The organism is Roseiflexus sp. (genome assembly GCF_057785375.1).
In genome coordinates this window covers 115,344-173,014 of the sequence record NZ_JBYNRX010000058.1, presented here as the reverse complement: position 1 = coordinate 173,014, position 57,671 = coordinate 115,344, and the positions used below count along the sequence as shown (strand labels likewise).

Below are 57,671 nucleotides of genomic sequence, written 5' to 3'. Positions count from 1 at the left end.
ACTTGACAAAGTTTTGATGTTAGGGTAATCTAACACCACAGGTTAACCTTTGCTCATCACTCGCTGGCGCGCTGCGCGTCCCTGTCGCCGACAACCTCGCGGTTGATTGACGACGCCACTGGTCTGTCAGATGTGAGACAGTCGTAGCCACTGTCTGGAAAGGAACACATGCACCATGCACCGGATGCCAGGGCTTTTAAGGTTTCGTCTGTTGCTCCTCACGATGAGCGTCGCGCTGATCGCAGCCTGTGGCGGGCAACCTGCCGCCGCCCCGACGACGGCGCCCGAACAACCCGCTGCGGCGCCAACGACGGCGCCTGCTGAGCCAACGACTGCACCCGAACAACCCACTGCGGCGCCAATCGCTGCCCCGAAGGGCGAAGTCGTCGTGTACACGACGCGCGCCGAAGCATTGTTCAAACCGGTTATCGAAGCCTTCAACGCCGTCTACCCCGACATCAGGGTCACAGTGCTCAACGGCAGCAACAGCGAACTGGCGGCGCGCATCCTCGAAGAGCGCGCCAATCCGCAGGCGGATGTCCTGATCAATTCCGACATTCTGACCATGGAGAACCTGGCGGCTGAAGGGGTCTTTGCGCCGAACGATTCGCCTGCGGTGATGGCGATTCCGGCGGATTACCGCGCCGATGACGGCAGCTGGGTCGCACTGACGCTCCGCGCTCGCGTTATCATGTACAATACCGATCTGGTCAAGCCTGAAGAGTTGCCGCAGAAGATGGTTGACCTGGCGGATCCCAAATGGAAGGATGTTCTCGGCTCCGCCAACAGCACCAATGGCGCGATGATGGCGCAACTGGTCATCATGCGCAATAACCTTGGCGAAGCGACGACGGAAGCCTTCATCCAGGGGTTGCTGGAAAACAACACGCAGTTCTTTGGCAGTCACACCGATGTGCGCAAGGCAGTCGGCGCGGGTGAACTGAAATTGGGGTTAGTGAACCACTACTACTACCATCTCTCCAAAGCGGAAGGCGCGCCGGTCGGCGTGGTCTATCCCGATCAGGAAGATGGCGGATTGGGGTTGATGGTCAACTCGACCAATGCCGGGATCGTCAAGGGCGGACCCAACCCGGAGATGGCGAAGATGTTCGTCGATTTCATGCTTTCGCCAGATGGACAGAAGATCTATGCCGAGCGAAACTATGAATATCCCATCGTCCCTGACGTTCCACTGGCGGAAGGAGTTGCGCCGCTTCGTTCATTCAAGTTGAACCCATTCCCGCTCAAGACTCTGCGGGATGAACTGGAGCCGACGCGGGCGCTGGTTCAGAAGGTGGGTATGCCGTAAGCGCGTGTCTGAAAAGTCGCCTGGAAGGGCGAAGGCAGTGCCTTCGCCCTTCCAGCCGTCGCCAATCATCACATGAAACGAACGATTCCTCTCCCCGCTGCGCACACGCTGCGCGCATCGATGGTCGTATGGCGTTCGTCATCGGCTGCGCTGCATATCGTGGCGACGCTGGTCGGCGTTCTGGCGATCATCCCGCTTGCCTACATTCTGATCCGGGCGCTCGAAGCGGACGCCGCCATCTGGACACGCCTCTGGTCCCGGCAGATTCCAGTTCTGGCCGGCAACACGCTGGCGCTGACCGCGACGACAGTGGCGCTCAGCACCCTGTTCGGCTTCGGCGCAGCATGGCTGGTCGAGCGCACCGATCTGCCGGGAGCGCGAGTGTGGCGGGTGGTGCTGGCGCTGCCGCTGGCGATTCCGGCGTATGTAGCGGCGATCTGCTGGCTGATCCTCTTCCGACGCGGCGGGGTGATTGATCAGGTTGCCGTAGAATGGCTGGGATTCGCTCGCGGGACATTCCCGCTGCCGCCGATCACGAATCTGTGGGGCGCTACGATGGTTATCAGTCTGTGTGTGTTCCCATATGTGTTTCTTCCGGTCGGTGCGGCACTCCGGTCCCTCGACCGATCGCTGGAAGAAGCGGCGCGCATCACCGGTCTTTCGGCCTGGAAGACCCTCTGGCGCGTAGTGTTGCCGCTGGCGCTGCCGGCAGCGGCTGGCGGTGCGCTGCTGGTGGCGCTCTACGTGCTTTCGGATTTCGGCACGGTGGCGATGCTTCGCTACCGCACCTTCACCCTGGCAATCTTCCAGCAATTCGCCGGTCAGGTTGATCGATCGGCAGCGGCGATCCTGAGTTTCGTTCTGATCGGAATGGCTGTGCCGGCGCTCTACGGCGCCGCCTGGCTGGCGCGCCGCGAACGCCGGATGACGCGCACCCGCTGGCAACCTCGGCGGCTGACCCGCCTGGGGCGCTGGCGTCCGCTGGCACTGCTGGCGGTCGGTCTGTTGACCTTCTTTTCTCTTGGACTGCCGCTGCTGACGCTCAGCGGACTGACATTGCAGGGGTGGCTTTTCCCAACCGAGGTTGATCGGATCTGGGGCGTCAACAATGCCGGCGTGCTGCGCTATGCAGTGAACAGCGTCGGGCTTGCCGCCGCCGCCGCTACCGGCGCCATCGCGCTGGCCATCTTCCCGGCGCTCGTCGCCGTCCGCCGACCGGGGCGCTGGGGCAATCTGTTGCTTGCCGCCTGCCAGAGTCCGTTTGCACTGCCGGGGATTATCATCGGGCTGAGTTTCGTGTTGCTGTTCAACCGCTGGATGCCGATGCTCTACGGCACGCTCATCGTGCTGGTTACCGGCTTTGTCTTCCGCTTGCTGCCGCAGGCGGTGACTGCCAACGAATCGGCGTTGCGCGTCGTGTCGCCGTCGCTGGAGCAGGCAGCGCGCACACTGGGGAATAACGGCTTGCAAACGTTCCGGCATGTGACCGTGCCGGTCGCAGCGCCAGGGTTGCTGGCGGGCTGGGTGCTTTGCTTCGTGACCGCCATGAAGGAATTGCCAACGGTCATCCTTCTGCGTCCACCGGGTTTCGATACCCTGCCGGTGCGCATCTGGGTGGCTGCCAGCGAATCGGTGCATACCCAGGCGGCGCCGCCGGCGTTTGCGTTGATCATCGTTACGGTCATCACCCTGCTGGTCGTCATGCGCCATCAGGCGGGGATGGAGAAAGTGCTTTCCCACAGTTGAATATCAGCAGGGTGCATCAGTGATCCTGGCGCAGTCCACTCTGACGCAGAAGCTGGTCTGCCCAGGCTGCATCGTCTCCGGTCAGCGGCGGCTCGGGGTCTCGGCGGTAATCGATGCGCAGGTCGAAGGAGGCGCGTTCGTAGATGACGTGCAGTAGCGCCCCCAGGTCGATCTCAGGTTCGGTCGCATCCGCATCGAGCGGTACGGCAAAGCGCGGAATTGGCTGGCGAACGCTGAAGGGAATGAGCAGCGCGCGCGGACGCTGGTTGCTGCGGCTGATGAGTATGCGATAGTCGCTCACGCCTGTCCATCCACGCACCGGCATCGGTTCACCCGCGCGCAGCAGGTCGATTTCGACCAAATGACTGAGACTGCCCAGCACGGCAAGACGTTTGCGCAGATAGAGCGCGCGCCCTTCGCCAGAACGCTTGTTGGCAGGCGACAGCGCTTCGATAACGGTCACGACCCGCCCATCAGTTGCGGCGCGCACCTCCAGATACGACTCGCGCACCAGGTCGGGCAACGCCACCTCAACCGCCACCCCTCCCGACTCTTGAAAAGGAACAGATACGCTTACCGGCTGAGCAGAGCGCGTCACAACGGCGGCATCCGCCCGACCGACAAATGCCGCGTCTTCGGGTTCGGCCAGATAGGTGCGTTCCTCGATTGCAACATAGTACCGTGGACGCAGCACTGGCGCCAGATCGTCGGCGATGCTGACGATCAGACGGTTGTGCACATCAGGCCAGAGGCCCGGCGCTTCGAGGTAAGGATTCATACCAGGAAACGGGTGGGGCACAGGTCGTCCTTTCGAGCTGGCATCATCCCCAATTATACCAGTTGCCTTCGGGATTCGTCAGGAACCACAGCACAGCGCCGAGCAGCAGTGGCTGCATCGTCCCTGACAGGCGCATACGCGCGGACGTGATGAACATGCACAAAATAATTCGGCATTCGCTCTGCGCCTGGCGGCTGAAGCCGCAGGCTCCGGTTGCAAAGCCCGCCTTCTCAGTAGCCCCAGCGGGGCTTTCATGTCCTCAGCGAGGGCTTTCGCCCGTAGCGCACCGGCAGTATTGTACGAATGACCGCGCATTAGAGCCTATCCGGAAAAGCTCGTTGGGTAAGCGAAGGCATTGCCTTCGCCTACCCGGTCGCACTTCAGTCAGCGATTTTTCGGATAGGCTCTTAGTATCATAAGTCACAGGCTACAGGAAGCGAAGCGTGCCCGTGTGGGCTAAACCGGGCGCCGGGCGATACCGGATTAACGACTCAAAGACCACTGTGAGCGGCGTCGCCTGCCTTGTTCGCTCCCGTCTGACAAGGCACGCATATCAAGCCATCAACCTCACCCTGGACATTCAGACCTCGCAGTGGAGCTACCCTGCAATTCCAGCAGCCAGTTCCCGCGTGAGTTGGGCAGCCGGGATCTCCTTGCAGCCGCTGGCATTCTGGCCGCACCAGAGCGGCGAGAAATCACCGGAACCCTGACTTTCAGCCCTGGCGCACAAGGGTGCGATGGCGGCAGCAGCGAAGGGAAAAGCCGGTGGAGCGTCGCTGATCGGTCCAGGTTCTCTCATGAGGCGATTCACAATGCCACGTGCCGGTCGTCCGGTGAAAAGGTTCGTAATTGCGGTATGGCGGGCAACCTCGCTCTTCAGTGCAGCGCGATGCACGGCGCCGGTCGTCGCCTCTGGACAGAGGAGATACGCCGTGCCGACCTGCACGCCCACTGCGCCGAGCGCCAGCGCCGCCGCAACACCCCTCGCACCTGCGATGCCGCCAGATGCAATGACCGGAACCCTGACCCGCTGAACAATCTGGGGAACCAGCGCGAATGTGCCGACTTGCGTACTGAGATCTACCAGGAACATGCCGCGATGCCCGCCTGCCTCGAGACCTTGCGCAATGATGGCATCGACCCCGTGTGCTTCGAGCCAGAGCGCCTCGTCAATGGTGGTCGCTGAGGCGATGATTTTCGCACCCCACGCCTTCACGCGCGCCAGCAATTTGGAACTTCGCTTATACCGGCGTCAAAGCGCGCACGTGCAGTATCTCTTCACGACGCATCGGGCGGATGTCCGCTTCGGTAAGCGTTGCCACAGCAATGGTCCTACCTTCCCCGCTGACGAATTCCACTTCAAAAGTCCGCCCATCCGCGTAACAATGCACAACCGCTCCTACGTCACCTCGCTTCAGTCCATACGTGTCTAAATCTCTCGTCAGAACGACAGCGTCCAGTTCTCGTATCATTTCACGGTCATCCTTCTTTTACTGCATCGGGTACGCTGTGACGAAACGAGGCGCCTGAGACCCGAATTCTATTATCCATATCGTTCGCATCTGGACACGAATTCCACGTGGTGTTTCCAGAGATCCGTCGATTACATATTTTACTCCGTGTGGCAAGTCCAACCGTTCTTTTACCTGCCCTAACCGTGCAATTTCCAATAAACCTTGCTCTAATGCGCTTACCATTGTTTCGTCGAGTCCAAGCGAGCGCAAGTATCTGGCTTTTGATCTTCCAACGGCGTGCGTTTCTGAAAGCAAATAATCCGCGAGCTTACGAGGCGGGATGTAGGCATTCGACTTATTGGGTAGTTGGAGAGATGGCACAACATGCTCACAATGGACTATGCATATGCGCGAGCAGTATACACGAGCATTCTGGGATTGTCGAGCCAGAAAAGAGTATTGTCATTCGTTGCGAGGCTTTGCACCTTTGCGTCGTCGCGTCAACCTTATTTCAAGAAACGTGGTCAACACAGCGCTACAGGAGCGCACCGCCGCATCGCCCCGCTTCCTGGTGCTATAATCATACCGGATCCTGGTTCGAGAGGTCGATACGATGAATGTTCTGCTTGTTGGATCCGGCGGGCGCGAGCACGCGCTGGCATGGAAACTGGCGCAGTCGCCGCTCATCGACGCGCTCTTCGTTGCGCCTGGCAATCCGGGCACGGCACGTGTCGGGCGCAATCTGCCGGTCGAGGTTTTGGACATCCCGCGCCTCGTTGAGATTGCGCAACGCGAGCGGATCGAGCTGGTCGTCGTCGGTCCCGAAGCGCCGCTGGCGGCGGGTCTGACGGACGCATGCCTGAAGGCGGGCATTCCGGTCTTTGGTCCCACTGCGGCAGCGGCGCAGATCGAGAGCAGCAAAGCCTTCGCCAAGCGGCTGATGATCGAGGCGGGCATTCCAACCGCCGAAGCGTGCATCTTCGACAATCCCAACGAAGCAGCCGATTTTGTGCGCGCCACCGGACGAGCGTGGGTCGTGAAAGCCGACGGGCTTGCCGCCGGCAAGGGGGTGATTGTCCCCGAGTCGGTCGGCGACGCGCTGGATGCGATTCGGACATTGAGCGTCACCGACGCCGGCGCGCGCCTGGTGCTCGAAGAACGCCTCAGTGGACCGGAAGTGTCGCTGATTGCGCTGTGCGCTGGCGAGCGTGCGCTGCCGCTGCCGCCAGCGCAGGATCACAAACGCCTGCGCGACGGCGACGCCGGACCGAACACCGGCGGCATGGGCGCCTACGCTCCCGCGCCGCACCTCACACCCGCCGATGTTACCGATCTGACAGCGCAGGTCATCCTGCCGACGCTGCGCGCGCTGAAACGAGCGGGAACGCCATTCTGCGGCGCACTCTACGCCGGCTTGATCCTGACCGAACACGGACCGCGGGTGCTGGAGTTCAACGCGCGCTTCGGCGACCCGGAGACACAGGCGATCCTGCCGCTGCTGGAGGGCGACCTGCTCGCGGCGCTTGCGGCCAGCGCCGGGAATGGAACGCTGTCCGACGATTTGCTGCGCTGGACGGGTGAGGCGACAGCGTGCGTTGTGCTGGCAGCAGCAGGATACCCCGACACACCGCGCCGCGGCGATGTAATCGTCGGCATCGAGACCATCAATGATCCGAATGTGCTGATCTTCCACGCCGGCACTGCGTGGAAAAATGGTCAGTTGACAACAGCAGGCGGGCGTGTGCTCGGTGTCACCGGCATTGATGCCACACTGCGCGGGGCGCTGACACGCGCATATGCAGCAGTGGACCGAATTTCCTTTCCGGGTATGCAGTACCGCCGTGACATTGGCGCCAGGGCAATCCAATGAATATCCCGACAACCCCATATCGCGTCGCGGTATTCGTCTCCGGCAGCGGCTCGAACCTTCAGGCGCTGCTCGATGCTCAGCAAACCGGCGACCTCGGCAATACCGAGATTGTTCTGGTGATCAGCGACCGCGCCGACGCCTATGGGTTGCAGCGCGCACTGAAGCATCGCGTTGCGGCGGCATTCGTTCCGTTGCGCCAACCGCGCGATCCCGCCGCGCGCAAAGAATGGGAATGCCGCCTGGCGGACGTGACGGCAGCATTTACCCCTGATCTGATCGTTCTGGCCGGTTTTATGCGCGTGCTATCGCCAGTCTTCCTGGACCGCTTTCCCAACCAGGTCATCAACCAGCACCCGGCGCTCCTGCCCGATGACGGCGGCGACACGTTCACCACCTCGCGCGGCATCGTCATCCCCGCATTGCGCGGCGCGCACGTCGTCGCCGATGCGCTGCGCCTTGGCCTGCCAATCACCGGATGCACCATTCACCGCGTGACGCCAGCCGTGGACGACGGACCGGTGCTGGCGCGCGTCGAAGTGCCGATCCTGCCCGGCGACACTGAAGCAACGCTCCACGAGCGCATCAAGCAGGTCGAGCACCGCCTGATCGTCGAGGTCGTCGCGCGCCTGGCGCGTCGCAACGAACGATAAGCGGCGGATGCGCCGACTGCTCGGTTGCCGCCCGACACTTCATGCCCAGACCCTAGATCACGCCTTACCGGATACCGCAATCTGATAGACAATCTCATACGCCATATGCGGTTCGTGCTTGCCCTTGAGCATGACCGGACCGATCAGGCGCGCCTGCCAGGGAAGGTCATACCCTGGCGGCAGCGCATCGACCAGGCGATGCGACACAATAATCTGATCGGTGCGCGCCAGCCCGCTCAGACGGTTGGCCGTATTGACGACATCGCCGATCACGGTGTAATCAAGGCGTTGTGGCGACCCGATATTGCCGACAAGCGCCGGTCCATAGGCGACTCCCACACCCATGCCAAGGTCGAGACCGAGATCGCGACGCCAGATAGTGCGAAGAGCGGCGAACGCCAGTTGCAGATCGACCGCCGCGTGCAGCGAGCGAGGCACGTCGTCGTCACGCGCAATCGGCACGCCGAACACGCCGATCAACCCATCTCCCAGAAACTTATCGACTGTTCCGCCGTGTCGGTAGAGCGCTTCGGTCATAGCCGTGAAATACCGATTGAGGATCTGATCCACGAGCACCTGTGGCGCCAGACCTTCGGCAAGCGACGTATAACCGCGAATATCGGCAAACAGCACGACGATGTCGCACTCCTGCGGCGCGCCAAACTCACCGCCGCCCGCCATGACCTCTTCGACCACCTGTGGCGACACATAGCGCCGGAACGTCGCGCGTAAGCGTTCCTGCTCCGCGCGCTCGAGTTCTTTGAGCGCAGTAATATCCTGCATCACCGCCACCCGCCCGATGGAAACATCGTCGGCGCCACGCACCGGTGCAACGCTGACATTGAACGTCGCGCCGTCGGCGAGGGTGACTTCCATCACCGGTTGACCATTCGAGGAGGGGGCTTTCAAGGCGCGCAGCAAGTCGCGGTTACCAACCGCATCGTCAACCAACCGGCCAATCGCCCCGGTGAGGTACAGACGCTGTTCGGCGGCAGGGTTCGCCAGCACCAGACGACTCTGCGGATCGATGAGCAGGATCGGATCGGCAGCGCTGCGCAGCACTGCGCCCAGGGTCGAACGTTCGTCTTCCACCTCGCGGTACAGGCAGGCGTTTTCGATGACCTGCGCCAGCAAACTGGCGACGGTTTCGAGCAGCGTCAGATCGGTTGACTGAAACTGTCGTTCGTGACCACTGATATCAAGGACGATCAGACCAATCTGCTTACCGCCCGTCAGCAACGGCGCCAACGCCAACGCCATCACTCCCGTCGCAGCAAGATCAGCAGCGTGCGGCGCCAGTAACCCATCGTCTGCCGACACCACCTGCGGACCGGAGAGGACGACCGTTTCAGCAAGGAATCGCCAGGGCAGACGGTCACGCGCAGCATCCGTTGCAAACACAGCGTGCCGCATGTGCTGGACGCGAGGATTGGTCAATACAATGCCGCACGCCGTAACTTCAAAAATCGACGCGATCGTATGCGTGGCAATGGTCAGATTTTCGGCTGCATCCAGGCGCGCCGTCATCGCAATCGACAGAGTATTCACCATGCCGAGTTGACGCACGCGGCGCTGTTCCATATTGAACAGGCGCGCGTTATCGAGCGCAATGCCCAGTTGACTTGCCAGCGTCGAAAGCAGACGCACATCGGCATCGCCAAACGCATTGGGAATGTACGCCATCACCGAGAGCGCACCAAACACCTGGCGCGCCGTCTGGATGGGAACTGCCAGTTCCGAACGCACACTGCGCTCCACCCCCACCGGCGGGTAGCAGTCGGCCTGAAGAAAATCAGCGACGTGATACGGCTCACGCTGAGTAATCGTCCGTCCGGTAGCGCTGGCATCGGGCAGGATCGCACACCCAACGGCCTGTTCAATAATCGTACTGCCCGCAGCGGCGCTCAATACCAGGCGTTCATCGTCGCGCAAGGCGACGACGACCAGCGGATAGCCGAAGGTATGATGAATCAGATGCACCACCAGACGAAGGAGTTGATCGGGACTCATCAATTCCGTCAGGTGACGGCTGATCTGATTGATACGTTGCAGCTCCTCGGCGCGACGCTCGAGCAGATCGCGCTGTGTGCGCGTCAGATGGAATAATTCCGCATTTTCGAGCGCAATCGCGCTCTGTGCCGCCACGGCATTGAGCAACTCCAGATGGTCATGGGTGAAGTAGCCAGGTGTGTGATGCACCAGCGTAATCGCAGCGAGGGCGCGTCCTTCGCGCACCAGCGGCACAGCGGCGACGCTCCGCACCGCGCGTTGCTGGGCATTCACCGCAATCCAGCGCGAGTCCTCGCGCGTATCATGGATAATTAACGGCTTGCGTTCGTGCAGCACCCATCCAGCCACACCCTGCCCCAAAATGTCGGTCAGGGGAATGGTTGGTCGATTGCGCGTATTGGAAAAGAAGCGCGGCTGATCGCCGGTAAGCACGAGAATGCTGGCACGCACCGCACCGACGGCATCGGCAAGCCGGTTGAGGAACTGAGTCAGCAACTGATCAAGATCGAGCGTCGTCCCAAGTTCACGCGTCAGATGAAGCAATAACTCGGTTTTCCGCTGCTCAGCGCGCAACGAACGCTGACTGCGTTGCAACCGCAGCATTGCGCGCACCCGCGCCAGCAGTTCGGTCAGATCGACAGGCTTGACCAGGAAGTCGTCGGCGCCGGCGTCGAGCGCCGCCACTTTTGACTCCTGGTCATCATGACCGGTAATCAGGATGACAGGAATGAAGGGGCGCTCCGGATCGGATTTGATCCGCTCCATGACCTGTCGGCCGCTCAGTCCCGGCAGGGACACATCCATCAGCACCAGATCGGGTGTGACCAGTTCCAGATATGCCAGAGCTTCCTCGCCGGTACTCGCAAGAGACACGCGATAACCGGCGTTCGTCAACAGAATCTGCAGCATGCGTCGCACGCTGGCATCGTCATCAACAGCAAGGATGTGTGCCAGTTCGATCATGCTACGGTACGTTGAGGAACCTTATACGGACAACTATTCTTCCTGGGCTATTGTATATCCGTCTATAGCGATCTGCAACTATGTCGCCTCGATGAGGGACGACGAGGCTGCCGCCTGAACATGGGGTCCGGTCATGATATGGTCAGACGGCATCCTGCCGCTGCGGGCTACATCAAGAATCCGGCAGAGCCTGTGAAGGCAGGCTTCGCAACCGTAGCCCGCGCTTCAGCCGCCGGGCGCAGCGCGAATGCCGGATTATTTGTCGATGTTCAGAACCCCTCGCTCAGGTCAGTCAAGCCCCGGTGGGGCTGCCACATGCACAGGATCAGGGGCTACGCGGGAAGATGGCATACCGTCGTCCACTCAAGAAATAGCCAAACCGCAATAGAACATTAACACCTGTTACTTGTTTCTATGCAAAATCTTGCATATACTGTGCCTATGCGGATTTATGAGACAACGTTCATGAGCGAGGCCCGGATCTTCAAAGCATTGATGCATCCATTGCGGATTGCGCTACTGGATGCGCTGCGCGAGGGAGAGCAGTGCGTCTGCCAGCTCGAAGAGCGGCTGAATATGCGGCAGGCGTACATCTCGCAGCAACTGGCAGTACTGCGCAAAGCAGGCATCATTGCCGATCGGCGCTGCGGGTTGAACATCTTTTACCGTATCGCCAAGCCCGAAGTGCTGGATTTGATCGATCTGGCGCATGCCATGACCGGCAGCGCCCCCTTTCCTGCGTTGGGAGAAGCATGCGCGCAAGGGGTCACAGAGAGGGATACCGACTCAGGCGCCCGCACTTCTGCGGAGGAGGACGCAGCGTCCGCTTGCTCGCGCTCGAAAGTGCACCGATTCAGGCGCTGACACGCTGAACTATCATCAGGAGGAACACGAATGGTTTCTGTCAAGATTCTCGGATCGGGTTGTGCAAACTGCAAACGGCTGGAATCAGTTGTTGCCAGGGTCATTGCAGAACGCAACATCGACGCCGCTATCGAAAAGGTCACCGACTACGCGCAGATGATGCGCTGGAACATTATGCAAACCCCGGGGCTGGTGATCAACGACACGCTGGTCTCCGCCGGTCGCATTCCCAGCGAGTCTAAGATCGCCGGGTGGTTGGCGCAGGGATGAACATGACGGGTGTATCGGGGGCAGCGTCATGGCGCTGCCAAAGGATGGGCGTACTGCGCCGATTCTCCGCTGATTGAAGCACAGACATAACGTATACGCGCATCCCCGCACAAGGTTGTGCCTGGTACAGGGTCGTCCTGGCATAAGGTCGCGCATGGCAGAGCGTATTTTTTGCTCCAGTGTATGCAGATTCTTGCATATAAGACTTCACTGCAAAAAGCAACCACGAAGGTCACAAAGGGACACAAAGGAAATGCGCTTCATTTTATTCACCTTCGTGCGCTTCGCGTCCTTTGTGGTTAAGCCTTTGTGCAGTGGACTCATAACGAAGGGTCGTCATTTATGGCACAGGCAATCTCTTCTTCGGCAGAACAGGCAAACAACGCCAACCACCGCGCATGGCTGCTCGTGGCCGGCGCAGCCGCGCTGTGGAGCGTCGCATATACCAGCATTCAGCGACTGGCAGACTGGTTGACATATGAGATCATTGGGCTGCAAGCCGGATCACATCTGGGAGAAGCAGTCGCCTTCTTCCTCTACGACGTGCCAAAGATCCTGCTGCTGCTCAGCGGCATGATCTTTATCATTTCCACCATCCGCTCATTCTTCAGCCCGGAACGCACCCGCGCAATGCTGGCAGGGAAACGCGAGGGGGTCGGGAATATGCTGGCAGCCGGCCTTGGCGTGTTGACGCCATTCTGCTCGTGTTCCGCCGTGCCGCTCTTTATCGGATTTGTCGAGGCAGGCATTCCGCTTGGCGTCACCTTCTCATTTCTGATTGCCGCGCCGATGGTGAACGAAGTGGCGCTAGTGATGCTCTTCGGCATATTCGGCTGGCAGATCGCCGCGCTCTACCTGGCATCGGGGATGGCAATCGCCATTACGTCGGGGGTAATCATCGGTCGGATGCGCATGGAGCGCCATGTCGAGGATTTCGTCTGGCAGATTCGATCCGGCGGCGGGGCAGTCGCACACCAGCAACTGACGTGGCATCAGCGCTTCGCTGCGGCGTGGCAGAGCACCCGCGAAATTGTCGGAAAGGTCTGGCTGTATGTCGTCATCGGTATTGCGGTTGGTGCGGGTATTCACGGCTATGTACCTGAGCAGGCAATGGCGGACATTATGGGGCGCGATGCGTGGTGGTCGGTTCCCGCAGCCGTGCTGCTCGGCGTGCCGCTCTACACCAATGCTGCCGGGATCATGCCGGTTATTCAGGCGCTGATGGTCAAGGGGGCGGCGCTCGGCACGGCGCTAGCATTCATGATGGCTGTGGTGGCGCTGAGCTTGCCCGAAATGATTATTCTGCGCCGGGTGCTGAAGCCGCGTCTGATTGCGACGTTTATCGGCATCGTGGCGCTGGGGATTGTCGCAATCGGGTATGTGTTCAATCTGGTGATCTGAAAGGAGGCAGGAATGGCTCAGACGATTACCGCAACGCAGGCGCCATCACATGGCGGTGTTGTAAAGCGCCTATCGCTGCTTGATCGGTTTCTGACGGTCAGGATCTTTCTGGCAATGGGGGTCGGGGTTGCACTCGGTTATTTTATTCCCGGCATCGAAACGTTCCTCGACCGGTTTAATGTGGGGACGACCAACATTCCCATTGCAATCGGATTGATCCTCATGATGTACCCGCCCTTCGCCAAGGTGCACTATGAAGAACTCCCGGAAGTGTTCCGCAATGTCCGCATTCTGGGATTATCACTGGTGCAAAACTGGATTATTGGACCCGTCCTGATGTTCGTGCTGGCGATCCTGTTCCTGCACAACTACCGGAGTACATGATCGGGCTGATCATGATCGGGCTGGCACGCTGCATTGCGATGGTCATCGTCTGGAACGAACTGGCAAAGGGCGACACCGAGTACGCTGCGGGAATCGTCGCGTTCAACAGCGTCTTTCAGGTGCTGTTCTACAGCGTCTATGCCTAGGTGTTCATTACCGTCCTGCCGCCGCTCTTCGGGTTGCAGGGCAGTATCGTCTAGATCAGCATCGGATAGATTGCGGCAAGCATGTTCATCTACCTGGGCATCCCGATGATTGCCGGTTTTCTGACCCGCTTCGTCCTCCGGCGCATCAAGGGTGCGGAATGGTACGAACGACACTTCGTACCACGCATCAGCCCGCTGACCCTGATCGCACTGCTCTTCACGATTGTCGTGATGTTTAGTCTCAAGGGAGAACTCATTGTCCAGATACCGTTCGATGTCGTGCGCATCGCCATTCCGCTGCTGCTCTACTTTGTGCTGATGTTCCTGATCAGTTTCTGGATGGGATATCGCATCGGCGCCGATTATCGAAAGACCACTACTATCGCCTTTACCGCTGCCAGCAACAACTTCGAGCTCGCCATCGCCGTCGCGGTGGCCGTCTTCGGCATCAGCTCCGGCGCTGCTTTTGCCGCCGTCATTGGTCCGCTCGTCGAAGTGCCGGTGATGATCGGGCTGGTCAATGTCGCGTTCTTTTTCCAGCGTCGCTATTTCGCATCGGAGGCGAAACCCGCCGATCCGCACATCATCGCTGCGGCAGCAGAAGGATGCCCGCCGCCGGTCAACGATCCCGGCGCGTAAGAAGCGCCTATCGGGAAAAGATCGTCGGGTAGGCGAAGGTGACGCCTTCTATACGAAACTCCAAACCACCCCGCCACTCCACAGAGCCAGAGAAGATCGTCGGGTAGGCGAAGGCAATGCCTTCGCCTACCCGACCACACGCCGATCGGCGAGTTGTCGGATAGGCTCTCAAGGACTTCACACAGCACCGAGACCGGCAACGACAAGTTCGGCGGTCGCCAGATTCGTTGCCAGCGGAATATTGTACAGATTGCACACGCGCAACAATCCCTGAATGTCCGGCTCGTGCGGATGAGCGTAGAGCGGGTCAACCAGGAAGATGACACCGTCAATCTCTCCTTGTGCGACCCGCGCTGCGATCTGTGCGTCACCCCCCATCGGACCGGACAGCATCCGTTCAACCTCCAGACGTGTCGCTCGCGCGATACGTTCACCGGTTGTGCCGGTAGCAACCAGGCGATACCTGGCAAGCATATCGCGACGCCGTAGCGTGAACAACACCATATCATCCTTCTTACGATCATGCGCAATCAGCGCCAGCGTTGGTTGCCGAATCGTCACCTCTCGTTCCTCAGTGGATATTGAGCCATCGAATGCGTATCATACACCGCTCAGATGGCAGCAACAACGCTGTAATCTCCAGCACTGGAAACACACCGGCGTCGGGAGTACGATCATGGCGGAAACGACACACAATAGGATATTACCATGATCACGCGTCGTCAGTTCCTCAAAGCATCCGTCCTGGCCTGCGCCGCTTCCGCCATTACCGTCAGTCACGCCGACGAACGCTCATCATACCAGGTCTACCTTCCACTGGTGCAGGCGCCAGCCGCGTCCCCTCCGCCGTCCGACACGCCGGTTCCCCTACCGCCACCCCGTGATGGCGACCTTCCACCGATCCTGGACGATGCGCCACTCGTTGGCCCAGCTACCGGAACAGAGACCCTGGCGATCAACTGGTTCATCCCGCGCGCCGACCGCAGTTACACCGCCTTCGACATCGGCGTTATCGTCGGCGCCTACCGCTCCATCGGCGACATGGCCGGCATGGACTGGTTCCTGGCGCTGGCGCAGATGGCGCACGAAACCGGTCATCTGACCAGTTTCTGGAGCCTGCGCCCGCAGCGTAACCCGGCCGGCATCGGCGTCACCGGCGAGTGGCGCGCCGACCCGCCGCCCGACCCGACCGGATGGGCGTACAACACGCAACGGCAACGCTGGGAGCGCGGTATCAGCTTCTCGACCTGGGCAGAACACGCCGTTCCGGCACACCTGGGGCGTCTGTTGGCATACGCCCTCACCGACGACCAGGCGAATGAGGCGCAACGCGCTTTGATCGCCACAGCGCTCGCCGTGCGACCGCTGTCGCCCGCACTGCGCGGCGTTGCACCGACCATCCTGGGACTCAACGGCAGGTGGGCAGTACCAGGCACAACGTATGGTCAATCAATCGTCGCACTTGCGCGCCGCATGCGTTATGGACCTGCCACCCTCGACTTGAGCAGACCCACCGACGAGGACGGGGATGTGATGCCGGAAGGATCGTAACACAGGAACGTTGCGGTGCGCGTTCCGGTTCGTTGGCGGGCGTGACGACCACGCTTCGGCAGGCTCAGCGCATCGCGGCCATCAACTGGCCCAGCGGATCAACCGCCACGTGGACCGTGCTTCCCGTGCGCCGTTGCTGCCCGTCATCGCCGGCGCGCGCTGCGCCCCCCCTGCGGGGGGAGGGGGGCGATTGCATCGTACGCGCGTCAACGATCGCCGCACGCGGCGCCGGCGCGCGCTGCGCCCCCCCCTTTCCCCCCCTGCGGGGGGGGCAGGGGGGGCGATTGCATCGTACGCGCGTCAACGATCGCCGCACGCGGCGCCGGCGTCCGCCCTTCGATTTCACGCAACAGCGCGCGCAGATCCGCGCGCAGATCATGGACGAGCGTCTCAAAGACCCCGGCCTTCAGCCAGCGCTGGGTTTGCTGATAGACGGTGGACCACGGCGGCAGATCGCTGGGCAGCATGCGCCAGGGCGCTCCCGTGCGGACGATCCAGCGCAATCCGTTAAAGACTTCGCGCAGCGCGTGGTCGCGCTGCGGGGCGTCGTCGGTCTGAAGGTCAGGGAGGGAGCGACGAAGGCCCCCTCCTCGTCGCTCCCATCGCGTGGAGAGGGTTGACGTGTCATGCTGAAATCATACCACGTTTATCTCTGAAGTGCATAACAGGCTCTAGCGGCAGACGTTGGCTTCAACAGGCTCAGCCAACGTCTGCCGCTTCACGTCCTTGATTGTCCAGATTTCGGTTGATCGCTCTATCAGTTCGTGGTTCTCAGTTCTCACTAAGACATGGTATACTTCCAGGCAATTCAATGCACCTGGAGCCAATGGTATGAACGACGCCTCATTACAGCGCGACCTGACCAGACTGACCTGCGACCTGATCGCCTTTCCCTCGACCGCCGATCATCCTGATACATTAGCCGCCATCATTGATTATGTCGAGCAATATGCGCACAGCGCCGGCGGACTGCATGTTCACCGCTTTGAGGTCGAACAGAAGCCCAGTCTCATGATCACCCTGCGCGATACGCACTCGACCGCTGTCATCCTCAACGGACATCTTGATGTTGTTGCAGCGCGCGCCGAACAGTACCAGCCCGTCGTGCGCAATGGACGGATCTACGGGCGCGGCAGCCAGGACATGAAGGGCGCGTGCGCCGTCCTGATGCGCCTGATGTGTGACCTGGCCGCGCTACCGGATCCGCCCGACGTTGGTTTTATGTTTGTAACAGATGAGGAAATTGGCGGATTCCACGGCACGAACTACCTGTCGGAACAGGGGTGGCGCACCGAGTTCTTCATCGCCGCCGAACCGACCGATCTCAACATTTGTTACGCTGCCAAGGGCATGGTGCGCTTCGACATCATCCTCCACGGGCGACCGGCGCACGGTTCACGCCCATGGGAGGGAGTCAATCCGATCCTGCTGTTGCGCGATGGGTTGCAGGCGCTCGAACGGCGTTTCCCGACGCCGCGTGAAGCGGTTTGGGCGACAACCGCCGTCCCGACTGTGGTCCACGGTGGCGACACGCTCAACCGCATTCCCGAATCGGTGACGCTTGCGCTCGATATTCGCCATATTCCCGAAGAAACGCCGGACGAGATCGAGGAGGCGGTGCGCGCCTGCTTCCCTGAAGCCGCAGTGACGCGCAATAGCACCGGCGGCATCCCGCTCATGACCGACCCTAACGATCCACACCTGGCTCGCCTGGCGACCAGCGTTGAGCGCATCACCGGACGACAGCCGGCATTCTACCGTGAGCATTATGGCTCAGATGCACGCTTCTACAGCGGCGCTGGCATTCCGGCAATCTGTTTCGGACCGGTAGGCGCAGGGTTGCACTCCGACGAGGAGTGGGTGGATATTGCCAGCCTGGAGCGCCTGTATCTGATTTTGCGAGATTTCGTGACGACAATGCCGTGATCGGCAGCGGCGCTTCACGCGGCGTGCGCTCCCATCCACGCGAGATGTAGCGCCATTACCGTAAGCGTCTGCCATGGATCATCATCCGGCGCGAGCAGTATTGTTGTCTCGTCTGTTCCGTGCGCCAGAACAACCGCACGATGACGCAAAAAGAGAACACTGCCGCCTGCCGCACGATGAGCGCGCAGCGCCGGATGTTCAGCAGAGCGCGCTATCAGGATCAAAGGGCACGGCGCATATTCGGCAAGCGCCAGAATCGCAGAGTCCTCAGCATTCAGCACGGCTCTTCCGGCCGGCGCAGTAACCAGCAGCGCCACCCCCAACGCGCGCGCCAGGTCGTCGCGGCTGCCCGCCTCAGCCACCAGTTCTCCCGGCAGATCGAGCAATGCGCTGACCATACACTGTTCAACCGGCAATCCGCGCCAGAGCAGATCAGCCGGATCGAGATTGAGCACGATCACCTCAGCCGAGGGATCGGTCAGGCAATCGCGCGCCGTATCGAACGATGCGGTCAGAACAGTCGCCACGCCGCTGCGCTGCTGACGCAGACGGGAAACAAACGCGGCGGTTGTTTCGGCTGATGTCCTGCCTGAAACGATCACAATTGGAACAGCGCCCAGACGGTCCCAGGGAAGGAGCGAACCGATCGATGATTGGGCGAACGGCGGCGAGCCAGCGCCGATGTCGGACCCGCGTAGCACCGATTTGCGTTCACGGAACGGAGCAAGATCGACCGCATGACCGTGTGCGCCGTAGCCGACCTGAAGCAACCCATCATAACGCACGAATGAGGGCACATCCCGCGCCGATGCCTCAGCCATCAGTTGCAACGCCTGTAATGGCAGCGCTGCCGCCCGACGCTTTTTTTGCAGATCCCATAGCCGACCGTCAGCTTCCCATGCTTCATCGCCGGCGTCCTGTGCATTGAGCAGTGCGACGGCATATCGCACCATTTCGGCGCCAATGGCAGGCATTGGCGTAACGAAGAACACCTCGTGCCAGAAAGTATCGACAGACCTCTTGCTCTCGATGCGAGGATTGCCGATCACCAGACCGATCCGTTGTGCAGCATCCTTGAGCACTGCCCGCAATGCAGCGCTCCTATCGCGCCCGGCGCGAAGATGCGCCAGCACGCCGGATCGCGGATCGAAACCATTGGGACCATCAAATGTTGCTATGCGAACAATCTCGATACTCACAGATTTGCTTTCTTGCCTCTGCACATGATGCACCACAGAGGACATGGTACCAGATCATCGTCATTATGCCTGTTTTTTCTGCCATCCTCCACCGTGGGGGCAGGTCTGAGACCTGCCCCAACTGCTGATGACCGTCGCCCACGCCAGGTCTCAGCGCTGCACCAGCGGCAGGAACACCTGATACTGCGGCGTCGTTCCCGGCGCTGGCGTCACCGTGATGCGCACCTCGACCGGCGCCGACTGATCCTCGCCATCGAACGCCGCGATCTGGAATGCGTCCACACCGACGAACGTGGACTGCGGCGTATACGTGAACGACCCATCGGGATTGAGCGTGAGCGTACCGTTTGCCGGTCCATCGATCAGCACCGCCGTCAGCGGACTGCCATCCGGGTCGCTCGCGCCGGTCAGCACGCCAGGCGCCGGTACGGTGAGCGGCTGCTGGTTGGTCGTCGTCCAGGCGCTGGGCTGCGCCGTCGGCGGGCGGTTATCCTTCCGCACCGTGATGCGCACCTCGACCGGCACCGACTGATCCTCGCCATCGAACGCCGCGATCTGGAACGTATCCACGCCAACGAACGTCGATCGCGGCGTATACGTGAACGACCCATCGGGATTGAGCGTCAGCGTGCCATTTGCAGGCGGGCTGATCAGCACGGCGGTCAGCGAATCGCCATCCGGGTCGCTCGCGCCGGTCAGCACGCCAGGCGCGGGCACAGTCAGCGCCCGCCGATTGGAAGTCGTCCAATTGCTCGGCTGCGCTGTTGGCGGTTGGTTGGGCGTGACGCGAACGGTCACTGTCGTAGGCGGTGCGCTCAGACGACCATCGCTGGCGGTGTAGGTGAACGAGTCGTCGCCGGTGAACCCGTCGGCTGGCACGTAGGTGAAGGATCCGTCGCTGTTGAACGTCAGCGTACCGTTGAGCGGTTCACCGGTCAATGTAATCTGGATCGGATCGCCGTCGCCGTCGCTATCATTGGCGCGCACGCCAGGCGCTGGAACCTGAAGCGTTCGACCAGGACGTATGAAATACGTCTCACCCGGCGCCCACGGTGCAAGGTTCGGCACGAGGCGTTCCCCCTGTCCGACAGTCACGGCCAGATCGCGGTAGCGCCCTTCGATTTCGCGCCCAAACGCACTATCGAAATTGGCAGGAGCGCTCTCTGCAAATCCCAGCGAGAAGCGGCGCTGGCCGCGCAACTCCGCCTGCAACGTTTGCAATGATCCGGTCCATTCGCGCCGGCCGAACCCAAAGACGGTCATGCCATTCTGTACGCCGGAGGAGTCGTTCTGCTGGCGATACATCTCAATACTCGCATCAGCATCATCGTGGTGCGCCAGCCACAACGCTCGCCCGCCCAGAGCCGCCTCGCTGGCGCGGAAATAAACCCACTCCGGAACGTTGACATCAGCATGGAAACGTTCACGGTATTGAAAAGCGACATCAAATGCAATGCCCGACAACCCGTCGCCGCGCACCCAGCGGTCGCCATCGTTCAGCGTCCCGCCTGGCGTGCCTTCATACAACCACCAATAGGAGAGCGGCGTCGAACCAGACATTGGCGTGCGCACAACCGCTATCCGCACGCTATTGGGGAAGAACTCCCAGACTGCTTCCCACTGCCCATTGCTGCTCACCGAGCGAACGATGGTGCGCAGCGTTCCCTCTCGTTCGATCGTCGTCGTCGAGCGCTGGTTGGCATTGAGTTCATTCCCCTGGAGCAAACCCGAAGCCGACGTGTCTGGAATGGGGAACACGTTGTAGTACCCTGGATGGAAGACCGGACCAATGTTGGGAATGCCACGGTACGCGCCCGCCGAGTCAGCTGCCGGATTGTACGAAATCCAGTCGGCATTCGAGCGGTCAAACATGCTGATGAGCGCACCGCCGTTGAGCGAGTAGTAGAACGTCGTATTGCGCTGACCATTGGAACTGCGCGTCTCGATGACGGTCGCAAGATCGCGCTGGTACGCTAGCGTTGGTGTGACGACTCTCGTGAGCGGCGCGAAGTCCGGCGGCGCGAAACGCCCTTGCGTCTCGAAATAGACGAAGAAGTGCCGGGTCACATTCGCCTCGGTGCGCCCGCGCAGCAGCACGAGCAACGTCCCGCGGGCATTGGTCGCCGGGTTGTACGCCGCTGCCGGATCGAACTGATAGACGACGCTCGGATCGACGAGATTGCCAGCCGCATCAACTTCGGCAACCCGAATCGAGTCGCGCAGCAGCGCGCCGCTGCCGCCCGCCTGCGCAAGCGCAGCCGTAAAGTTGACTTCGAACTCGGCAACGTGATCGACACGCGGATAGGCGCCTGATCGCGCTTCGAGCGAGAGCCGGTACCGCCATCCGGTCAAATGCCAGTCGTTCGGCGACGGCAGCGTGCCGGGAGTGAGGACGGTAACGGTGGCCGTGGCAACGCTGGTCTGCACGCCATCGCCGGCGCTGATCGTCAGCGGGAAGCGTCCGCCGTTGCGATAGCGATAACTCAACTGGAACGAACCATCCGGGTTGAGATCGAGCGGTTGCGCACCGCCGCCATCACCATAATCGACGGTTGCGGTCAGGTCTGGCGAGTCGGGATCGCGGATGACGCCGGTGCGTGTGAACACATCGCCCGGATTGAGCAGCGCCCCTTCGCCAAGAAGGATTTCCGGCGGGTCATCGACCGCCTGAATAGTGATCGATACCGTTGCGGTTGCGCTGCGCCCGTACTGATCATCAACGCGGAAGACGAAACTATCGCTGCCGCTCACATCGGGGTTGGGCGTATACGTCAGGTTCGGCGCAATGCCGCGCAGCACGCCAAGCGTCGGCGGCGTCACAATCGTGTACTGCAACGCAGCCCGCGCGTCATTGCCGACCGGCAGGGTAATCGCCAGTGATTGATCTTCCTGAGTATTGAGCGACGTATCGTTCGCAATCAACGGCGGCGTATCCGGCGGCGAACCATACTCAACGAACAACGCCGGACCGGGCCAGAGCACTTCGAGTTCGTGATCGGTGCGGTTCGACCAGATGCGGAGAATGTTATCGCCCTGATTGAGAAACGCGCGCGGATCATTGAAAACGACGGCATCGAAACTATAGTCGTGGAACACTCCGAAGGCGCGATCAGGCCAGATCGACCGTCGATTGACGGCAACCGTCGTGCGGGACGACGACTCCGATGATCTCCCACTCCAGCTGTAGAGGATAAAGCGCGCCCGTGTCGCATTCGTGAGCGGGTCCGGGATGGAGATAAACGCCGTCTTGCCGATGCGCGGCTGTCGGTAGGTATTGAACCCGAAATTGCGCGGCGGACCAAACACGCGCTGCCCGTAGTAGTCGCTCCAGGTGTTGTACATGCGCACGCTGCGCCCGACGCGGTTGAACGTCACCGTCACCGCCGGCGTCATATAACTCATGCCGGTATTATCGGTGATCCGCGCCATCAACTGGACCGGCTGATCCTGATCGGGGACCCATTCCGTATCCCACGTAAAGTTGTAGACGCCGTTCGTCGCAGTGCCGCTCGATGGCGAGGTGCGCGTTCCAATCGTGCGCTCCCAGACGCCGTGGCGCAGCGCATAGTGCCACTCGCGCAACACGCCGTCGCCATCCCAGTCATAATCGAGATAATTCCCGATCAGGTCCACCCGGGAAATCGAGCGGCCGGACGGCGCCTGTGCGCGCACACTGATCTGCGGGCGCTGACTGGCGCTCAGATTCTCGGTGATCACCGCGCCATTCACCGGCGACGTAATCTCACCATCGGGTCGAACCACGCTCGCATCGTAGTACATGCGCGTCGTCACTTCATAGATCCACATATTGCCCCAGAAGAAATTCGTGCCCGACGCGCACTGCGGCAACGACCGCTGAGGACCGATACGATAGCGATAATTGACCGTCACGGTACTGTCCGTGCTGCCGGGAGGTCGCACCCCGCCGGTCCCGCTCAGCGGCAGCGGCGCAATCGCGTTGGTCGGCGCGCGGAAGTAGCAGGTCGGCAGCGTATCGGGAGGAATGCCCTGAATGTCGGGGTAGGGCGTCCAGGGACCGCCGTTGACGTTGAACTCCTGTTGTGTTGAGGCAAGGTGCCCGCCCCAGTACTCGAAGATCGCCTCGGCGCGCACGGCATTGGCAAGATCGACGTTCACCGCCCGACGCGGTTGCTCTGAAGTCACCGTACCGCAACGATTGCCTGTTGCGTTACACATCCCCGTCTGACGAAAATTGGCATCGTCCTGGAACTGACGGAAGACATCTCCTGGCTGCGGACCGATGGGCGCGCCGCTCTGTGCAGCGGCAGTCGGCGGTTCGATCCATGTCTGAAACGACGCCGACGGCTGCACAAGCAGCGGCGCGATGAGAGCGACTAAGAGCGCAATCGTCAGCACGCCTCGATGACCACGAGTCGGTTGCACCATCATTGACCTATCCTTACACTCATGATTCTGAACAACAGCCGACAGGGGCGCTGCTCATCACAGCATCGCCTGACGCTTTCGCAACTAGTTTCAATACGTATATCCGGGTAGAATATAGAAGGAAACACGATGATCTGTCAATGATAATGAAAATACTGTAAAATACCCCATTTCTTACTCCAAGTTTGGATGAGAATAAATATATGAGTCCACTGCAAAAAGGCTTAACCACAAAGGACACGAAGCGCACGAGGGTGAACAAAAATGAAGCGCATTTCCTTTCCCACAAGGGGAAAAGGGGGTATTGGGGGCGGGCGGCGCCCCTTGCGGTGAGCTGCCGAACCGCGCCCGTACCGGCGTCCTGCGCCTCACACGCGCGATGCAACAAGGGTCCTGGCAGCACAATCCCCCCATGCGAGCAGCCCCGCAGGGGATTTCACGACCGCACCCGTCGTACAACCTGCATTGACATCCCTGGAGAAAATGATATATTTGTTCGAGATATGGCGCGAAACCACGAGCATGGAGCAGAGTCATGTCGGCATTGCAGCGAAAACGCCTGGGCGTCGTCACCAACGGCTCACTCATCGAGGGGCTGAACGTGCGCCTCGACAGCGGCATCAGCGTCGAGGATATTCGCGTTGGTCAATTCGTCGTGATTCAGGGAGAGAAGAACGCCTTCTTTTCGATGGTGACCGACATCACACTCGAAGCGACCAACCGCACCATTCTTGCTCGCCCGCCGGATGGCGATAGTTTCTTCCACGAGGTGCTGGCGGGCACGGCAACCTATGGCGTGGTACAACTCAAGCCCATGCTCATGCTGCCCCACAGTGAGAACGAAGGGCTACGCCCGGTCAAAACGGTGCCGTATCACTTCGCGCCCGTGCTCGAAGCCGACATAGAGGATTTTACCCGCGTCTTTGGCGCAGAAGATGCGACCCACTTCGAGATCGGTCGGCCGCTCGATATGGAGATACCGGTCTGTCTCGATCTCAACCGCCTGGTCGAACGATCAAACGGCATTTTCGGCAAAAGCGGCACCGGCAAGAGTTTTCTCACCCGCCTGATCCTGTGCGGCATTATCCGTTCCGGCGTAGCGTCGAACCTGGTGTTCGATATGCACAGCGAGTATGGCTGGGATGCGACATCGGAGGATGGCGCATTTGTAAAGGGGTTACGCCAGCTGTTTGGAGCGCAGGTGCTGATCTATTCGCTCGACGCCGAATCGTCGCGCAAACGCGGCGTGAGCGTAGACGAAGCCATTGCCATCGGGCTGGATCAGATCGAAGCCGACGACATTCTGCTGTTGCAAGACGAACTGAACCTGACCGCCACAGCCGCCGAGTCTGCCTATCTGCTCGTGGATCGTTACAAACAGGAGTGGCTGAAGACACTCCTGGACATGAGCGGCGACGATATTCATACATTCGCCGAACAATCCGGCGCACACGCCGGCGCCATCAGCGCGCTCAAGCGGAAACTGGATCAGGTCCGGCGTCTGGGATTCGTCCGCGATCAGGCGTCAACCGATGGAATTGATCGCCTGATCGAGCATCTAGCACGCGGGAAGCATGTGGTGCTCGAGTTCGGGCAGTACCGCAGCGCGCTGGCGTATATGCTGACGGCGAATATTATCACGCGCCGCATCTACCGTCGCTGGGTCGAACAGACCGAAACCTTCCTGCGCACCAAGAACCCTGCCGACAAACCGCGTCAACTGGTGATCACCATTGAAGAGGCGCACAAATTCCTCAATCCGGCTGCGGCACGACAGACGATTTTTGGCACGATTGCGCGTGAGTTGCGCAAATATAGCGTGACGCTGCTCATTGTCGATCAACGCCCCTCCTCGATCGACCCGGAGGTAATGAGTCAGATCGGCAGCCGGATCACGGCGCTCCTCAACGACGACCGCGACATCGACGCCGTCTTTACCGGCGTAAGCGGCGCCGCCGGTTTGCGCGCCGTCCTCGCCAGCCTCGACACCCGCCAGCAGGCGATGGTGCTCGGTCACGCCGTGCCGATGCCGGCGGTTATTCGGACGCGCCCTTACGACGCGGCATTCTACAGGGCGATGGGGCTGGTCGAAACGTCCATCGCCGAGCGACGGAACCGCGCGTATGCGGAGATGGATGAGTTGTTTCCGTGAGAACGGAGAACCGAGAACTGAGAACCAAGAACCCCTTTCCGGTGACAACTGGCAACCTTCCCGCTCTTAACATTCAACATGCACCGTGCAACGACCGCCTGTAACCTTCCTTCCCCAAGCCTCTTGGGATCGGGCGAGGTTTCCGAAGCGGGCACAACCTCTCCCTTCAGCGACATGCAAGGGCAGGGGGGTGTGACACACACCTCAAAAGGCGGATACGTTCAACGTGTAACGTTCAGCCACCCGTCCAACAAACGTTGCTGCTCTTCGGTCGGTGATTCGACCGGCGTGATGGTCAGGGTATCGGGCGGGGCTTCGGTAAGTTGCAGCGGAATGTGGAGCAGGTCGTCACGGCGGAACAGGCTAAACACCACGGTATCGCCAGGTTTTCGTTCCGCCAGGCGCGCTTTGAGGCGCTCTTCGTCGATGCGAATGCCATCCAGCGCAATCAGTTCGTCGCCGGCATAAATCCCGGCAGACTCAGCAGGACCGCCTGCCAGTACGACCGACACCTTAAGGCGACCGCGCTCGGTTTTGAGGCGCAACCCATGCCAGGCAGGCAGATGATCGTTCTCATTTTCGAGCGAATGCCCCCAGACCAGGCGCAGCCCAACGGCTTCGAATGCCCGATCATAATCCAGTTCGTCGGTACCCGCGACGGCGCGCGCCAGAAATGCGCGGTACGCACCGCCTTCCTCACCGGCGACCGCTTCCACAGCACGGCAGAACCCATCGTCATCATCGAAACCGGGACGCTTTGCAAACCTGCCGCTGTAGAGATCATGCACCTGATCGCCCGCGTATTCCGCATACAAATAGCGCATCACATCATCAAGCGAACGTGCGCCGCCAGTGCGCCGCCGGATCTCCAGATCGAGCAGGAGCGCGACCAGGCTCCCTTTCAGGTAGTACGACACGCTGCTATTCGGGCCATTCTCATCAGGACGGTAGAACTTGATCCAGGCGTCGAAACTGCTCTGTTCCAGCGACTGAAGCGCCCGTCCTGGCTGGCTCTGCAACAGTTTGATGTCATCGGCAATCGTTTCGAGATACCGTTCGCGGCTGATCAAGCCGGCGCGCAGCAGGATCAGATGGTCGTAATAACTGGTAATGCCTTCCATCACCCACAATTGGCGGGTGTAATTTTCGCGTGTATAGTCGAACGGACCAAGCGGCGCCGGACGAATGCGTTTGACATTCCAGACGTGGAAGAACTCATGCGCTGTGAGCGCCAGGAACTTTTCATACGAACGCGCAGGACGAAACCCCCACCGATCGACAATATTCGAGATGCTGTTGCGGTGTTCGAGACCGCCATACCCACCATCGACCAGATGAACGATGAAGACATAGCGCTGATAGGGTAACCCGCCGAACATGGCGCGTGTCGTTTCGACGATGGTGCGGGTATCGGCAAGGATCTGTCGCTCATCTTCGTTGCCGCGCCCCCAGAGCGCGATCTCGTGGGGAATGCCATCGACATCGAAGGTCAACCGACGGTGCGTTCCGCACTCGAACGGCGCGTCTACCAGTTCATCATAATCGTGAGCGCGGAATGACGTCCAACCATTCCCCTCCTCCCGATCAATCCGCTCCAGTCCAGTCGTCACCTGCCATCCAGGCGGCGTCTGGACGTTGACGACGCACGGATCGTGGGTGTGCCCGCACAGGTACATACAGATATTGGACGGGTTGAAATAGCCGTGCGTCCCGTCAAGATGGCTGGTACGGACACTCAGATCGAACGCATAGACCTGATAGGTGACGCGCACAGAGCGGGCGTTACCAGCCGTAATGCGCCAGGTTGTCTTATCGACCTTCCGCCAGGGCAACGGTTCGCCGTGATCGTCGGTGGCGGCGAACTGCTGCACATGCCGGGCATAATCACGGATCAGGTACGATCCCGGCGTCCAGACCGGCAGCGCCAGATCGAGCGCTGGACTCTCAACGGCATGAATGTCCAGCGCCACATCATACCGATGGGTATGAGGGCGCAGCATTGAGATAGTATACGTTACTGGCATGGGCGCTACTTCACGGCTGCGCCTTCAGGAACAGACGCGCATAAACAAATGCACAATCGTGCATTTTAAAGGCGTTACATTGTATAAGGGGCGAACAGGCGGACAAACAGCCGCCCAAATTGCGGCGAGTCGGCGTCGATCTGCTCATAGAGATCGACAACGCGCGCGACCTGATCCCGGCGCCGCCACATCTCACGCGCGAACCGGTCGTCGATATTGCGTTCGGTGCGCAGAAAGGTGTAGAACTGCTTGAGCGACGTACAGAGTTCACGCACCCCCCGCGGTGAGCTGTTGGCGACGCGCCGCGGATAGAAGAAGAACAGGCACTCATCAAGAGTGGCGTAGTTGCCCTCAGCCAGCGTCTGCGCATAATAACTGGCAAGAAAATCGGCGTAGATCCACAGATCGCCAGTGCGACTGGCCGCCGTCGCCTCGCTCTTGCCCTGCGCCAGAAGGAAGGCATAGAACCGTTCCATCAACTCATGACTGACAGCCAGCGCCTCGTCATTCGGGGTCAGTTGCTCCTCAAGGTCCTCATCCCACTCTTCAGCATCTTCGTCCCACTCCTCATCGAGCGTCGCTATCCCATCATCCCCTGCAACATCTTCGAGTTCTGGCAGTCCCCCATTGAAATCCGACGACGTTGTATCGGGAGCCACATAGGGGACCAGGGTTGCAAACAGCTGCGGATGATCCGGGAGCAGGCGATGGAAGCGTGTTGCCAGGATCTGCTGAATTTCCTCGATGTTGTCGGTATTGTGCAGGCGCTCGCTCTCCTCAGGGCTGAGACTCGTCATCAACTGGCGCGCCGCTGCAAGCAACTCAGGACGTTCGGCAATGAACTCGCGCAGATCGTCGATGATTGGCAGGTCGTCATCATCGAGGCCGGCAGCGGCAAACAGCCCATCCTCATCGTCGATCAACGTCCATGCATCGTGATCATACTCGCCTTTGCGCAACCGTTCTTCGATCTGATCGGAGTAATCCTGAAGCGCATTGATCGGTTCCGGCAGCACAACAGTTGCTTCGCCGCTGCGTGTATCGAAGACCACGCGCGCAGTCGAAGCGCGTGGTGCGATGCCATTCCACAACTCCTGCACCGCGGCTTCGCGGCGGCTCTCCAAAAGTTCGCGCTGGAGCGCATCGATTGCCGCCAGCAGTTCAGAATCGCGCGTTTCCCACATGCCAGAGTCCTGATCCTCAAAAATATCCGCCAGGGTGCGATACGTTCGATCACTCAGAAATATCCCGTTGATAAGACGCAGACGCGGATCGTTCGCCACCAGATCCTGCCATGAACGCCCGGCATAGATCGTGCGCCAGGCAGCGCGCGCAAAGACGGGCAACACCACATCAGCGGCGCTGATCGGCAGTGAACGGCTGGTCGTCACACGCTCGGCGATGCCTTCGATCAATTCCTGCTCCTGGCGGATCACGTCCGCCGAACGAGCGGGCGCGGAATGATCTGCCTGCAACCGGAGCGTCAACGGCGCAACCTGCTCAATCGTCACCAGAATCGTGTCGCCGTCGAACATCTCTTCGCGGCGCATCCAGTCATGGATGTCGATAGCCGATTGCGCAAGCGGGCCGAAAAGATCATCAACCAGTTCAATCGAATCAAATTCGAAAGGAATGGGCATCCCGGCGGCGTCTTTCAGCACGAAATCGTCCTGCCGAAGTGAAACGAACGGGAACAGGTGCGTCCGCAGCAGCAGACCGGTCGCTACTTCGTGCGGACCCGGCGCCACCCGGAAGCGCAACCCGGTCAACGCAACGCGCAGCGGCAGCAACTTGCCGTCGCCAAGGCGCACCCATCCGACCTCACTCGCCCCGACACGCAGACGGACCCGAATGCTGGCGAAGGGATCGCGCGCCTGGCTTGGGCGCCGGTGCAGCACACGTTCGCAGATCTCACGCTCAGCGACGACATCATCATACTCCTCTGCCAGTTCCAACAGGATGCTGGCGATAGTCGGTTCGCGTTGCGCCATAGTCGGGATGCTCCTCATTGTGCGTGTATCTTGTAGCAATTATATCACAGTGACGAGGGAGGCGAGAGGCAAGAGACGAGAGGCAAGAGACGAGAGGCAAGAGACGAGAGGCAAGAGACGAGAGGCAAGAGGCGAGAGGCAAGAGACGAGAGGCAAGAGACGAGAGGCAAGAGACGAGAGGCAAGAGGCGAGAGGCAAGAGACGAGAGGCAAGAGGCGAGAGGCAAGAGGCGAGAGGCAAGAGACGAGAGGCAAGAGACAAGAGGCAAGAGGCGAGAGGCAAGAGGCGAGAGGCAAGAGACGAGAGGCAAGAGACAAGAGGCAAGAGGCGAGAGGCAAGAGACGAGAGGCAAGAGGCGAGAGGCAAGAGACGAGAGGCAAGAGACGAGAGGGTGCAGACGGCAGGCGGGATGTTGAACGTTGCACGTTCCATGTGCGGATGAAAAGGTACAGGTAAACACGTGCTTCCAGCCTCTAACCCTTAACCCTTCTCCTGGTTCCTGGTTCTCCCACCTTGACTTGACATCCCCTCCCTTCTCGGATATAGTAGCGCCGTAATGAAACCTACGCCAGCAGCCTGTATGCGTGCAGCATTTCGTACAACGACCGCCACGATGACTACTCCGGGCACTACCGCCGGGTGGTATCGTCGTGGGAGGGTTTTCGGGCGCTGACAGCCCATATGCGATGAACGCCCCCTCCTGCAAAGGACGGGGGCGTTTCTATTTCTGCGATGGAGGAAGGCATGCTGTTCGACCGCTATGGCGCATTTCTGCCGCTCACAGAACAAACGCCGCACCTCAGCCTCGGCGAGGGCGATACGCCGCTGATCCACGCACCGCGTCTGGCGCGCGCCATTGGTGTGCGTGAGTTGTTTTTGAAATACGAAGGCGCCAACCCGACCGGCTCGTTCAAAGATCGCGGCATGGTTGTGGCGGTCGCCAAGGCCCTGGAAGCGGGCGCAACCTCGGTGATCTGCGCCTCGACCGGCAATACCTCCGCCAGCGCAGCGGCGTATGCAGCGCATGCCGGAATCGAGTCGATTGTTGTCGTGCCTGCGGGGAAAATCGCGCTCGGCAAACTGGCACAGGCGCTTATGTACGGCGCGCGGCTGCTGGTGATCGAAGGCAACTTCGACCAGGCGTTGCAGATTGTGCGTGACCTGGCGCAAACGCATCCGGTCACTATCGTCAACTCGGTGAACCCCTATCGCCTTGAAGGGCAGGCGACCGCCGCCTACGAAATCTGCGATGCGCTGGGAGGTCCGCCGGATGCGCTCTGCCTGCCGGTCGGCAATGCCGGAAATATTACCGCCTACTGGATGGGATTTCGTCGCTACCACGAGGCGGGGCGCATCGACCGGCTGCCAAAAATGCTCGGTTTCCAGGCAGAAGGCGCAGCGCCGATTGTTCGCGGGCATCCGGTCGAACATCCGGAAACCATCGCAACTGCGATCCGCATCGGCAACCCGGCAAGCTGGTGCTATGCGCTCGATGCGCGCGATCACTCAGGCGGGTTGATCGACTGCGTGAGTGACGATCAGATTCTTCGGAGTTGGCGCGATCTGGCGCGTCTTGAAGGCGTGTTCGTCGAACCGGCGTCGGCGGCTGGCATCGCGGGATTACGCAAGGTCATCGCCGAAGGACGCGCCGACCCGGACGCGCGCTATGTGGCGGTGCTGACCGGTCACGGCTTGAAAGACCCTGGACTGGCGGTGGAACAGTTCGATGCGCCTGAGCCGGTGCCGGCGGACATGGACGCCATCCTTCGATGGTTGGGCTGGTAGAACAACGAGGAGGAGACTGATGCCCTTGCTGGTAATGAAGTTCGGCGGAACGTCGGTCGGCGACGCCGCCGCCATTCAGGCAGTTGCTGCGATTACCGAGGCGCAGCGCGCAACGTGGGGCCAGGTGGCGCTGGTCGTCTCGGCGATGAGCGGCGTCACCGACATGCTGATCCGCGGCGCAACCACGGCGGCGTCCGGCGATCAGCAAACCTTCCGTGACGTAGACCGCCTGCTGCGCGACAAGCACGCCGCCGCGCTGGCGGAACTCGTTCCCGACGAGCACGAGCGCGCAGACGTCAGCGATCAGGTGTTTCGTCTGATCGACGAGTTCAGCATTCTATGTCACAGCGTCGCCGTGCTCGGCGAGTTATCGCCGCGCGCCATCGACGCCATTTCGAGCCTTGGCGAGCGCATGAGCGTAAGGGTCGTCGCCGCAGCGTTGCGCGCACGCGGCATCCCCGCCGAAGCGCTCGACGCGACCGGCTTCGTCATCACTACGGCGCATTTTGGCGATGCGCGCCCATTGCAGGATGTGACGCGCGAACGCACCCGCGCCCGGTTGCTGCCGCTGCTCGAACGCGGAGTTGTGCCGGTGGTCACCGGTTTCATCGGCGCAACTGAACAGGGCGTAACGACCACCCTGGGGCGTGGCGGCAGCGATTACAGCGGCGCCATCGTTGGCGCTGCACTCGACGCCGATGAAGTCGATATCTACACCGACGTCGATGGCGTTATGACCACCGACCCGCGGATGGCGCCCGATGCCCGCGTTATCCCGGTCCTCTCCTACGCCGAAATGGGGGAACTGGCGTATTTTGGCGCGAAAGTGCTGCACCCACGCACCATTCGTCCGGTCGTCGAACGCGGTATTCCGCTGCGGGTGCGCAACACCTTCAATCCATCCCATCCCGGAACGCTGGTCGTCCAGACGGTTGAGTCAAACGGGCAGACGGTCAAAGCCGTGACCGCCATCCGCAACCTGAGCCTGATCACCGTCGAAGGACGCGGCATGATCGGCGTTCCTGGCGTCGCCGCGCGCACCTTTAGCGCCGTCGCCAGCGTTGGCGCAAACGTGCTGATGATTTCACAGGCGTCATCAGAGCAGAGCATCTGCTTTGTAGTGCCATCCAACACAGTGCCGCAGGTGACCTACGCGCTCGAACACAATCTGGCAATGGAACTGGCGCGCCGCGATATTGATCGCATTTGGGCGCGCGATGATGTAGCAATCATCACCGCAGTCGGTGCGGGCATGCGCGACACGCCCGGAGTCGCGGCGCGGGTCTTCAGCGCGCTTGCCGAGAATAACATCAACGTGATTGCCATTGCTCAGGGGTCATCGGAGTGCTCGATCAGCACGGTCGTCGTTGCGCCGGAATGCGATGCCGCCGTGCGCGCCGTGCATCGGCTGACGCAAGGGTGATCGAGGTGACCGCACCGCCTGGGCTGCACAACCCCGCGTGGTGTGTGCGCAGCCAGAGAGGCATGAGCGGAGCGAAGGGGCAGCCACAGCGGTGACGGTCACCTGGGATTGGTGAGAAGTGTAAAAAAGGAGAGACACATGACACGCAAACGAATCCCAGTCGCCATTCTCGGCGCTACCGGCGCCGTCGGTCAGCGGATGGTGCAGTTGCTGGAGAATCATCCGTGGTTCGAGATCGCCGTTCTTACCGGTTCAGACCGAACGATCGGGCGTCCCTACGGCGAACTGGTGCGCTGGATCCTCGACACGCCCATCCCGGAGCAGGCGGCGAAAATGATTGTGCAGCCGACCGAAGAGGTCGCCGACGTGGCCATTGCACTGTCGGCGTTGCCAACGGATGTGGCGCGCGAGATGGAACCGCGCTGGGCGGAGCGCACCGCCGTTTGCTCGAATGCCTCGGCGTATCGCGCCGTCGCCGATGTGCCGCTGATCATCCCGGAAGTCAACCCCGATCAACTGACGCTGATCGAGCAGCAACGCGCGCAACGCGGCTGGAAAGGATGCCTGGTGACCAACCCGAACTGTGCGACGATCAGCGCTGTGATGCCGCTCAAGCCGCTCCACGATGCGTTTGGCCTGCAAAAGGCGCATATCAGCACGCTTCAGGCGGTCTCCGGCGCCGGGTATCCGGGTGTGGCATCGCTCGACATCATTGACAACATTATCCCGAATATCGCCGACGGCGGCGAAGAAGCCAAGATTGAGGCAGAGCCGCGCAAATTGCTGGGGAAAGTCGTGGATGGTCAGGTCGTCGAGGCGCAGTTCGCCATCAGCGCACAGGTGACGCGCGTACCGATTATCGATGGTCATACGGCGTTGATTGCCGTATCGTTCGCGCAGAAACCGTCGCCGGAAGAGGCGCTTGCTGTGCTGGAGGCGTTCATGCCGCCAGAGATCGTGCGCCACCTGCCCACATCGCCGGAACGCGCCCTGATCGTCCATCGCGCCGGCGACCGTCCGCAGCCGCGACGCGACCGCGACGCCGGGCGCGGGATGAGCGCAAGCGTCGGGCGGGTGCGCGCCTGCCCGGTGCTGGACCTGCGCCTGGTTGCGTTGTCGCACAATACCATCCGCGGCGCAGCTGGCGGCGCTATTCTCAACGCTGAATTGCTGGTGGCGAGCGGGATTGTGTCGTGAGAGGCGAGAGATGAGAGGCGAGAGGTGAGAGGTGAGAGGCGAGAGGTGAGAGGCGAGAGGTGAGAGGTGAGAGGCGAGAGGTGAGAGGCGAGAGATGAGAGGCGAGAGGTGAGAGGTGAGAGGCGAGAGGTGAGAGGTGAGAGGCGAGAGGTGAGAGGTGAGAGGCGAGAGGCGAGAGGTGAGAGGTGAGAGGTGAGAGGTGAGAGGTGAGAGGCGAGAGGCGAGAGGTGAGAGGCGAGAGGTGAGAGGTGAGAGGCGAGAGGTGAGAGGCGAGAGGTGAGAGGTGAGAGGCGAGAGGTGAGAGGTGAGAGGAGAGAGGAGAGAGGTGAGAGGCGAGAGGGTTTCTCAGAATGGTGGATGCGAAGGTGCACAAATGGGGCGCCTTTGCGCCTTCGCGTCTTTGCGTCAACCTTTATAAGAAATGCTGTAAGGTGTTTCAGAGGAACCTCATCGGGAGGCGTCGATGGGCCGCGATATGTGGAGCGAGTGGCTGTTGCGCCGGCATTTCGGCGGCGATGCGCAGCGCATGCGGGCGGTTCTCGATTTTCTGCGCCCGGTGCGGGATACTAAGAACCAAGAACCGAGAACTGGAAACCAGGAACAAGAATTCAGGAGAACCTGAGCCGCACCTGCGTCAGCATGCGCTGCCCGCGCGCGATGGCGGCGCCAAATTCCGGCACCCGGAACAGCGCAGCGACCCCGGCGTATGCCAGGACGCCAGCGGTCGTTGCGCCAGCCAGCCATACCAGCAGCGGCAGGAAGTCGCCGGGCCAGCGGTAGGTGTCACCAGGGGCAACGAGGGGCAATACCACAAATGAGGAATGGTACAGAAGAGCGAGGGTCAACGCACACGCCAGAGTCGCCAGGATCATGGCGCCGGTTGCGCGGAAGAAGTCGCGCTCCAACCCGCCCAACCGCCGTCCAAGCAGCACGAGGAGCAGAGCGGCTTCAAACAGGTTCGCCAGGCTGAAGGCCAATCCCAGCCCGCTCAAGCCCATCCCCAGGCGCAGGAACGACCATCCCATGCTGATGTTGAGCGCCACCGCCGCGATGCCGACGATCACCGGCGTGCGGGTGTCCTGCATGGCGAAGAAGGCGCGCACGATCACTTCGGCGGCGGCAAATCCGGCAAGCCCCAGCGCATATGCCGACAGCGCTTCGGTGGTCAGCGCCGCCGACGCAGCATCGAAGGCGCCGCGCTGAAAGAGGGCGCGCAGCACCGGAAGCGCCAGCACGCCCAGGATCGCCGATGCGGGCAACGCCAGGAACAACACGGCGCGCACCCCGCCAAGCGCCGTTGCGCGGAGCGTTGCCCGGTCGCCGGCGGCATACTGGCGCGCCATTTCAGGGAAGAGGACCGTCGCCAGGCTCAGCGCGATCAACCCGTGCGGCAGCATCATTAACTGGAGCGCATAGGCGTTTGCCGCCAGCGCCGCGCTGCCCAGCGTCGACGTCAGGCTGACGCTGGCAATCATATTGATCTGCCAGGCGGATTGCCCAAACAGGCGCGGCCCGAGCAACCGCAGCATCCGCCCGACGCCTTCAGCGTAAAACAGGTTCAGGAAGGGGAAGAATGCCCTGCGAACACCGGATCGGCGCTCGCCCCGATGGATCGAGTCACTCCTTGCAAGGGCGACCGACTGTGCGTTTCCACCCCGCTCATTGGCCACGTCTCGGATCCGATACATCGCTCCGACGGCGCGCAGCCCCGGCAATTGAACCAGGACAAAGAGCGCTGCGCCAATGTTGACGCCCCAGACCAGCCCATAGACGCCGAGCCAGGGTGCGAACAGCGCGCCGCCGATGATCCCCAGGTTGTACAGGTTCGAGCCGATGGCAGGCAGCGTAAACCGGTTGAACGATTCGAGCGTCGCCTTGGCGAGACCGCCGACACCGAGCAGGAACGGCTGGATCAGCATGAGGCGCAGCACATCGACCGTGAGCACGCGTTCTGCCTCATCCAGCCCGCGCCCGACGGTTAGCGCCACAAGCGGCGCGGCAAAAACCCAGACGGCCGTGCACGCCGCTACCAGCGCCAGCAGCGTCAGGTTCAGCACCGCAGAAGCAAGCCGCCAGGCATCACGCCGCCGTTCAAGCGCCTCAGAGAACACCGGGATGAACGCCGAACCCAGCGCGCCTCCGGCAATCACCAGGTAGATCAGGTCAAGAATGCCGAACGATGCGCGGAATGCTGCAAGCTCGGCGCTGGTGCCAAACTGGTGCGAGATCAGCACATCGCGCGCCAGACCAAGCACCCGACTCGCCAGGTATCCGGCCGCGACGATAATGGTATTCAGCAGAGCGCGTTTCATGAGAGAACCAAGAACCAAACCAACCCCAGGTAACCGTCACCGCTGCGGCTGCCCCTTCGCTCCGCCCATACCCCTGCCTGCGCACGCATCGCGCGGGACTGCCCACCCACCCCAGGTGACCGTCACTCTTGCGGCTGCCCCTGCGCTCCGCCCATGCCCCCTGCCTGCGCACGCATCGCGCGGGACTGCCCGCTACCCACGCGGTGACGGTCACCTCAACGGTTGCGCGGATCGTCGCTTCCTGGTATAATACCGCATCAGTACGAGCGGCGCATCTGCAGCCGCTTTCATTATGAGCAACACCTGTAGTTTCAAGGAGAGTTCGAGTCTTGGCAAACACAAAGTCTGCTGAAAAACGCATTCGCTCAAATGCGCACCGTGCGCTGCGCAACAAGATGTACCGCTCACGGGTTAAGACGGCGATTCGGAAAGCAGAGCGCGCCATCTTCGCCGGCGCCCCCGAACCGGAACTGGTTCGAGAGGCGATGAGCCTGCTGGATCGTGCGGCAGTCAAGGGGATCATCCACAAAAACAACGCCGCCCGGCGCAAGTCGCGCCTGGCAAAGAAACTCGCCAAAGCGATGGCGACCCCAACATCCTGAGTATCACGAGCACAGTCCAGCAACAATCAGTTCCAGTCCGGCTTCAATCTCTGCGCGTCCCGTTTTTGAGGCATGATCAAGTTCGAGCAGGCGCTGGTGCAGCCGCTGCAGATCAGCAAGGCTGAAACCGCGCGCCTGCTCGATGGCTTTACGCACCACAAACGGTTTCTGCCCAAGTCGGGTCGCAATATCATCGGGGCGCAGGCGCTGTGCGGCAAGATCCTTGACCCCCAGCAGAATTCGCACCTGACGCGCCATCATGAACAGAATGTACTGCGCTGCCTGACCGTCGTCGAGCAGGCGGCGCAACGCTGTCAGCGCCGCACTCCGACGACGCGCGCTGAGTTCGTCGATAAAGGCGAACAGATTTTGTTCCTGCGTGTCGGCGACCAGCAGATCGACTTCGCGAACGGTAATACGTCCGCCACGCCCGACGAACGTGGCCAGTTTGGTCAGTTCGGTGATCAGCAATCGCCCGTCGTTCCCCGCCAGCAGGATCAACCGTTGCGCGGCATCTTTATCGAGCGTCACACCGAGATGTTTGGCGCGATCATGCAGCCAGCGCAGCAGTTCGGCGCCCTCACGGGGCGCGCATTCGCGTATCTCAGCGTGCTTTTTCAGAAAAGTAAACAGACTGCTCCGTTTATCAACGTCGTCGCTTTCGAGAAACACGAGATCGCAGGCATCCGGCACACGCTCCAGGTATGCGCGCAGGTCATCGCGATCCTTGCCGGCTTTCTGATGTTTCAGCAGATCGTAGACAATGACCAGCCGCCGGTCGGCGAGGAATGGCATTGCCTCGCATGCCGTCGCCAGGTCATCAAGCGTTGCCCGCCGTCCATCAAGGGTCGTCACATTCAGATCAGCGACCTCGGCAGGCACACGCGCCTTCAGCGCCGCCAGCGCCTCGCTCCGTCCGTACTCATCGGAACCATAAATGAGAAACAGCATGGCGCAGCACCTGGAACAGGAGAAAACCCCACCTCCGGCGTGAGACGGATAGGTTTCGAACCTGCACAAGGCAGGTGGGTGCCGGCCCGTGGGTATCTGCGGCCCGCCGCATAGCCCATGATTTCGGAGCGCGACTCCCTTCGAAACTGTGTTGGCTCGAAACAACACACCGCCCCCGACCGGGGTAGGGTTACATTGATCGTACCACCAGACGTCGTTTCTGGCAACTGCGAATCCGGTCAGGCGACACGCATCTTCATCCAGCCCGACGTGTTGTGGAAATCAACCACGACGCTTCCCGGCGGCACGAGTGCGTCGCATGCGGCGCGCAGGTCATCGCTCAACGTCATGTCCAGAACCGGCAGCGCCTCTTCGAGTTGCGCCAGGGTGCGCACACCAAAGATGGGCGCAGTAATGCCTGGCTGATCCTTGACCCACAAAAGAGCAAGTTGGGCAGGCGTCAGACCGTGCTCATGCGCGAGTGCAGCAAACGCGCGACCGATCTCGATACCGCGCGCGGTGACACGTTCAGCGTAGATGCCGCCACGCAGCACGACGCGCGAGTCCGGTGGCGGCGCGGAGATGTCGGTATAACGCCCCGCCAGCACTCCCTGCGCCAGCGGCGCCCAGGGAATGACTGCCAGGCCATGCGCCTGGCAGAGAGGCAGCAGTTCATTCTCGATGCGCCGGTCGAGCAGGTTATAAGGCGGCTGCTCCGACACGTAGCGCACATACCCCTTCAACTCGCTAACCATGATCGCTTCCATCACGCGCCACGCCGGATGCGTCGAACAACCGACATAGCGCACCTTTCCCTGGCGCACCAGATCGGTCAGCGCCGCGAGGGTCTCCTCAACCGGCGTGTGCGGGTCAGGACGATGGATCTGGTAGAGATCGATGTGATTGGTCTGCAACCGGCGCAGGCTGTCTTCGCAGGCGCGCATCAGGTGCAGACGCGAGTTGCCCCGGTCGTTGGGACCGGGTCCCACCGGGAAGTGCCCTTTCGTTGCCAGGAAGACCTGATTGCGCTTGCCGTCGCGCACCAGCGCGCGCCCGATGATGCGCTCGCTCTCGCCGTTGTTGTAACTGTTCGCGGTGTCGATCATGTTGATGCCGGCATCGAGGGCGCGATCAACGATACGCACTGCCTCGGCTTCGTCGGTCGGATTGCCGAAATTCATTGCGCCGATGCACAACGGCGCCACGCGCACGCCGGTGCGTCCGAAAAGACGGTATTCCATGGTTGATGTCCTTGTTTGCAACGGTTCCGCCATCGACGCGGGGCAACCTGCCGCGGTCAATCCGCCGCGGGCAACCCATCGCGGGCAAACCGACGGGTTGCCCCTACCTTTCGCTCGCTTTGCAATGCTACCACACTTTCGAGGTGGGTTGTCGATCATTCAGCATGGCGCAACGGCTCTTTCCGTCACGATGCATGGCGTTATGTTACAATAACGGGGTGGTTGAGACAATCGTAAGATTGCCGGTCAGCGATCAGACGATCTGTGCTATTGCTGGAGCGAGCCAGGGCGGACAAAGGCTGCCTGCGGGAAAATGAAGGAGGCTGTTATGACGGCCGTTGCACCAGAACATCGGGCTGCGCCGACCTCGCCCCAAACACCGCCAATGTGGGCGGACGTTGATCGGGCGCTTGCCGATCTCCACGCACGCAAAGACCCCTGGATTCAGGTCAGCCTTGATGAGCGGATCGCACTCCTCGCCACACTGCGTCGCGCGCTTGCCGATGCTGAAGAGCGCTGGATCACACTGAGCCTGGAAGCCAAAGGACTGGCGCCTGGCGGGTATGGCGAGGGGGAGGAACGCACCTGGTTCACGATTCTCACCCGCGCACTGCGATTGCTGCACCAGGCGCTGATGGATATCCGTGTCCAGGGGCGTCCCCAATTGCCAGACGGCTTAACTGCCCATCCCAACGAGCAGGTCGTGGCGCCGGTGCTGCCGGCGAGCCGCTATGATACTGCCATCTTCCCCCGGATGACCGGCGAGGTCTGGATCGAGCCGGGACTGACCGCCGAAGAGGTGCTGCAACAGCAGGCAGACGCCTATCGAACGCCGGCGGAACACGGGCGCGTCGGATTGGTGCTGAATGCAGAGACATCGAGTTTTCTTCCCGTCACCGATATTCTGCACAAATTGTTCGTCGCCAATGAAGTCGTTGCATTGAAATTGCACCCAACGCAGGCGCCGCTCACGTCGCTCTTTGAAGAAACCTTCCGCTCGCTCCTCGAATATGGCGTCGTTCGGCTGATCTATGGCGACCGCGACCTCGATGCATATCTCTGCGCCCATCCGCTGATCGATACCGTCCATTTCAGCGGCGCCGATGCCATATTCGACACACTGGTCTTCGGCGAGGGACAGGAAGGCGCAGAGCGCCGGATGCGCCATGAACCGGTGCTGACAAAGCCGTTTAGCGGCGAGGTGGGTAATGTCACGCCGGTGCTGGTCGTTCCAGGACCCTGGAGCGACGACGATCTGCACCACCATGCGATGCTGCTTGTACGCGCGTTTGTATGTAATGCGGCATATGTTTCTGCGGCTCCACGCCTGATCGTGCAGCACCGGAGCTGGCGTCAGCGCGATTCATTCCTGGCGGCGTTTGAACAGGTGCTGACGCGCGTCCCAACCCGGCAGGCGCCATTTCCAGAAGCGCGTCGTCAGCTCGATGCGCTGCTGAACGCTCATGCGCGCGCGCATCGTATCGGGCAGGCGGATATGGATCATCTGCCCTGGACGGTTATCCCCGATCTGACCCCATCGGCACTCGACACGGACTGCTTCGTGCGCACGATGTTCTGTCCGGCAGTCGGCGAACTGGCGCTCGATGCCAGGGACGCAGCAACGTTTATCGATGAGGCAGTTCAGTTTCTCAATCAACGTGTGCGGGGCACACTGGCAGTGACCATCCTCATCCATCCGCGCACCCTCCGTGATCGGCGGGTGCGTGCGGCATTCGAGCGGGCATTGAACGATCTCCGGTACGGCACAGTGGCCATTAATGCGGTGGCACAGCAGGCGGTGCTGGCCGGCGTGCTGCCGTGGGGCGCGTTTGCCGAAAAGAGTGATGGCCCGTTCAGCGGCAAAGTCGAAAATCCGCTGATGCTTCCTCGTCCACAAAAATCAATCTTGCGCGGTTCGTTCCGCATTCCCCGGATGTTTCTCTCCGTCGATCCGCACCACAACATCGAGGTGTGCAAAGCCATCACCCGGCTGGAACAGGCGCCCTCGCCGTGGCGCCTGGCGCAACTGCTGCGCCTGACATTGCGGAGGTGAGACCTGAGAGACCATCCTCCGAAGGAAAACGAGCGATGTCGGTCATCAACTTCAACACAACAAATATGACCCTGCGCCAGTTACTGGGCAATGGTCTGACCTACCATGTGCCGCTCTTTCAACGCGACTACAGCTGGACGCAAGATGAGTGGGAAGATTTGTGGCAGGATATTCAGAACACCATGACCGGCGCTGAACCGGCGCATTACATGGGATATCTTGTCCTCCAAACACAGGATCAGAAACGTTTCGATATTATCGATGGGCAACAGCGTCTGACGACGTTGAGCCTGCTGGCGCTGGCAGTGTTGAAGGCGCTGGACGATCTGGCACAGCGTAATATTCAGTCAGAAGACAATCGTCGCCGTGCAGAGCAGCTGCGCAATAGTTTTATTGGCTATCTGGATCCTGTAACGCTCGTTCCGCAAACCAAACTCACACTCAATCGCAACAACGACGCTTTCTATCGTGATCGATTAGTTCCGTTGCTGCCATTGCCACAACGCGGCCTGAGATCATCGGAACATTTACTACGGCGCGGTTTCGATTGGTTTTACAGAAGAGTCTCCGAAGAATACGCTACTCATAAAGATGGTGCTGTTATGGCGAGGTTTCTCAGTGATACAGCGGATAAATTGTTTTTTACCGTCATTACAGTGAATGATGAACTTAATGCCTTTAAGGTGTTCGAGACGCTCAACGCACGCGGTGTGCGCCTTTCACCAACCGATCTCCTGAAAAACTACCTCTTTTCGATTGTTTACCGTGATGGTTCTCACGAGACCGAGATAGAGGCTCTGGAACGGCGTTGGAACCGGATGATTGACCAATTAGGCAGTGAAAGTTTTCCTGCCTTTTTGCGAGCGCATTGGAACAGTCGTGAAAAACTGGTGCGTGAGTCCGAACTTTTCAAAGTCATTCGTGCTGCAACTCCAAATAAAGGGCAAGTTTTTGAGTTGTTGCGGTACATGGAAGAGGACGTTCCAGTTTATGCTGCTCTGGCGAATCCAGAGGATCGACTGTGGACCGAGACGCAACGTGAGCATGTTCGCGAATTGCGGATGTTCAGCGTCCGTCAACCCTGGTCCTTGCTCCTGGCGGCTTACCGCTCGCTTGATGAGGAAGGATTTACCAGCGTGCTACGTGCGGTCAGCATCGTGTCATTTCGTTACAATGTCATTAGCAATATGCTAACCCACGAACAAGAGCGCGTATATAACGATATCGCACGGCGCATAACTAGTGGTGAAATAACACACTCTTCCGAGGTCATACGCGCTCTCGCGCCGATTTATGTCGATGATGAAACATTTCGCAATGCGTTTGCAGTTAAGGTGTTACGAACTACTTCATCACGCAATCGGCAGGTTGCACGCTATATTCTGTCCACGATCGAGACACAGGTGTCTCATACCCATCATGATGCCGATAATTCGGCTTACTCGCTCGAACATGTTCTACCCGAAAATCCGACAGATGGCTGGGAACACATCGATGACGAACAGATCGAAGAATGGGTGTATCGGCTTGGTAATCTAACCCTGCTGGAAGCGACGCTTAACCGCGCTGTCGGAAATAAGCCGTTCAGCGAGAAACGACCGGTCTATGCTCAAAGTCAGTTTCAGATCACTCGTGATATTGCGGAACAGAATGAAGCATGGACGGTCGAGCGCCTGGCGGAGCGTCAGCGCCGGATGGCGCGCATTGCGACGGGTATCTGGCGTCTGCCGCAGATGGATGCGCGACGAACCCTGGGGTGACAGGGAGGGGCAGGTCTACGACCTGCCCCCCCGACGCCCGTCTACCACCTGCCCTACCCTGATCCGCCCCTGCCCCCATCACCGCGAGCGCGCGGCGTGGACGGCTTTCTCCGCCGCTTCCGCCAGCGTCGCCGCCGGGATCAACGCCGACTCTGCCAGGATGCGCCGCCCTTCCTCTTCGTTCGTGCCGACCAGGCGCGCAATCATGGGCACGTCGGTCTGGACTTCCGACAGCGCGGCGACGATGCCCCGCGCCACTTCATCGACGCGGGTGATGCCGCCGAAGATATTGAACATGACCGCCTTCACATTTGGGTCGGAGAGGATGATCTGCAGTGCGGTCTTGACCTTCTCTTTGCTGGCGCCGCCGCCAATGTCGAGGAAGTTGGCAGGCTCGCCGCCGTACAGTTTGACAACATCCATCGTCGCCATTGCCAGACCGGCGCCGTTGACCATGCAGCCGATGTCGCCGTCGAGTTTGATATAGGTGATGCCTGCCTCACGCGCACGCTGCTCGGCTTCCGGTTCGTCTGAAGCGTCGCGCATTGCTTCGAGATCGGAGTGGCGGAAGAGACCGCTGTCGTCCAGCACGATCTTCGAGTCAAGCGCCTGCAACGACCCGTCGGCGCGCACCACGAGCGGGTTGATCTCTGCCAGCGACGCATCGACATCCATGTAAGCGCGGTAGAGCGCCGTGGCAATCTGCGCAAACTGGCGCGCCTGTTTTGCGTCGGTCAACCCAATGCCGTAGGCAAGATCGCGCGCCTGGAAGTCGAGCAGCCCCAGCATCGGGTGCGCCGCCACCTTGACAATTGCCTGCGGGTTGGTTTTGGCGACTTCCTCGATTTCGACGCCGCCTTCTGCCGATGCCATCATGACAATCCGCCGCGAGGCGCGATCCATAATCGCGCCCAGGTAGATCTCACGCTCGTAGGTGATCGCTTCAGCCACCAGCACTTTTTCGACCGTCAGCCCTTTGATGTTCATCCCAAGGATCTGCCCGGCGACCTGCTCGGCCTGATCCGGGGTGTCGGCAAGTTTGACGCCGCCCGCCTTGCCGCGCCCGCCAACGAACACCTGCGCCTTGACCACGACCCGCCCGCCGATCTGTTCGGCAATTGCGCGCGCCTCCGCTGGCGTCGTCGCAACGCCGCCGCCCGTCACCGGTACGCCGTAGCGCGCCAGAATGTCGCGCGCCTGGTACTCGTGCAGCTTCATCGCCTGTTCCTCTCCCTGCTCGCGTGTATCTTGCGCGGATAGTATCATTTCCGCTGCATTGCGTCAACTTTCCAGCACGACCCATGCACGCCGGTCGCGTTTGGAAATGGCCGGCGGATCGGTGATCGGCGCAACGTCGGTCAGCCAGATGAGCACCGCGTAGCGGCTGCGATAGGCGCGGGCGCGCACGTCGTCGTCGAGACAGAGTTCGGCGGCGTAGTGTTCGAGCAACGCCGCAATGTGCACTGGCGTCAGATCGTCGAATGTTGCGACACGCGCTGCTCGCGCAGTGGCGACGATGGGTCCGCTGGCGCGTTTGAGAAGGAGTGTATCACCGGCAGTAACACAGCCATACGGCGCCGCGCGCACCCGCAGGAAGCGCGACTCGATCGTCTTCTCACCGGCAAGGATGCGGCTCAGGTAGGGTTCGCGCAGGATGGCAAGATGGCGCGCCATGCAACTTTCGCCTCGTCCGCTGCGTCGTAATGGGCAGAAAGGAGCGCCCGGACAGACTGCTACGAAATCTGAGCAGCGCCGGGCGGGAAACGAACGATGGAAACTCGAACACTTCGTCGCGTTCGCAGTGAACGCATTCTGGGAGGCGTCGCCGCAGGCGTGGCGCACGCGCTCAATATCGACCCAGTATTTGTACGCCTCGGCTTTCTGTTTCTGGCATTGATCAACGGCTTTGGCACGTTGCTCTACCTGGCGATGTGGATCCTGGTGCCAGCCGAGGATAGCCGCGAGGTCGATCCTCGTGCGCAGATCCGCGAGAATATCGCCGATATGCGCGCGGTTGTTGAAGAGTATGTCGCACGTGTGCGCAGCCTGTTTGCGGCGTAATGCCCTTCCGTCCGGAGTCTCTCCAGAAAGCGCATATTACCGTCATTGTGAGACACACCAGCGTTCGCCCGACGGTGATGGTTTTTGAGAAATTAATCCGGCATCGCCACGTCGAGCCCGCGAAGGCGGGCTTCGCTTCCCGTAGCCCGCGACTTTAGTCGCCAGGCTACAAGGCGGATAGCGGAATAATTTCAAAGTCCATAACCGTCGGGCTGATCCCACAAAGGGCGCTCAAGCGCCCTCACTCGGGAGACGCCAGCCTCGCGTCAGCGGGGCTTCGTGCATTGAGCGCGGGCATTCATGTCCGCGCGGGTGAGCGGCGTGCTGATGCTGCGCTTCGCGGCGCCTGCCGCGAACGGATCGTGGCAACTCGCAATGACGCCTGAACATCAGGTATGCAGAGAGTCTCACAGGGTCTCTAGTGCGACCGCCACGGCTTCGCCTCCTCCCAGACAGAGCGCTGCGATCCCGCGCCCGCCGCCGCGCCGGAACAGGGCATGGATGAGTGTTACCAGGATGCGCGCGCCGCTGGCGCCAATCGGATGCCCCAGAGCGATGGCGCCGCCATGCACATTCAGCCGGTCGCTGTCGAGGTTCAGCGCGCGAATGTTCTGAACGACCTGCGCAGCGAACGCTTCGTTGATCTCGAACAGATCGTAGTCGTCAAGGGTCGTCGCCGTCTGCGCGAGCAGGCGGCGAATAGCGTACACCGGCGCCGTGAAGACCTCGCGCGGCGCCACCGCTGCCTGCGCTGCACCGATCAACCGCGCCAGCGGGCGCGCACCGAGATCGGCTGCGCGTTGCGCGCTGGTGACCACCAGTGCAGCCGCGCCGTCGGTCAGACCGGGGGCATTGCCAGCAGTCACCGTCCCGTCGGGTGAAAAGGCGGGCGACAGTTTGCTGAGGGTTGCGAGACTCACGCCGCGACGCGGCGGCTCATCGACGGCAAGGGTATCGCCGCTCTGCGATATGAACGGGGCGATTTCATTGGCGAACGCCCCGGCGTCCTGCGCAGCGATAGCGCGCGCCTGCGATTCGACGGCGTACATATCCTGCTGCTCGCGGGTGACCCCATACGTGCGCGCCGTCCAGTCGGCGGCGTGCCCCATGTGATGATGCTCGAATGCGCACCACAAACCATCATAGATGAGCGAGTCAACCAGTTCAGCATTGCCCAGTCGATAGCCGCCGCGCGCCTGCGGCAAGAGATAGGGGGCGCGGGTCATGCTTTCCATACCGCCGGCGACGATGAGCGATGCTTCACCAGAGCGGATGAGCGCGGCAGCCAGCATCACCGCCTTGAGTCCGCTGCCGCAGACCTTATTGATCGTCAGGGCGCCGACCGATTCGGGGAGACCGCCGCGCAGCGCCGCTTGACGGGCGGGCGCCTGCCCAAGCCCTGCGCCGACCACGTTTCCCATGATGCACTCATCGACCAGCGCCGGATCGATGGCAGCCCGTGCGACCGCGGCGCGAACCGCACGTGCGCCGAGATCGGTGGCGGGAACAGCGCGAAACATGCCCTGGAATTTGCCGATTGGCGTGCGCGCTGCGCCGATAATGACGATGTCGTTGGCGTTGAGCATTGATCATCCTCCTTCCTTACAGGATGGATTGTACGGCGTCCCTTCAAAGTAGGTGTTCCATTCACTTTCCGACAACGTGCGACCTGCGGTGCGGCAGGCGACGTCGAGCAGTTCGTTGCTGGACTGCGGCAGCATCTCAGGGGCGTAGAGCGGCGCGTTGAGATTCCAGACGCGCGCCATGCCATCAGCGCCTGCGGTCAGCATCAGGGAAGTGTTCGCCGGTATCGCCACACTGGTGACTGCGCCGTCGTGGCCGCGGAGAAGCACCGGTTTGACGCCGGGATCGGCGGCTCGCAGATCCCAGAGGGCGACCTGCCCATCGGCGCTGGCGGTTACCAGGCGGCTGGCGTCGCCGTTCAACGCCAGTCCTGTGATCCGGGCGCTCTGGCCGCGCAACACCACGCGCGCCCGGTTGTCGTTCCGCGCTTCAAGGTCCCAGAGGCAGGTCGTTCCATCGGCGCTGCCGGCGATGACCAGCGTGTTCCCCGATGCAGTGCGCACCTCCGTCACTTCCGCTGTCAGACCGAGCAGCACATAGACCGAGTCGAACTGTGTGCCGCTGAGACGCCAGAGACGCACCTGCCCTCCAGCGCTGCCGTAGGCGAGCCAGCGTCCGTCGCTGCTGAACGTGATCGATGTCAGCGCGCCGCGGGTGCGTTCACGAGTATATGTTCCAGAACCAGATGCCAGATTATAGAGTCGCGCCTGGCTATCGTCGTTGCCAGTCGCCAGCAGGCGCCCGTCGGGGCTAAACGCAAGCGAGCGAATGCCACTGCGCCCGCCGAGCCCGCTCAGACGTTGCGGCGGCGCCGAAAGGTTTGCCAGATCGTACACGAGTGTTGCGCCCTGGTTGTCGCCGATCGCCAACAGGCGCCCATCACGGCTGATGACGATGGCCGTGTTGCTCCCCCCTGGTCCTGCGAGTTCGCGGGCGGTCAACGTCGCACCGGAGAGATTCCAGAGACGAACGCTGGCAGGATCACCGCCTGCCGTCACCAGGCGGGCGCCGTCGCGCGAGAGCGCCAGCAGCGTTGGCGAGCCCGAGGCGCTGGCGATACGCGGCGATCGGCTCAGATCGGTCAGGTTCCAGACCTGAAGCGAACCACTGGAGGTCAGGAGTGCCGCGACCGCACCGTCATCGCTGGTTGCTGCGGCGACCACCGGACCGCCAATCTCCAGTCCCACGCCGCCAATGCGTGTGAGCGAGCCGCGCAGGACCGCATCGGCGATCGGAACGGGCGCTTCGCCCTTTTGCAGCGTGACCTGCACTGCTTCGATTGCCAGCAGGAGGCTGAGGACAGGGCGATCCTCACGTTCCGCCTGCGCCAGCGCCGCGAGTTGGCCAGCGCGCGCCTGGCGCGCCTCGCGCTCGAGCGCCGGGACCAGCGCCTCGGCGGTCCGGCGTGCATACGATTCCTGGGTTGCCGAGAGCGCCGCCTGGGTGCCGCGCAGCAGCGCCAGGCTTTCGGCGGACTGCGCGGTTGCGGCCGCATCTTGAGCCTTTCTGGCAGCTTCACGGGCGTTTTCGACAGCGACCTGGGCAGTAGCAAGCGCCAGATTGGAGATGCTGACCTGGGTTGCCAGTTCGGAGGCGGTTGTCCTGAGTTGCGATTGTTGCAGCAGCAGCATGATGCCTGAGATGATGGCGCCGATCAGGGCAAAGGCCATCGTGATGACGACCAGGCGCAAACGATGCGCCGAGTGCGCTTCGGCTTCGGCGCGCTTCCCCTGCTCGATGGCCAGTTTTTCGTTCTGTTCCGCCTGAATACGACGCGCTTCCGCCAGCGCCTGCGCCTGTTCGAGTTCCTGGCGGCGCTGCGCTTCTTCCGCGTAGCGCGCCTGATCGATCGCCGCGCGACTGGCGGCGACCAGATCGAGCAACGCTTCGTCATACCCCAGGTACGCGGCTTCGGCGCTGCTCAACCAGCGTTCGGCTTCCGCCAGTTGCACTTCGTCGAGCAACCCTGCAGCGCCGCCACCGAGCCGCACCCACTCCGCTGCCTTTGCCTCCAGGCGGCGACGCGTTGCGATTGCCGCGCGCTCATCTTCGAGCCAGTTGACGAGGGTGGGCCAGTTGCGCACGAGCGCTTCATGGGCGATTTCGATCTGCGCACTCCCCGACGTGTCGCCGGGGGTAAGCCGGACCAGGCGCGCGGCGATCAGACGTTCGAGCACCCGATCGACCCGATCGCGCGCTTCGCCAGCGCGATAGAGTTGATCGCGCCGGATGCGGTTGCTGGTGATCTCCAACCCCTCGCCGGGGCGCACCATCCGCATCAGGATGCGGCGCGCCGTCACCTGATCCTCCGGGATCAGGCTGTCATAGAGCGCATCGGCACTGCGCGCCAGCGCCTGCCGTCCGCCGCCGATCCGCTGGTACGCCTGCCAGGTCACCCGGTTGCGGTCGCGCGCATCCCACAGTTTGAGCAGCGAGAATTGCAGGAGCGGCAATGCAGCCGGCTCGCCGAGGGTGTCGTGAAGCAACGCATCGATGACACCCGGCTCAAACTTGAGACCGACCAGTTCCGCCGGACGTTCAATCGCCTCGCGCATTTCGCTGGCGCTGAGCGGCAACAGTTGCACCCGCGCTCGTTCCATCCACTGTTGAAGCGACGGTTCGAGCGCAATAAAACTCTCGAAGTCGCTGCGCATGGTTGTGATGACGATGTGGCGGGGGGATGGATGTTCCACAAGGGCGACCATCGCCTCGACGAATGCACGGCGCTCGGTTTCATCGTCGGTGAGGGTGAACAATTCTTCCAGCTGATCGACAACCAGCACCGCCGGTTCGGGTCCATCGAACGCTGCAACCGCCTGCTGCGGGTCGCGTAACTGTTCCGCCAGGTCCTCATCACTCGCCAGATCATCGGGTTGGCCGTTCAGGCGACGCAGCGCGCGCGCCAGGTGCACCAGCGGCTGTTCCCCCGGCGTCACCACCGGCAGGTAGCGCCAGGCGCCGCTGCTGGGCAACGCATTCTGCTTCAGGGCGGGGATCAGCCCGGCGCGCACCACCGACGACTTGCCGGCGCCAGAGGGACCGACGAGCGCCAGCATGCGATGGTCATTCAGCCGGTTGACCAGGAATTCCACCAGGCGCCGCCTGCCGAAGAAGCGCGCCGCATCCTCTTCGCGGAACGGGTCCAGCCCGACATACGGGCAGTGGGCATCGTCCAGTTCTGGCGCGAGCGACAGGTCGAACTCATCGAGCGTGGCGTCGGGCGGTTCATACCCTTTGCGAATGAGGATCGTCGCCCAGTAATCGAGTAGACTCTGCGCTGCGTTGCGCTCGTCTTCGTCTTCGAGCACGACGCCGGTGGCGCTGCCGCGCGCAATGACCTCCACCGCCTGCCCCAGAACATGCGGCGTCAATCCCTCATCGCGCAGGCGACGGAGCAAGTCGGTATGCGCCGTGCGCAACGCCGCGAATGAAGGGTATGCCAGCACATCATGGTCGGGCGCCCGTTCTGGTGATGGGTGATCGGTCATGGCGTCAGCACCCTGAGGACGGAAGCCAGCGGCTCGCCGACCTTGCGTAATTCGTCACACACCCGTTTGAGTTCGATATCGACGCGGAAGAAACGCTCCCCCGCCTGGCGACGAAAACGACGGAAGAACTGCCGTGCGCGCGCCGGATCGGCAGCCTCCAGCGCACCGGTCACCTTCTCGGCATCGCTCTTTAGGGCAGCGCCCCACGACTCGGCGCTCTCCAGGTAGAACGGCGCCACCCGTTCGCGCACATCGGGCCACGAGAGTTCCAGTTCGGTGATGTCCTGATCGATGAACTGCTCGATCCGGCGAAGATCGAGATCGACGATCTGCCAGCGATCATGTTCTTCGACCAGCCCGGCAAGGCTGGCGCTGAGAGTCGTCAGCGCGGCGACGCCGAGTTCAATCTGGCTGATTCTGGTCGCATCGTACCCGGCATCACCAAGCCGGCTGCGCACCGCGGTCATACCCTGGACGAGCGCGGTGAGACGCAGGGCGCGCGCGGCGGTGTTGAGACGGGCATTGATCAGGGTCGGCTGGGTGGTCAGCACCCGATTGAGCAGGCGCATCGCCTTTTTCAACACCTGCAGATCGGTTGCATTGACCGCCTGCGCCACATCCGTCTGGGCTTTGCAGACATCCGCCACCCACGACAATTCGCTCGCTGGCAGGCGATTACGTTCGGTCACCTGCTCCAGGTCGCGCAGAATGCCCTGGAGAGTCACCTCGTAATTGGCGATGCTCTCCCACGCCAGATCGTCGTCCGGCAGGCGGCGCATGTCAATGACAATCGGGTTGTAGCAGTGGAACTGGAGCGAGTGCAGTTGATCATGCACATCCTTGTAATCCGCCAGAATGTCGATCTGGCGCGCCGCAGCCTGGAAATCGGCGCGAAACGCAATCACCGCCTGGCGCACATCACTGCCCGCCTCGATAAGGTCCTCGAGCGCCTGAATGCCGGTCCCGACCGAACGCGCCGTGACTTCCGCCACAGTCGATGGCGTATGAGCGGCAGGGGGATCAAACAGGCGACCATCCTCGGTGCGCGTGTAGATCACCGGAATACCCCAGTCGGCGCGACCAAGCCCGGCTATGTTCATGACGGCGCGTCGCCCTTCAGTGACGCAAAAATCGATTGGGAAGGCATCCGCCAGGGCGCGATAGAATGCCCCGGCAAAGGCGCGGGTGGCTTCTTCCGGCGCCTGAAATTGCATCGCAATAACCGCCGGAATCTGGGCGCGCACCAGAGCCGGCGCCATGCTGCGCATCGGATCGAGCGCCAGTTGCCCGGTGGCGCAGGCGTCCAGCACAACCAACCGCAGGTTGCTCCGGTCCAGCATAATGCCGAGTTGCAGCGCACTGATCGGTTCTGGATCGCCAAGGTCGTCTTCGAACATGAGGCTCGCTGTGGCGCCGTCGGCGGCAAACCCGCCATGACCGACAAAATGCCAGATGTGGTAGCCTTCGCGCAACCGGTTCTGCAGTTTGGCAGCCGTCAGATGCGGTTCAACGACCGCGACAACCTGGTTGCCGAAGCGTTCGATCGCTGCCTGAACCGCTGCCAGTTCGCGTTCGACGGCGGTTGGCGGCGGGGTTTGCGCGGCGGTCAGCAACACACGCAGCGGCAACGGCGCGGTGAGCGGCGGAATGCGGTCCGGCTGCGGCAGATGGCGCACGACCGGCGCATCGAGCAGCGTCAGGGGACCGCGATCCGGGTCGTAGAGGAATTCCCAGGGCAGCATGGCCACCGATGCTGCCGATGGCGGGATGTTGAGTCGCAGGCGCAGACCTTCATCGCTGGCGAGTGCGCCCCGGCAACGGACGTACACATCACGCACTGCGCCGGTGAAGAGCGCATCGAATAAGGCTTGGCCAAGCGCGACGAGTGCGGCTTCGTCGAGATCCAGCGCGCGCAGACGCGCTAACAACGCCTGTATCCGTGGATCGGCGTCGGGCAGGCGCAGTTCGCCGTCACCCTCTTCGCCGCGCGGTCCGCGCGCTTTGAGAAGAAAGCGACCGCTCTCTGCCGGTGTGACCGCAATTTCGAAGTCAGCATACGATTTCATGGCGTGATTATCGTAGTATAGCACACCCCTTCGTTGCCGACGAGGATGAAAGTATGGTACACTCCCGCGATGTATGCACCGGTATCTGGAAGCGATTGTGAGCGGCGAAACGGGCACGCGAGCGTCACCTCCGCTGAGGCTGGCGATCCGCGCGATTGCGGCAGCGCTGGCGGCCACGCTGCTCGTGACCCTTCTGTGCCAGATACCGGTGGTGCACCGTGTTGATGTGGGGCGGTTCGACGCCGGGTATGTGCGCGGCTTCTACGACCCGGAGCGCCGCGATTGGCCGCAGGCGCGCGCCTATCTGAACGGGTCGGACGGCAGCGCGCGCTGGACGCGCGCCGAGTCGTTTCTGCTGTTTCCGCAGGCTGGTCTTCCTGCTGTAGTGACGCTGCGGCTGCGCGGCTGGCGCGCCGATGGTCCGCCGCCGCAGGTGAGGATCATGGTCGATGGGCGCGAAGCGTACAGCGGCGCAACTACCGGCGAGTGGCAGGAGATTCGGCTGGCGGTGAAGCAACCCTCGCTGAAGCCGGAGGATGTGCTCATCACAATACGCTCTGACGTAGCGCCGATCAGCGTCGGGGATCCGCGGCCGGCGGGGGTGCTCGTCGATGCGGCCGAGTATCGCACGACAAGACCGCCGCTGCAACCGTATCCGGCGCAACTGGCATGGGGCGCGCTTGCTGGGGCGTTGCTGGCGCTGGCGCTGGCGGACACGCAGTGGGACGCACGGAAGTCCTGGCGCCGCTTCTTCACGCCGCTGCGCGCATGGACCGCCGGGATGCTGCTGATCGGTCTTGCCTGGCTGTTGCTGTACCGGCTTCAGCCAGCATACCCCTACCCGTTACGTGGACTCTTGCCTGGTATCTGTGCGGCGCTTGGCGCAGTCACAACAGTGCGGTACGGACCGGCGCTCGCGGCGCGGCTGCCGCTCCTGCCGGATGTTCTGGCAGTGGGCGGCATTGTGGTGTGGACCGCAGCGATTCTGCTGGCGGCGCAGGATCACGTAACACTGTCGGTTCCGGGGGTCGAGAAAGATTTCCGGGTGTTTGCGACACGCGCCGTCGATCTGGCGCTGGTCTTCCGCGCCGATGGGTTCTACAACCTGGGGTATCCGCTCCTGCTCTGGTGCGTTGCGCCGTTGACCGGCGGAAATGTCTTCCTGGCAGCGCGACTGATTGCCGCCTTTTTGGGCGCGATCTTCCTCGGCGCGTCCTGGTTCCTGGCGCGCTGTGCGCTGGGGCGCGCCGCGGCGCTTGCGGCGCTGGTGATGCTGGCGCTGAACCCGTTTGTGGTGCAGTATGCGCTGTACATCGGCAGCGATATGCCGTTTGCGGCGTTCTGCGCGTTGACCCTGGCGCTGCTGGCGCAGTGGACGGACCGGAAGAGCGTCTGGCTGCTCGTTCTGGCCGGCATCGCCGCAGGCTTCGCATTCCTGATGCGGCACCCCGGCATCCTGTTGCTTCCCTTTGGGATGCTGGTTGTGTGGATGAGGCGCGAGGCGCGAGGCGCGAGGCGCGAGGGGCGCGAGATACGAGGCGCGAGGTACGAGGCGCGAGGCGCGAGGGGCGCGAGGCGCGAGGCGCGAGGCGCGAGGCGCGAGGGGCGCGAGATACGAGGCGCGAGGTACAAGGCGCGAGGCGCGAGGGGCGCGAGGCGCGAGGCGCGAGGCGCGAGGCGCGAGGGGCGCGAGGCGCGAGGCACGAGGCGCGAGGCGCGAGGCGCGAGGCGCGAGGGGCGCGAGATACGAGGCGCGAGGTACGAGGCGCGAGGCGCGAGGCGCGAGAGATACGAGGCGCGAGGCGCGAGGCGCGAGGGGCGCGAGGCGCGAGGCACGAGGCACGAGGCGCGAGGCGTGAGGGGCGCGAGGCGCGAGGGGCGCGAAGCAAGGGAGACGCGGCAAGAAGCAAACGTTCAACGTTCAACGTTCAACGTTTCCGCCTTCACCATTGCTTTCTTTATCGCAATTGCGCCACAGATGGTCGTCAATGTGCGCGATACGGGCAATCCGTTCTACAGCCAGCAGGCAAAGAACATCTGGCTCGCCGTGTACGGCGACAGCGACTGGGGGCGCTGGAACGAAGTGAGCAATAATGTGCCGCTCACCGATGTTATTCTCGAAGATCCGGCGCGCTTTGCAGGCGCATGGTGGTCGAACCTGCGCGCATTCATCGGCGCCGGCGCAGAGTCGGCAGGCGATGCAGGGCAGGCGTCGCAGTTGCGGCTGCTGGCATTTCCGGCGAACTGGCTGGCAGTGGCCGGTCTCGTCGGATGGCTGGCGCTGATCGGGATTCGGTCCATGAACGTGGGTGGGGCGCCCACGAGGGGCGCCCCTGCGATGGGGGATACGACACACCTCCAGGCGCCTGCCAGGGGCGCTCCGGCAGAGGAGGAGGCGCCGCCGACCGCCCCGCCATTGGCGACGAACCCATGGGCGCCCACGAGGGGCGCCCCTGCGAAGTGGGATACGACACACCTCCAGGCACCTGCCGCGGGCGCTCCGACAGAGGGAGAGACGGGGCCGCCTGCACCTCCGTTTGCTGCGCCGTTGATCGCATGGATTGCACTGTACGCCGCTGCGCTCGCCGTGGGTCTGCCGTTGCAACGCTTCTTTCTGCCGCTGGCGCCGGTTTACGCGATTGCAGCAGCGTGGACACTGGCGCTGGCGATTGGTGCGCTGGCAGCGCGACGGGCATGGAGTCCGGCGCGGCTCTGGATCGTCGGCGTGCTGGTGTTCCTCGTGCTCCTGTGGCAGGGATTCGCCATTGGCGCGCGCGAGGTTCTGGATCGTCAGCCTGCCGATGAGGTCGCGGCGATACGCTTCGTGCAGCAGACAATCCCGCCGGACGAACCACTGCGCGCTGCGCTGGCGCCCGGCGATCCGGTCGGGAAGTATTCCGCGATTGCGCATCGTATTGCGCCGCCGGAGCAGGAAACACGCTACCTGCTGCACAGCAGCGAGGCAGGAGCGCGACCTGACGGTGTGGTCATTGCAACATTTGGCATATACGCACTGGTGCAGGTTCAGCCGTGAGCGGAACGCAATCACAGGTACAACGGTTCAATCTGCGCGGCTGGATGGCGTCTGCTGCTTCCGAGGCGCGCGCATCTCCGCTTGCCACGACTTATGGGTTGCTGGCGCTGCTGGTCGTGGCCGGCATCATGCTGCGTCTCTGGTTCATCAGCGTCAGTCCGCTCGATCCGCGCTACTCCAATGCCGACGACGGCGATTACTACCGGCGGGCGCTGAGGTTTGCCGTGACCGGCGCGTATGTCGATGACGCCTGGCTCATCCGTCCGCCGTTGCATGTGTTCTTTTTTGCGCTCTGGCTGCGGCTGGCGTTGATCCTCGGCGTTCCCCAACTTGGTCTGCTCTTCGTGCAACTGGCGCAGACGGCGCTCGCGGCGCTGATGCCGCTGATCGGCTTCGATCTGGCGCGGCGCTTGTTCGGCAGCCCACGCGCCGGGCTGCTGTTCGCCGGGTTCCTGGCGCTCTGGCATCCGCTGGTCGAGCAGACGACCGTGCTGTTCAGCGAGCATCTGTACCTGTTTCTGTTTCTGCTCCATCTCTGGCTGCTGGTGCGCTACGACCAGGAAAGGCGGCTGCGCGACCTGGCGCTGGCGGGTGCGGCGCTCGGCGCAGCGGCGCTCACGCGCTCACCAGCGCTGTATGCCAGCGTGTTCGTGGTGGGGTGGCTGGTCGTGCGCGCGCCGACGACGGCGCGATCCGGCGCTGCGTCGCACTGGGAAGCGGCAAAAACGGCAATCACGCCAGCGATTGTCGTTATGGCGGCATGCCTGGCAATCGTCGCACCCTGGACGGCGCGCAACTATCTGACGTATGGTCATCTAATCCCGGTCGATACCCTGGGGCAGATCAACCTGTGGCTCGACCTCGACGATGTGGCGCGGCGGAACGAAAACATCGAAACGCTGCGGCGCATGCCGCAGTCAGAGCGCCACATCTACGCCCTCGAACGCGCGCGTGACATCCTGGCTGCCGATCCGCTGCGCCCGTTCCGCTCGATGTGGGACACCTTCCGTCATATCTGGAAAGCGCAGTTCATTGAGGATTACTTTGTCAAGCAGAGTTTCTTCACCCGGCCATTGCGCGAAACGGCGCTTCTTGGTCTGGCGGGCGATCTGATCTGGCTGGCGTTCACAACGGTGGGACTCGCCGGTCTTGCGGGGCGCGCGCGTGAGGGAATCCATTTCCGCCTGTTGTTTCTGGCGTGGATCGGCTATTCGCTGCTGACCGTGCTCATCTTCCACGTCGAACCGCGCTATCTGTTGCCGCTGTGGGTCATGATCGCGCTGTACGGCGCAGGAATGACAGCAGTGCGCTGGAACGGCGTGCGCGCGACGCCGCGCCTGGTGCTTCAGGCGGCAGTAGTGGCGGCGTTCTTCGCGTTACTGCTCACCTACCGCGACTATCCGGCGATTATCGGCGGCGGCGTCGCGCGCGAACGCGCCATGATCGCCGGTCTGTCGGCATATCAGGCGGGCGACTATCCTGCTGCGGAACGGGCGTTTCGCGCTGCGCTCGAAGCGCAACCGCGTTTCGTCGATGCACAGGTGCATCTGGCGCTGGCGCTGGCGGCGCAGCAGCGCCACGACGAGGCATTGGCGCTGATCCGGCGCAACAGTTCACGCCACGCCGAACTGGTGTTTGGTGCGCTGTTGCGCGATACCGGCGACACGGCGCAGGCCGCGGCCCTGCTGACGTACATCGAAACCATTGCCGGCGAAGACATTCAACGCTGGGGTCTGGCGTGGCTGCACCCGCCGCCAGTAGCCACGTTGTCTGTGGGGACTGGTCTCGACATAGGCTACCTTGCCGGATTTTCACCCGCCGAGCAGGGCGCAACCGGCGGTTTCCGCTGGCTCGAAGGGCAGGGCGTGATCGTGCTGCCGCTGGCGGAACCGCTGCATGACGATGCCGTCGTCGTCCTGTCAATGACCGGCGGCGAATCGGCAGCGACCACGCCGCTGACCGTGCGCGTTGGGAACGGACCGGCGTGGCGCGTGGAAGTTGCGCGTGGGCAATGGCGGCGCTACCATCTGCTGGCGCCGGCGGGGAGCGTGGCAGAGCCGCGGCTTGTCATTGACCTGCGCGCGCCGACCTTCGTGCCCGCGCTGCGCGACCCCGCGAGCGACGACGCGCGTGCCCTGAGCCTGCGCCTGGCGCGCGTGCAGGTGCGGCGGTAGGGGGTGGGGGAGGCAAAGACAGTCATTTGTGATAGCACGTATTCCGTAATATTATCAATATATGATACAGTCTTTCAAGGACGCAGCGACGAGAGATATCTTCAACGGCGTTGACTCAAAATCTGCACGAAAGGCGTGCCCCCCGCTTATGGAAGATTGCGGCACGGAAACTGGATCAACTTGACTCTGCGGAAGCGTTGAATGAC

General features: G+C 61.8%; 39 protein-coding genes, 1 other RNA gene and 2 pseudogenes (1 of these 42 only partly in view). 22 read left to right on the top strand and 20 right to left on the bottom strand.

Translation table 11 applies throughout. The features are described from left to right. The first annotated feature begins 175 nt into the window (after positions 1-175). A complete protein-coding gene (locus AC3EA7_RS10645) occupies positions 176-1,309 on the top strand; it encodes an extracellular solute-binding protein (protein ID WP_488614030.1) in 1,134 nt (377 codons plus the stop codon). 72 nt (positions 1,310-1,381) lie between these two features. Further along, the gene (locus AC3EA7_RS10640; protein ID WP_488614029.1) at positions 1,382-3,055 is read left to right on the top strand and encodes an ABC transporter permease; all 1,674 of its coding nucleotides are present in this window, start codon (positions 1,382-1,384) and stop codon (positions 3,053-3,055) included. Between the two features lie 16 nt (positions 3,056-3,071). Here the strand turns inward: AC3EA7_RS10640 and AC3EA7_RS10635 are convergent, their stop codons facing one another. The 4 genes from AC3EA7_RS10635 to AC3EA7_RS10620 form a co-directional block, all read right to left on the bottom strand. Further along, positions 3,072-3,854: a DUF4058 family protein gene (locus tag AC3EA7_RS10635; RefSeq protein WP_488614028.1), complete on the bottom strand. Its 783-nt coding sequence runs from the start codon at positions 3,852-3,854 to the stop codon at positions 3,072-3,074. 577 nt (positions 3,855-4,431) lie between these two features. Beyond that, positions 4,432-5,061 carry an NAD(P)H-dependent flavin oxidoreductase gene (locus AC3EA7_RS10630; protein WP_488614027.1) on the bottom strand — a complete coding sequence of 210 codons (630 nt, stop codon included), beginning with the start codon at positions 5,059-5,061 and terminating at the stop codon, positions 4,432-4,434. A 13-nt stretch (positions 5,062-5,074) separates the two neighbouring features. Further along, the gene (locus AC3EA7_RS10625) at positions 5,075-5,305 is read right to left on the bottom strand and encodes a DUF4926 domain-containing protein (protein ID WP_488614026.1); all 231 of its coding nucleotides are present in this window, start codon (positions 5,303-5,305) and stop codon (positions 5,075-5,077) included. Positions 5,306-5,323: 18 nt separating this feature from the next. Continuing rightward, positions 5,324-5,668 carry a DUF6883 domain-containing protein gene (locus tag AC3EA7_RS10620; RefSeq protein ID WP_488614025.1) on the bottom strand — a complete coding sequence of 115 codons (345 nt, stop codon included), beginning with the start codon at positions 5,666-5,668 and terminating at the stop codon, positions 5,324-5,326. A 232-nt stretch (positions 5,669-5,900) separates the two neighbouring features. Here AC3EA7_RS10620 and purD point away from each other — a divergent pair, with 232 nt between their 5' ends. Beyond that, complete coding sequence (gene purD / locus AC3EA7_RS10615) at positions 5,901-7,157, top strand: phosphoribosylamine--glycine ligase (protein ID WP_488614024.1); 1,257 nt, start codon at positions 5,901-5,903, stop codon at positions 7,155-7,157. After that, positions 7,154-7,807, top strand: a complete 654-nt coding sequence (gene purN / locus AC3EA7_RS10610; RefSeq protein WP_488614023.1) for a phosphoribosylglycinamide formyltransferase — start codon at positions 7,154-7,156, stop codon at positions 7,805-7,807. The genes purD and purN overlap by 4 nt, the downstream gene beginning before the upstream one ends. Before the next feature lie 57 nt (positions 7,808-7,864). On the opposite strand, the gene AC3EA7_RS10605 is transcribed toward purN, so the two are convergent. After that, positions 7,865-10,780 (bottom strand): GAF domain-containing protein, encoded by a 2,916-nt coding sequence (locus AC3EA7_RS10605; protein ID WP_488614022.1) that lies wholly within the window; start codon positions 10,778-10,780, stop codon positions 7,865-7,867. Between the two features lie 465 nt (positions 10,781-11,245). Between AC3EA7_RS10605 and AC3EA7_RS10600 the strand changes: the two genes are divergently transcribed. The 5 genes and pseudogenes from AC3EA7_RS10600 to arsB all read left to right on the top strand — a co-directional run bounded on the left by AC3EA7_RS10600 (position 11,246) and on the right by arsB (position 14,484). After that, positions 11,246-11,644, top strand: a complete 399-nt coding sequence (locus AC3EA7_RS10600) for an ArsR/SmtB family transcription factor (RefSeq protein ID WP_488614021.1) — start codon at positions 11,246-11,248, stop codon at positions 11,642-11,644. A 30-nt stretch (positions 11,645-11,674) separates the two neighbouring features. Next, positions 11,675-11,914 carry a thioredoxin family protein gene (locus tag AC3EA7_RS10595; protein ID WP_488614020.1) on the top strand — a complete coding sequence of 80 codons (240 nt, stop codon included), beginning with the start codon at positions 11,675-11,677 and terminating at the stop codon, positions 11,912-11,914. Positions 11,915-12,256: 342 nt separating this feature from the next. Continuing rightward, positions 12,257-13,315, top strand: coding sequence for a permease (locus AC3EA7_RS10590; RefSeq protein WP_488614019.1), 1,059 nt, complete (start codon positions 12,257-12,259; stop codon positions 13,313-13,315). Between the two features lie 12 nt (positions 13,316-13,327). Further along, complete coding sequence (locus AC3EA7_RS10585) at positions 13,328-13,699, top strand: arsenic resistance protein (RefSeq protein WP_488614018.1); 372 nt, start codon at positions 13,328-13,330, stop codon at positions 13,697-13,699. Beyond that, positions 13,696-14,484, top strand: a pseudogene (gene arsB / locus AC3EA7_RS10580) (ACR3 family arsenite efflux transporter). Before AC3EA7_RS10585 ends, arsB begins: the two are co-directional and overlap by 4 nt. A gap of 177 nt (positions 14,485-14,661) precedes the next feature. Here the strand turns inward: arsB and mgsA are convergent. After that, the gene (gene mgsA, locus AC3EA7_RS10575) at positions 14,662-15,045 is read right to left on the bottom strand and encodes a methylglyoxal synthase (RefSeq protein WP_488614017.1); all 384 of its coding nucleotides are present in this window, start codon (positions 15,043-15,045) and stop codon (positions 14,662-14,664) included. Between the two features lie 147 nt (positions 15,046-15,192). On the opposite strand from mgsA, the gene AC3EA7_RS10570 reads away from it, so the two are divergent. After that, on the top strand, positions 15,193-16,035 hold the full coding sequence (locus AC3EA7_RS10570) for a glucosaminidase domain-containing protein (protein WP_488614016.1): 843 nt from the start codon (positions 15,193-15,195) through the stop codon (positions 16,033-16,035). A gap of 76 nt (positions 16,036-16,111) precedes the next feature. Here the strand turns inward: AC3EA7_RS10570 and AC3EA7_RS10565 are convergent. Then, a pseudogene (locus AC3EA7_RS10565) lies at positions 16,112-16,663 on the bottom strand (transposase); the annotation flags it as partial. 203 nt (positions 16,664-16,866) lie between these two features. Between AC3EA7_RS10565 and AC3EA7_RS10560 the strand changes: the two are divergent. Then, on the top strand, positions 16,867-17,961 hold the full coding sequence (locus AC3EA7_RS10560) for a M20 family metallopeptidase (RefSeq protein ID WP_488614015.1): 1,095 nt from the start codon (positions 16,867-16,869) through the stop codon (positions 17,959-17,961). 14 nt (positions 17,962-17,975) lie between these two features. Here AC3EA7_RS10560 and AC3EA7_RS10555 read toward each other — a convergent pair whose 3' ends face one another. Beyond that, a complete protein-coding gene (locus AC3EA7_RS10555) occupies positions 17,976-19,160 on the bottom strand; it encodes a DUF4938 domain-containing protein (protein ID WP_488614014.1) in 1,185 nt (394 codons plus the stop codon). Between the two features lie 150 nt (positions 19,161-19,310). Further along, complete coding sequence (locus AC3EA7_RS10550; protein WP_488614013.1) at positions 19,311-23,570, bottom strand: cadherin-like domain-containing protein; 4,260 nt, start codon at positions 23,568-23,570, stop codon at positions 19,311-19,313. Positions 23,571-24,102: 532 nt separating this feature from the next. Here AC3EA7_RS10550 and AC3EA7_RS10545 point away from each other — a divergent pair. Continuing rightward, positions 24,103-25,719: a helicase HerA domain-containing protein gene (locus AC3EA7_RS10545; RefSeq protein WP_488614012.1), complete on the top strand. Its 1,617-nt coding sequence runs from the start codon at positions 24,103-24,105 to the stop codon at positions 25,717-25,719. Positions 25,720-25,940: 221 nt separating this feature from the next. On the opposite strand, the gene AC3EA7_RS10540 is transcribed toward AC3EA7_RS10545, so the two are convergent. Both AC3EA7_RS10540 and AC3EA7_RS10535 read right to left on the bottom strand, forming a co-directional pair. Beyond that, positions 25,941-27,743: a M61 family metallopeptidase gene (locus tag AC3EA7_RS10540; RefSeq protein ID WP_488614011.1), complete on the bottom strand. Its 1,803-nt coding sequence runs from the start codon at positions 27,741-27,743 to the stop codon at positions 25,941-25,943. Between the two features lie 74 nt (positions 27,744-27,817). Further along, positions 27,818-29,734: a hypothetical protein gene (locus tag AC3EA7_RS10535; protein WP_488614010.1), complete on the bottom strand. Its 1,917-nt coding sequence runs from the start codon at positions 29,732-29,734 to the stop codon at positions 27,818-27,820. Between the two features lie 744 nt (positions 29,735-30,478). Here AC3EA7_RS10535 and thrC point away from each other — a divergent pair. The 3 genes from thrC to asd all read left to right on the top strand — a co-directional run bounded on the left by thrC (position 30,479) and on the right by asd (position 34,139). Continuing rightward, the gene (thrC, locus tag AC3EA7_RS10530) at positions 30,479-31,519 is read left to right on the top strand and encodes a threonine synthase (RefSeq protein WP_488614009.1); all 1,041 of its coding nucleotides are present in this window, start codon (positions 30,479-30,481) and stop codon (positions 31,517-31,519) included. Positions 31,520-31,538: 19 nt separating this feature from the next. Beyond that, positions 31,539-32,942: an aspartate kinase gene (locus AC3EA7_RS10525; RefSeq protein WP_488614008.1), complete on the top strand. Its 1,404-nt coding sequence runs from the start codon at positions 31,539-31,541 to the stop codon at positions 32,940-32,942. Positions 32,943-33,080: 138 nt separating this feature from the next. Beyond that, the gene (asd, locus tag AC3EA7_RS10520; RefSeq protein WP_488614007.1) at positions 33,081-34,139 is read left to right on the top strand and encodes an aspartate-semialdehyde dehydrogenase; all 1,059 of its coding nucleotides are present in this window, start codon (positions 33,081-33,083) and stop codon (positions 34,137-34,139) included. A 608-nt stretch (positions 34,140-34,747) separates the two neighbouring features. Here asd and murJ read toward each other — a convergent pair. Then, positions 34,748-36,451, bottom strand: coding sequence for a murein biosynthesis integral membrane protein MurJ (gene murJ / locus AC3EA7_RS10515; protein ID WP_488614006.1), 1,704 nt, complete (start codon positions 36,449-36,451; stop codon positions 34,748-34,750). Between the two features lie 329 nt (positions 36,452-36,780). Here murJ and rpsT point away from each other — a divergent pair, with 329 nt between their 5' ends. After that, the gene (rpsT, locus tag AC3EA7_RS10510; RefSeq protein ID WP_488614005.1) at positions 36,781-37,053 is read left to right on the top strand and encodes a 30S ribosomal protein S20; all 273 of its coding nucleotides are present in this window, start codon (positions 36,781-36,783) and stop codon (positions 37,051-37,053) included. Positions 37,054-37,056: 3 nt separating this feature from the next. Here the strand turns inward: rpsT and holA are convergent, their stop codons facing one another. The 3 genes from holA to AC3EA7_RS10495 all read right to left on the bottom strand — a co-directional run bounded on the left by holA (position 37,057) and on the right by AC3EA7_RS10495 (position 39,245). Beyond that, positions 37,057-38,004, bottom strand: coding sequence for a DNA polymerase III subunit delta (gene holA / locus AC3EA7_RS10505; RefSeq protein ID WP_488614004.1), 948 nt, complete (start codon positions 38,002-38,004; stop codon positions 37,057-37,059). A 21-nt stretch (positions 38,005-38,025) separates the two neighbouring features. Then, positions 38,026-38,198, bottom strand: a non-coding RNA gene (gene ssrS, locus AC3EA7_RS10500) — 6S RNA. A gap of 45 nt (positions 38,199-38,243) precedes the next feature. Next, positions 38,244-39,245: an aldo/keto reductase gene (locus tag AC3EA7_RS10495; RefSeq protein WP_488614003.1), complete on the bottom strand. Its 1,002-nt coding sequence runs from the start codon at positions 39,243-39,245 to the stop codon at positions 38,244-38,246. 328 nt (positions 39,246-39,573) lie between these two features. Here AC3EA7_RS10495 and AC3EA7_RS10490 point away from each other — a divergent pair, with 328 nt between their 5' ends. Then, complete coding sequence (locus AC3EA7_RS10490; protein ID WP_488614002.1) at positions 39,574-41,298, top strand: aldehyde dehydrogenase family protein; 1,725 nt, start codon at positions 39,574-39,576, stop codon at positions 41,296-41,298. A gap of 35 nt (positions 41,299-41,333) precedes the next feature. Then, complete coding sequence (locus AC3EA7_RS10485; RefSeq protein WP_488614001.1) at positions 41,334-43,058, top strand: DUF262 domain-containing protein; 1,725 nt, start codon at positions 41,334-41,336, stop codon at positions 43,056-43,058. 78 nt (positions 43,059-43,136) lie between these two features. Here the strand turns inward: AC3EA7_RS10485 and sucC are convergent, their stop codons facing one another. Beyond that, complete coding sequence (gene sucC / locus AC3EA7_RS10480; protein WP_488614000.1) at positions 43,137-44,276, bottom strand: ADP-forming succinate--CoA ligase subunit beta; 1,140 nt, start codon at positions 44,274-44,276, stop codon at positions 43,137-43,139. A 63-nt stretch (positions 44,277-44,339) separates the two neighbouring features. Next, the gene (locus AC3EA7_RS10475; RefSeq protein WP_488613999.1) at positions 44,340-44,732 is read right to left on the bottom strand and encodes an ASCH domain-containing protein; all 393 of its coding nucleotides are present in this window, start codon (positions 44,730-44,732) and stop codon (positions 44,340-44,342) included. 96 nt (positions 44,733-44,828) lie between these two features. Between AC3EA7_RS10475 and AC3EA7_RS10470 the strand changes: the two genes are divergently transcribed. Next, a complete protein-coding gene (locus AC3EA7_RS10470; RefSeq protein ID WP_488613998.1) occupies positions 44,829-45,119 on the top strand; it encodes a PspC domain-containing protein in 291 nt (96 codons plus the stop codon). A 407-nt stretch (positions 45,120-45,526) separates the two neighbouring features. On the opposite strand, the gene AC3EA7_RS10465 is transcribed toward AC3EA7_RS10470, so the two are convergent. From AC3EA7_RS10465 to AC3EA7_RS10455, 3 genes are read right to left on the bottom strand one after another with little or no spacing between them, the layout of a single operon-like run. After that, the gene (locus AC3EA7_RS10465) at positions 45,527-46,705 is read right to left on the bottom strand and encodes a thiolase family protein (RefSeq protein WP_488613997.1); all 1,179 of its coding nucleotides are present in this window, start codon (positions 46,703-46,705) and stop codon (positions 45,527-45,529) included. Between the two features lie 3 nt (positions 46,706-46,708). Continuing rightward, positions 46,709-50,191: an nSTAND1 domain-containing NTPase gene (locus tag AC3EA7_RS10460; protein WP_488613996.1), complete on the bottom strand. Its 3,483-nt coding sequence runs from the start codon at positions 50,189-50,191 to the stop codon at positions 46,709-46,711. After that, on the bottom strand, positions 50,188-52,257 hold the full coding sequence (locus AC3EA7_RS10455; protein WP_488613995.1) for a CHAT domain-containing protein: 2,070 nt from the start codon (positions 52,255-52,257) through the stop codon (positions 50,188-50,190). Before AC3EA7_RS10455 ends, AC3EA7_RS10460 begins: the two co-directional genes overlap by 4 nt. 73 nt (positions 52,258-52,330) lie before the next feature. Here AC3EA7_RS10455 and AC3EA7_RS10450 point away from each other — a divergent pair, with 73 nt between their 5' ends. The 3 genes from AC3EA7_RS10450 to AC3EA7_RS10440 form a co-directional block, all read left to right on the top strand. Next, positions 52,331-55,291 carry an ArnT family glycosyltransferase gene (locus AC3EA7_RS10450; RefSeq protein WP_488613994.1) on the top strand — a complete coding sequence of 987 codons (2,961 nt, stop codon included), beginning with the start codon at positions 52,331-52,333 and terminating at the stop codon, positions 55,289-55,291. Further along, positions 55,288-57,465: a tetratricopeptide repeat protein gene (locus AC3EA7_RS10445; protein WP_488613993.1), complete on the top strand. Its 2,178-nt coding sequence runs from the start codon at positions 55,288-55,290 to the stop codon at positions 57,463-57,465. The genes AC3EA7_RS10450 and AC3EA7_RS10445 overlap by 4 nt, the downstream gene beginning before the upstream one ends. A gap of 110 nt (positions 57,466-57,575) precedes the next feature. After that, positions 57,576-57,671: the 5' end (the start) of a type II toxin-antitoxin system RelE/ParE family toxin gene (locus AC3EA7_RS10440; protein ID WP_488613992.1), read on the top strand. The gene runs 147 nt beyond the window's last position; the window shows 96 of its 243 coding nt (coding positions 1-96); it begins with the start codon at positions 57,576-57,578; the stop codon falls past the right edge of the window.

Excerpts from the sequence above, each read along its gene's own strand:
- AC3EA7_RS10645 (WP_488614030.1), top strand. The coding sequence starts at position 176 with ATGCACCGGATGCCAGGGCTTTTAAGGTTTCGTCTGTTGCTCCTCACG.
- AC3EA7_RS10640 (WP_488614029.1), top strand. The coding sequence starts at position 1,382 with ATGAAACGAACGATTCCTCTCCCCGCTGCGCACACGCTGCGCGCATCG.
- AC3EA7_RS10625 (WP_488614026.1), bottom strand. The coding sequence starts at position 5,305 with ATGATACGAGAACTGGACGCTGTCGTTCTGACGAGAGATTTAGACACG.
- purD (WP_488614024.1), top strand. The coding sequence starts at position 5,901 with ATGAATGTTCTGCTTGTTGGATCCGGCGGGCGCGAGCACGCGCTGGCA.
- purN (WP_488614023.1), top strand. The coding sequence starts at position 7,154 with ATGAATATCCCGACAACCCCATATCGCGTCGCGGTATTCGTCTCCGGC.
- AC3EA7_RS10605 (WP_488614022.1), bottom strand. The coding sequence starts at position 10,780 with ATGATCGAACTGGCACACATCCTTGCTGTTGATGACGATGCCAGCGTG.
- AC3EA7_RS10600 (WP_488614021.1), top strand. The coding sequence starts at position 11,246 with ATGAGCGAGGCCCGGATCTTCAAAGCATTGATGCATCCATTGCGGATT.
- AC3EA7_RS10595 (WP_488614020.1), top strand. The coding sequence starts at position 11,675 with ATGGTTTCTGTCAAGATTCTCGGATCGGGTTGTGCAAACTGCAAACGG.
- AC3EA7_RS10590 (WP_488614019.1), top strand. The coding sequence starts at position 12,257 with ATGGCACAGGCAATCTCTTCTTCGGCAGAACAGGCAAACAACGCCAAC.
- AC3EA7_RS10585 (WP_488614018.1), top strand. The coding sequence starts at position 13,328 with ATGGCTCAGACGATTACCGCAACGCAGGCGCCATCACATGGCGGTGTT.
- AC3EA7_RS10570 (WP_488614016.1), top strand. The coding sequence starts at position 15,193 with ATGATCACGCGTCGTCAGTTCCTCAAAGCATCCGTCCTGGCCTGCGCC.
- AC3EA7_RS10560 (WP_488614015.1), top strand. The coding sequence starts at position 16,867 with ATGAACGACGCCTCATTACAGCGCGACCTGACCAGACTGACCTGCGAC.
- AC3EA7_RS10550 (WP_488614013.1), bottom strand. The coding sequence starts at position 23,570 with ATGATGGTGCAACCGACTCGTGGTCATCGAGGCGTGCTGACGATTGCG.
- AC3EA7_RS10545 (WP_488614012.1), top strand. The coding sequence starts at position 24,103 with ATGTCGGCATTGCAGCGAAAACGCCTGGGCGTCGTCACCAACGGCTCA.
- AC3EA7_RS10540 (WP_488614011.1), bottom strand. The coding sequence starts at position 27,743 with ATGCCAGTAACGTATACTATCTCAATGCTGCGCCCTCATACCCATCGG.
- AC3EA7_RS10535 (WP_488614010.1), bottom strand. The coding sequence starts at position 29,734 with ATGGCGCAACGCGAACCGACTATCGCCAGCATCCTGTTGGAACTGGCA.
- thrC (WP_488614009.1), top strand. The coding sequence starts at position 30,479 with ATGCTGTTCGACCGCTATGGCGCATTTCTGCCGCTCACAGAACAAACG.
- AC3EA7_RS10525 (WP_488614008.1), top strand. The coding sequence starts at position 31,539 with ATGCCCTTGCTGGTAATGAAGTTCGGCGGAACGTCGGTCGGCGACGCC.
- asd (WP_488614007.1), top strand. The coding sequence starts at position 33,081 with ATGACACGCAAACGAATCCCAGTCGCCATTCTCGGCGCTACCGGCGCC.
- murJ (WP_488614006.1), bottom strand. The coding sequence starts at position 36,451 with ATGAAACGCGCTCTGCTGAATACCATTATCGTCGCGGCCGGATACCTG.
- holA (WP_488614004.1), bottom strand. The coding sequence starts at position 38,004 with ATGCTGTTTCTCATTTATGGTTCCGATGAGTACGGACGGAGCGAGGCG.
- AC3EA7_RS10495 (WP_488614003.1), bottom strand. The coding sequence starts at position 39,245 with ATGGAATACCGTCTTTTCGGACGCACCGGCGTGCGCGTGGCGCCGTTG.
- AC3EA7_RS10490 (WP_488614002.1), top strand. The coding sequence starts at position 39,574 with ATGACGGCCGTTGCACCAGAACATCGGGCTGCGCCGACCTCGCCCCAA.
- AC3EA7_RS10485 (WP_488614001.1), top strand. The coding sequence starts at position 41,334 with ATGTCGGTCATCAACTTCAACACAACAAATATGACCCTGCGCCAGTTA.
- sucC (WP_488614000.1), bottom strand. The coding sequence starts at position 44,276 with ATGAAGCTGCACGAGTACCAGGCGCGCGACATTCTGGCGCGCTACGGC.
- AC3EA7_RS10475 (WP_488613999.1), bottom strand. The coding sequence starts at position 44,732 with ATGGCGCGCCATCTTGCCATCCTGCGCGAACCCTACCTGAGCCGCATC.
- AC3EA7_RS10470 (WP_488613998.1), top strand. The coding sequence starts at position 44,829 with ATGGAAACTCGAACACTTCGTCGCGTTCGCAGTGAACGCATTCTGGGA.
- AC3EA7_RS10465 (WP_488613997.1), bottom strand. The coding sequence starts at position 46,705 with ATGCTCAACGCCAACGACATCGTCATTATCGGCGCAGCGCGCACGCCA.
- AC3EA7_RS10460 (WP_488613996.1), bottom strand. The coding sequence starts at position 50,191 with ATGACCGATCACCCATCACCAGAACGGGCGCCCGACCATGATGTGCTG.
- AC3EA7_RS10455 (WP_488613995.1), bottom strand. The coding sequence starts at position 52,257 with ATGAAATCGTATGCTGACTTCGAAATTGCGGTCACACCGGCAGAGAGC.
- AC3EA7_RS10450 (WP_488613994.1), top strand. The coding sequence starts at position 52,331 with ATGCACCGGTATCTGGAAGCGATTGTGAGCGGCGAAACGGGCACGCGA.